Annotated in this window: 39 protein-coding genes; 24 read left to right on the top strand and 15 right to left on the bottom strand. The window is 60.9% G+C overall.

Annotated elements, in window-relative coordinates:
- Positions 1-102: 102 nt before the first annotated feature.
- Complete coding sequence (locus tag C6W55_RS16330; protein ID WP_286893866.1) at positions 103-273, bottom strand: hypothetical protein; 171 nt, start codon at positions 271-273, stop codon at positions 103-105.
- Positions 274-458: 185 nt separating this feature from the next.
- Between C6W55_RS16330 and C6W55_RS16325 the strand changes: the two genes are divergently transcribed.
- The 8 genes from C6W55_RS16325 (at position 459) to C6W55_RS16290 (ending at position 9907) form a co-directional block, all read left to right on the top strand.
- Positions 459-1622 carry an NAD(P)-binding domain-containing protein gene (locus C6W55_RS16325; protein WP_286893864.1) on the top strand — a complete coding sequence of 388 codons (1164 nt, stop codon included), beginning with the start codon at positions 459-461 and terminating at the stop codon, positions 1620-1622.
- A gap of 48 nt (positions 1623-1670) precedes the next feature.
- The gene (locus tag C6W55_RS16320; protein ID WP_213484503.1) at positions 1671-3023 is read left to right on the top strand and encodes a GH1 family beta-glucosidase; all 1353 of its coding nucleotides are present in this window, start codon (positions 1671-1673) and stop codon (positions 3021-3023) included.
- A gap of 279 nt (positions 3024-3302) precedes the next feature.
- On the top strand, positions 3303-4322 hold the full coding sequence (locus tag C6W55_RS16315; protein ID WP_286893861.1) for an ABC transporter ATP-binding protein: 1020 nt from the start codon (positions 3303-3305) through the stop codon (positions 4320-4322).
- The gene (locus C6W55_RS16310; RefSeq protein WP_286893859.1) at positions 4319-5125 is read left to right on the top strand and encodes an ABC transporter permease; all 807 of its coding nucleotides are present in this window, start codon (positions 4319-4321) and stop codon (positions 5123-5125) included. Before C6W55_RS16315 ends, C6W55_RS16310 begins: the two co-directional genes overlap by 4 nt.
- The gene (locus C6W55_RS16305; RefSeq protein ID WP_286893857.1) at positions 5109-5945 is read left to right on the top strand and encodes an ABC transporter permease; all 837 of its coding nucleotides are present in this window, start codon (positions 5109-5111) and stop codon (positions 5943-5945) included. The genes C6W55_RS16310 and C6W55_RS16305 overlap by 17 nt, the downstream gene beginning before the upstream one ends.
- 106 nt (positions 5946-6051) lie before the next feature.
- Positions 6052-7062 (top strand): LacI family DNA-binding transcriptional regulator, encoded by a 1011-nt coding sequence (locus C6W55_RS16300; protein ID WP_286893855.1) that lies wholly within the window; start codon positions 6052-6054, stop codon positions 7060-7062.
- A gap of 132 nt (positions 7063-7194) precedes the next feature.
- Positions 7195-8883: a glycoside hydrolase family 13 protein gene (locus tag C6W55_RS16295; RefSeq protein WP_286893854.1), complete on the top strand. Its 1689-nt coding sequence runs from the start codon at positions 7195-7197 to the stop codon at positions 8881-8883.
- 331 nt (positions 8884-9214) lie between these two features.
- Positions 9215-9907, top strand: a complete 693-nt coding sequence (locus tag C6W55_RS16290) for a response regulator (protein ID WP_286893852.1) — start codon at positions 9215-9217, stop codon at positions 9905-9907.
- A gap of 44 nt (positions 9908-9951) precedes the next feature.
- On the opposite strand, the gene C6W55_RS16285 is transcribed toward C6W55_RS16290, so the two are convergent.
- From C6W55_RS16285 to C6W55_RS16275, 3 genes are all read right to left on the bottom strand, one after another.
- Entirely contained in the window at positions 9952-11751 is a 1800-nt protein-coding gene (locus tag C6W55_RS16285) for an ABC transporter ATP-binding protein (RefSeq protein ID WP_286893850.1), read from the bottom strand.
- Positions 11752-12089: 338 nt separating this feature from the next.
- The gene (locus tag C6W55_RS16280) at positions 12090-12644 is read right to left on the bottom strand and encodes a TlpA family protein disulfide reductase (protein WP_015256081.1); all 555 of its coding nucleotides are present in this window, start codon (positions 12642-12644) and stop codon (positions 12090-12092) included.
- Positions 12645-12659: 15 nt separating this feature from the next.
- Positions 12660-13175: a MauE/DoxX family redox-associated membrane protein gene (locus C6W55_RS16275; RefSeq protein ID WP_015256080.1), complete on the bottom strand. Its 516-nt coding sequence runs from the start codon at positions 13173-13175 to the stop codon at positions 12660-12662.
- A 327-nt stretch (positions 13176-13502) separates the two neighbouring features.
- Between C6W55_RS16275 and C6W55_RS16270 the strand changes: the two genes are divergently transcribed.
- The 5 genes from C6W55_RS16270 (at position 13503) to C6W55_RS16250 (ending at position 20073) form a co-directional block, all read left to right on the top strand.
- Positions 13503-14783, top strand: a complete 1281-nt coding sequence (locus tag C6W55_RS16270) for an ABC transporter substrate-binding protein (protein WP_286893848.1) — start codon at positions 13503-13505, stop codon at positions 14781-14783.
- Between the two features lie 50 nt (positions 14784-14833).
- Positions 14834-15583, top strand: a complete 750-nt coding sequence (locus tag C6W55_RS16265; RefSeq protein ID WP_286893846.1) for an ABC transporter substrate-binding protein — start codon at positions 14834-14836, stop codon at positions 15581-15583.
- Positions 15496-16098 (top strand): type 2 periplasmic-binding domain-containing protein, encoded by a 603-nt coding sequence (locus C6W55_RS16260; RefSeq protein WP_157373599.1) that lies wholly within the window; start codon positions 15496-15498, stop codon positions 16096-16098. Before C6W55_RS16265 ends, C6W55_RS16260 begins: the two co-directional genes overlap by 88 nt.
- Positions 16099-16328: 230 nt before the next feature.
- Positions 16329-18851, top strand: a complete 2523-nt coding sequence (locus tag C6W55_RS16255; protein WP_286893844.1) for a beta-mannosidase — start codon at positions 16329-16331, stop codon at positions 18849-18851.
- Between the two features lie 127 nt (positions 18852-18978).
- Positions 18979-20073 (top strand): AbrB family transcriptional regulator, encoded by a 1095-nt coding sequence (locus C6W55_RS16250; RefSeq protein ID WP_286893842.1) that lies wholly within the window; start codon positions 18979-18981, stop codon positions 20071-20073.
- Between the two features lie 57 nt (positions 20074-20130).
- Here the strand turns inward: C6W55_RS16250 and C6W55_RS16245 are convergent, their stop codons facing one another.
- The 8 genes from C6W55_RS16245 to C6W55_RS16210 form a co-directional block, all read right to left on the bottom strand.
- Positions 20131-21024: a J domain-containing protein gene (locus tag C6W55_RS16245; RefSeq protein ID WP_286893840.1), complete on the bottom strand. Its 894-nt coding sequence runs from the start codon at positions 21022-21024 to the stop codon at positions 20131-20133.
- Positions 21025-21091: 67 nt separating this feature from the next.
- Positions 21092-22213 (bottom strand): ATP-binding protein, encoded by a 1122-nt coding sequence (locus tag C6W55_RS16240; RefSeq protein WP_015256067.1) that lies wholly within the window; start codon positions 22211-22213, stop codon positions 21092-21094.
- 150 nt (positions 22214-22363) lie between these two features.
- Positions 22364-22906 (bottom strand): ABC transporter permease, encoded by a 543-nt coding sequence (locus tag C6W55_RS16235; RefSeq protein ID WP_286893837.1) that lies wholly within the window; start codon positions 22904-22906, stop codon positions 22364-22366.
- A gap of 15 nt (positions 22907-22921) precedes the next feature.
- Entirely contained in the window at positions 22922-23143 is a 222-nt protein-coding gene (locus tag C6W55_RS16230) for an ATP-binding cassette domain-containing protein (RefSeq protein ID WP_286893869.1), read from the bottom strand.
- Between the two features lie 190 nt (positions 23144-23333).
- Positions 23334-23876 (bottom strand): PadR family transcriptional regulator, encoded by a 543-nt coding sequence (locus C6W55_RS16225; RefSeq protein WP_286893835.1) that lies wholly within the window; start codon positions 23874-23876, stop codon positions 23334-23336.
- A 449-nt stretch (positions 23877-24325) separates the two neighbouring features.
- Positions 24326-25018, bottom strand: coding sequence for a PspA/IM30 family protein (locus tag C6W55_RS16220; RefSeq protein WP_286893834.1), 693 nt, complete (start codon positions 25016-25018; stop codon positions 24326-24328).
- A 59-nt stretch (positions 25019-25077) separates the two neighbouring features.
- Positions 25078-25305, bottom strand: a complete 228-nt coding sequence (locus tag C6W55_RS16215; protein ID WP_286893832.1) for a PspC domain-containing protein — start codon at positions 25303-25305, stop codon at positions 25078-25080.
- A gap of 297 nt (positions 25306-25602) precedes the next feature.
- A complete protein-coding gene (locus C6W55_RS16210; RefSeq protein WP_286893831.1) occupies positions 25603-27504 on the bottom strand; it encodes an LTA synthase family protein in 1902 nt (633 codons plus the stop codon).
- Positions 27505-27613: 109 nt separating this feature from the next.
- Between C6W55_RS16210 and C6W55_RS16205 the strand changes: the two genes are divergently transcribed.
- The 6 genes from C6W55_RS16205 to C6W55_RS16180 all read left to right on the top strand — a co-directional run bounded on the left by C6W55_RS16205 (position 27614) and on the right by C6W55_RS16180 (position 36113).
- Positions 27614-27886, top strand: coding sequence for a PfkB family carbohydrate kinase (locus tag C6W55_RS16205; protein WP_041853953.1), 273 nt, complete (start codon positions 27614-27616; stop codon positions 27884-27886).
- Positions 27886-29283, top strand: a complete 1398-nt coding sequence (locus C6W55_RS16200) for a PDZ domain-containing protein (RefSeq protein ID WP_286893868.1) — start codon at positions 27886-27888, stop codon at positions 29281-29283. Before C6W55_RS16205 ends, C6W55_RS16200 begins: the two co-directional genes overlap by 1 nt.
- 133 nt (positions 29284-29416) lie before the next feature.
- Entirely contained in the window at positions 29417-30673 is a 1257-nt protein-coding gene (locus C6W55_RS16195; RefSeq protein ID WP_015256060.1) for an MFS transporter, read from the top strand.
- A gap of 8 nt (positions 30674-30681) precedes the next feature.
- Positions 30682-32430 carry an ABC transporter ATP-binding protein gene (locus C6W55_RS16190; protein WP_286893829.1) on the top strand — a complete coding sequence of 583 codons (1749 nt, stop codon included), beginning with the start codon at positions 30682-30684 and terminating at the stop codon, positions 32428-32430.
- Positions 32423-34348 carry an ABC transporter ATP-binding protein gene (locus C6W55_RS16185; protein WP_286893828.1) on the top strand — a complete coding sequence of 642 codons (1926 nt, stop codon included), beginning with the start codon at positions 32423-32425 and terminating at the stop codon, positions 34346-34348. Before C6W55_RS16190 ends, C6W55_RS16185 begins: the two co-directional genes overlap by 8 nt.
- Positions 34349-34652: 304 nt before the next feature.
- Positions 34653-36113, top strand: a complete 1461-nt coding sequence (locus C6W55_RS16180; protein ID WP_286893826.1) for an HD-GYP domain-containing protein — start codon at positions 34653-34655, stop codon at positions 36111-36113.
- Positions 36114-36302: 189 nt separating this feature from the next.
- Here C6W55_RS16180 and C6W55_RS16175 read toward each other — a convergent pair whose 3' ends face one another.
- A complete protein-coding gene (locus C6W55_RS16175; protein ID WP_286893824.1) occupies positions 36303-37241 on the bottom strand; it encodes an aldo/keto reductase in 939 nt (312 codons plus the stop codon).
- A 233-nt stretch (positions 37242-37474) separates the two neighbouring features.
- Between C6W55_RS16175 and C6W55_RS16170 the strand changes: the two genes are divergently transcribed.
- The 5 genes from C6W55_RS16170 (at position 37475) to C6W55_RS16150 (ending at position 44786) form a co-directional block, all read left to right on the top strand.
- On the top strand, positions 37475-38434 hold the full coding sequence (locus C6W55_RS16170) for an ABC transporter permease (RefSeq protein ID WP_041854570.1): 960 nt from the start codon (positions 37475-37477) through the stop codon (positions 38432-38434).
- Between the two features lie 28 nt (positions 38435-38462).
- Entirely contained in the window at positions 38463-39350 is an 888-nt protein-coding gene (locus tag C6W55_RS16165) for a carbohydrate ABC transporter permease (RefSeq protein ID WP_286893822.1), read from the top strand.
- Between the two features lie 72 nt (positions 39351-39422).
- Positions 39423-41135: an extracellular solute-binding protein gene (locus C6W55_RS16160; protein ID WP_286893820.1), complete on the top strand. Its 1713-nt coding sequence runs from the start codon at positions 39423-39425 to the stop codon at positions 41133-41135.
- 185 nt (positions 41136-41320) lie between these two features.
- Positions 41321-43201 carry a sensor histidine kinase gene (locus C6W55_RS16155; protein ID WP_286893819.1) on the top strand — a complete coding sequence of 627 codons (1881 nt, stop codon included), beginning with the start codon at positions 41321-41323 and terminating at the stop codon, positions 43199-43201.
- Position 43202: 1 nt separating this feature from the next.
- Positions 43203-44786, top strand: a complete 1584-nt coding sequence (locus C6W55_RS16150) for a response regulator (RefSeq protein ID WP_286893818.1) — start codon at positions 43203-43205, stop codon at positions 44784-44786.
- A gap of 57 nt (positions 44787-44843) precedes the next feature.
- On the opposite strand, the gene C6W55_RS16145 is transcribed toward C6W55_RS16150, so the two are convergent.
- The gene (locus C6W55_RS16145; RefSeq protein ID WP_286893867.1) at positions 44844-46361 is read right to left on the bottom strand and encodes a copper amine oxidase N-terminal domain-containing protein; all 1518 of its coding nucleotides are present in this window, start codon (positions 46359-46361) and stop codon (positions 44844-44846) included.
- Positions 46362-46380: 19 nt separating this feature from the next.
- On the bottom strand, positions 46381-47778 hold the full coding sequence (locus C6W55_RS16140) for an MBOAT family O-acyltransferase (protein ID WP_286893816.1): 1398 nt from the start codon (positions 47776-47778) through the stop codon (positions 46381-46383).
- Positions 47779-47935 lie beyond the last annotated feature (157 nt).

Raw genomic sequence — 47935 nt, 5'->3', positions numbered from 1 at the left:
AGGGGGAACGTTTACCCATCTAGCCTGCAATCACTCGAATTGACTGGAAAAACAGCCACAAAATTGAATGGAATCTTTGCTGATCGCTTCATCCGACTAGCGCTATTCCGGACTTTCGAAATTCAGGATGATGAGTGTTGCAGCATGCAGGACGCACATGACGACCAGCGCCCAGTAGGCACTGGCCAGGACAATGAGGCCTCCGAGCACCGGAATGGCCAGGACGGCTTCCATCACGCCGGTGAGCAGTTTCATGGCTTTGGCATTTGACATGGGCTTAAGCCCCTCCCCTCCGGATCCCGCTGGATGCAAATGCGTAAGACCCCACCACCATGTATATGCGTTGCCGGCATGTCCAGTCAGCGGGAAAACGTTCCTTGTCCCCCGGGTGCGCGCTGTTTTACAATGGTGCCGTCGGGAATCGCATTTCCGCCAAACAGCGAAAGGGACGGTGAAACATGAAGAAAATCGGGTTCATCGGACTCGGGAACATGGGGCTGCCCATGGCGGTCAACCTGGTCAAGGCCGGCTTCGAGGTGTACGGACTGAACCGCAGCAAGGGAGCGGAGGAGAAATTCGCGCAGGCGGGCGGCAAGACCGGGCTGACCCGGGCGCAGCTGGCGGCCGAAATGGACATGGTCATCACCTGCCTGCCGATGCCTGCCGACGTCGAAGCGGTGTATACGGCGCAGGACGGCCTGATTCCGAACGGCCGGCCCGGTCTCCTGCTCGTCGATTGCAGCACGGTCGGCCCCGAACTGAACCGGCGCCTGTTCGATGCGGCGGCGGCCCGCGGCATCGCGTTTCTCGACGCGCCGGTAAGCGGCGGTACGGTCGGCGCGGCCGAAGGCACGCTCAGCATCATGGTCGGCGGCGAACGCGAAGCGTTCGACCGGGCGAGGCCCGCCTTCGAGGCGATGGGCAAGCAGATCTATTATGTCGGTCCGAGCGGCAGCGGCTCGGTCGTCAAGCTGATCAACCAGCTCATGGTCGGCATCCATACGCAGGCGGTCAGCGAGGCGCTGGCGTTGGGGCGCAAGGCCGGGCTCGACGAGGCGGCGCTTGTCGACATTCTGATGGCGAGCTTCGCCAGCAGCCGCATGCTCGACCGCCATTACGCGGGCTTCATCGCGAAGGAAGCGTATGATCCCGGCTTCGCCATCAAGCTGCTCGGCAAAGACCTCGATCTGGCGGCCGAGATGGCGGAGAAGAGCGGCGTCCGGCTGAAGGCCGGGGCGCGTGTGCGCAGCCTGTTTCACCGCGCGATCGCATCCGGCTACGGCGACCGCGACATGGCGGCGATGTTCCGCTTCCAGACGGACGAAGACGCGAAGGAAAGCGAAGCGGGCCCGATCAAGCATTACGCCGTCTTCCTGCCGATGAAGGATGCGGAGAAGAGCGACCGCTTCCGGCCGGAGCATCTGCAGTTTCTGGCCGAGCAGCGCGCGGCCGGCCGGCTGTTCGCCAACGGGCGGTTCACCGACGGCGCAGGCGGTCTGGTCATCTACAAGGCGCGCTCGTACGAGGAAGTGGAAAACTGGGTGAAGCAGGACCCGTACATTGTGCATGGCGCGCGCGGGTATGAGATCCACGAGTGGGATGTCGTGCCGGCGGAAGGGTGAGCCGCGGATTGCAGCGGTTGACGTCACACGATCAGGAGGTATAAACGCGTGACCATTTTAACGTTTCCGAAAGATTTCGTCTGGGGCGTCTCGACGTCCGCCTATCAGATCGAGGGCGCGCTGACCGAGGACGGCCGCGGTCCGTCGATCTGGGATACACTGGCCGCCATTCCGGGGCGCATCATGAACGGCGACGACGCGAGCGTCGCATGCGACAGTTACCACCGGTATGAAGAAGACATCGCGCTGATGAAAGAGCTCGGCGTGAAAGCGTACCGCTTCTCGGTGTCCTGGCCGCGCATCTATCCGCAAGGGGACGGCGAGGTGAACCCGAAGGGCATCGCGCATTACAAGCGGTTCGTGACGAAGCTGCGCGAGGCGGGCATCACCCCGTTCTGCACGCTCTATCACTGGGAACTCCCGCAGGCGCTGCAGGACCGGGGAGGCTGGGAAAACCGGGCGACGATCGATGCGTTCGTCCGTTTCGCCGAGACGATGTTCCGCGAATTCGACGGGCTGATCGATTACTACATGACGTTCAATGAACCGTGGTGCATCGCGATCAACGGCCATCTGCTCGGCCGGCACGCGCCGGGCATCACGAATTGGCAGTCGGCCATTCAGGTCGCCCACAACGTCATGGTCGCCCACGGCCGGACGGTGCGCCGCTTCCGCGAGCTAGGCGTGAAGGGGCAGATCGGCTACGCGCCGGACATGTACTGGTACGAGCCGCTCACCCGCAAGCAGGAGGACGTCGACGCGGCCTACCGCGCATTTTCCATCTACAACTGGTTCGTGGAGCCGGTCTTCACCGGCAAGTATCCGGAGAAGATGGCGGAATGGATCAAGTCGAAAGGCGCCGAGCCGGTCGTCGAGCCGGGCGACATGGACATCATCCGCGAGCCGATGGATTTCCTGGGCCTGAACTTCTACGGCGGCAACATCGTGCGGCACAAGCCGGGCAACAACTACCTGGACCTCGAGCATGTCGATCTCGGCTATGCCAAGTCGGACAAGGGCTGGTTCATTTATCCGGAAGGCCTGTACAAGATGCTGACCTGGCTGACGGATAATTTCGGCCCGATTCCGATCTACATCACGGAGAACGGCGTCTGCTACAACGACGAGCCGGGACCGGACGGCCGGATCCGGGATGACCGCCGCATCGCGTTCCTGCGCGACCATATCGCCGAGCTCGGCCGCGCGATTGAGTCCGGTGTCAATCTGAAAGGGTATCTGACCTGGTCGCTCATGGACAATTTCGAGTGGGCGTTCGGCTACACGTGCCGCTTCGGCCTCGTGCATGTCGATTACAACACGCTGAAGCGCACGCCGAAGGACAGTTTCTACTGGTACAAGAAAATCATCCGCAACAACTGGATTGAGCTTGAGAGCCGTTAACGCGCGTTCACCCCAAAATGCGGTATTTACAAACCTGACATTCCGTGGTAATATCTGTTCTCAACAAGCGATTGACGGAAGGATTTCTAGGGATCCGACGGCCGGCAAGGCCGGGCGAACCGAGCGAAATCGTCGCGTCGGCATTCGGGGTTAAACAAGCAGGACGCGATACACCGTAAGGGATAAAAGACCTTCGGCAAGTTCCGCCATTACCGGCGGTGCGGGCCGGAGGTCTTTGTTGCTTTAGCAGAACAGAGCGAGATGGGAGGGCATGCAGACGTGTTGGCACTGGAAGTGGAAGGGCTGGTGAAAACGTTCCGCGTCAAGCGGAAACCGGAGGGCTTCAAGGCCAGCGTCCGTTCGCTGTTGCGGCCGGAGTGGACGGAGAAGACGGCGGTGGCCGGCATCCGTCTGAAGGCGGAGGCGGGCGAGACGCTGGCTTTTCTCGGGCCGAACGGAGCGGGCAAATCGACGACGATCAAAATGCTGACCGGCATTCTCCATCCTTCGTCCGGCCATGCCCGCGTGCTGGGGATGGTGCCGTGGAAGGAGCGCGCGGCGCTGGCGTTCCGAATCGGCGCCGTCTTCGGGCAGAAATCGCAGCTCTGGTACCATCTGCCGCCGGCGGACACGTTTGAATTGCTCAGCCGGATGTATGAGCTGGGGCGGGCGGATTACCTGCGCCGCCGCGACGAGCTGGTCGAACGATTCGAGCTCGGGCCGTACATGCAGACGCCCGTCCGCAAGCTGTCGCTCGGCGAGCGGATGCGCTGCGAGATCGCGGCGGCTTTCCTGCACCGCCCGGAACTGCTGTTTCTGGACGAGCCGACGATCGGACTCGATGTCATCGTGAAGCGGCGCATCCGCGAGCTGATCGCGGAGCGGAACCGGGAGGAGGGGACGACCGTTTTCCTGACGTCCCACGATCCGTCCGATATCGAGCAGCTCTGCCGACGGGCGGTCGTCATCCATCACGGAACCGTCATCTTCAACGCCCCGGTCGAGCGGCTGAAGCGCGAAGTCTTGACCTGCAAGACGGTCCGCCTCAAGCTGCGGGACGGCGCGCGGCTGCCGGAGAAGCTGCCGGATGGCGTCCGGGCCGCGGAAGCCGGTCCGTCCGCGTGGCGGCTGTCCGTGGACACGACCGCCGCCTCGATCGAGGATGTGCTCGCCGCGTTCATCGGGCATTGCGCGATCGAAGACATGACGGTTGAAGATCCGCCGATGGAGGATGTCATCCGGGCGGTCTACGAAGGCGGGAGCGGCCGTCCGCCGGCGGAGGAGGGGGCGGCGTCATGATGCCGGTTATGGCCAAGCTGCACAAATACCGGGCGGTCGGGATCATCGCGGTCAGGCAGCAGCTGCAGTACCGGGTCGATTGTGTCGTGCGGGCGCTGTTTCTGCTCCTCATTCTGTTCATTTTCATCCATCTGTGGAAGGCGGCGTACGCTTCGAGCGGGACGGAGATGATCGAAGGGTTCGCGCTGAACCAGATCATCTGGTACCTCGTCTTCGCGGAAGCCGTCACGATGGCCTGCCCGCAGCTGTGCATCCGGATCGAGGAAGAAGTGAAGCAGGGCGAGGTGGCGGTCCGGCTCATCCGGCCCATCGCCTACAACGGGTTTCATTACATGACGTATCTGGCGGAAGCGGGCGTCCGCTTCCTCGTCCAGCTCGCCGCGGGGAGCGCGATCGCCTGGGCCTACATGGGGCCGCCGGCCTTCGGCTGGGGCTGGGCCGGGCTCGCCGCGCTGCTGCCCGGAGCGTTCACCGTCGCGTTCCTGCTCAATCTGGCCGTCGCGCTGCTCGCCTTCTGGGTCGAGGAGACACGCGGCATGGAGTTCGTCCTGCAGAAGCTGAATTTCACGGCCGGCGGCATGCTGCTGCCGCTCGAACTGATGCCGGACTGGCTGGAACGCGTCTGCGGGTGGCTGCCGTTCCAGGCGGTGCTCTATTTCCCGGCCCGCATGGGCGTCGCGTTCGACGGCGGGCGGCTCGCCGCATTTCTGCTGACGCAGTGGGGCTGGGCCGCTGCGCTTGCGGTGCTGTGCGCGTTCATCTATCGGAGAGGAGTGCGGAAGCTGAATGTCAACGGCGGTTAGGCTGTCCGGCGGCCGCGGGAGCCGCGTCCGGCGCGCAGCCGGCATCTTGCGGTACGTGCTGACGTGCTGGAAGCTGAATCTGGCCGCCGCGATGGAGTATCGGGCCAGCTTCTTCATGCTGGCGGTCATGATGTTCGTGAACAACTGCATCTGGCTCGTGTTCTGGGCGATTTTCTTCGCACGCTTTCCGGCCGTGAACGGCTGGGATCTGCGGGACGTCATGCTGCTGTGGGGCATCAGCGCGGGCGGATTCGGCTGGTCGAACGTGCTGTTCGGCAATTACCCCCGCATCGCGCCCATCGTGGCGAACGGCGAGCTGGATGTGTTCCTGACGCAGCCGAAACCGCTGCTGCTGGGCGTGCTGGTCAGCCGCATGTCGCTGACGGCGATGGGCGACTTCCTGTTCGGCGTCGCGATCTACGCCCTGGCCGGCGAACATACGCTGATCGGCGCCGCGAAATATGCGCTGGGGCTCCTGATCAGCGGCCTGCTGTTCCTGTTCGTGACGCTCGCCGCCGGCACGCTGGCGTTCTTCTTCGGCCAGGCGGAAGGGATGGCTTCCCAGCTCTTTAACGGTCTGGTCGCGCTCAGCACGTATCCGACGGATATTTTCAAGGGAACGGCGCGGATCGTCCTGTTCACGGTGCTGCCGGCCGGCTTCATCAGCTACGCGCCAATCGGTCTGCTCCGGCGGTTCGACGGGACGTTCGTCTGGCTCGCCGCCGCCGCGGTCGCCGCGTTCGGCCTGCTGGCCGTCTCGCTGTTCGCCGTCGGCGTGAGGCGCTACACGTCGGGCAACCGGATGGCCATGCGCGGCTGAAAAAAGCAGTTGCCCGGCCGGGTCAAGGGGGATATAATGACCCTGAAAAGCTTTTCAAACCCGTTTCATGCTTGTTTCGGGTTTCATTCAGGGGTGCGTGGCTGCAATGAAACCGACGATTCGCGATGTCGCGAAACTGGCAGGCGTTTCGATCAGTACCGTATCGCGGGTCATGAACGCGCCCGAAACGGTCGTGCCGGAGAAGCGGCAGCGCGTCCAGGAAGCGATCGAGCGGCTCCGGTACAAGCCGAACGCTTTCGCGCGCGGCCTGATCTACAAGAAATCCGATACCTTCGGCGTCATGATCCCGGATATCGAGAATCCGTATTACGCGGGACTGCTGCGCGGCATCCAGGACGCCGCCGCGGAGATGAACCACAGCGTCATCATCTGCAACACGGACCGCGACAGGAGCCGGATGCTCGCCTATGTGCGGAACCTGTTCGAGAAGCAGGCGGACGGCATCATTTTCGCGAGCGATTCGCTTCATCGAGAGCTCTATGACGAACTGAAGCGAAGCCGGCTGCCGTTCGTGCTCGTCTCGACCGATGCGCCGGAATACGACGCGCCGTCCGTGGACATCGACAACGAGCAGGCGGCCTGCGAGGCGGTGCGCCATCTGATCGAACTCGGCCACCGGGAAATCGGCATGATCGGCTTCCCGGTCGGGAATACGATATCCGGCGCGCCGCGCCTTGCGGGTTTTTGGCGGGCGCTGGCGGAAGCCGGGCTCGACCATTGCGCTTCCCATGTGGAATTTGCGGCCCATCGGTTTGAAGACGCCTGCGAAGCCGCCGGCCGGCTGTTCGCCCGGGCGCCGCAGATCACGGCGGTCTTCGCGGCATCGGATGAATTCGCGATGGGCGTGATCGCGTACGCGCGGGATCACGGGAGGACCGTGCCGGATCAGCTCTCGGTCGTCGGGTTCGACGACATCCGGATGGCGCGCATGTTCATCCCGCGGCTGACCACCGTCGAGCAGCCGGTCTATCAGATCGGCGTGCGTGCGGTTCACAAATTGCACGAGCTGATGGTGAACGGGAAAGTTTCCGTTCTGCACGAGCGGCTGCCCCATCGGCTGATCATCCGGGAATCGACGGCCAGACTCCGCGTCTGAGCGCGGCGGCAAGGCGGGCAGTCCGCCGTCCCCGGCTGATTCGGGGACATGCGCATGATGCTGAAAAGCTTTTCGACCCCGTGCACTCAGGCAGTATTTCGTGTATGGACTTGTGGGAGGATATGTAAAAGGATGATACAGACAGAGAACATTTCGGCGGGAGAGAAAACCATGCTGGGCAGACCGACCTGGTGGAAAGAAACCGTCGTCTATCAGGTGTACTGGCGAAGCTTCTTCGATACGAACGGCGACGGCATCGGCGATCTGCGCGGCGTCATCGAGAAGCTCGATTACATCCGCTCGCTGGGCGTCGATTTCATCTGGCTCAATCCGTTCAACGAATCGCCGGGCGTGGACAACGGATACGACATTTCCGACTATTATGCCGTGGCGCCGGAAGCGGGGACGATGGCGGATGTCGACCGGCTGATCGAGGAAGCGCATCGGCGGGGTCTCAAGATCATGATGGACATCGTGCTCAATCATACGTCGGACCGCCATCCCTGGTTCCTCGCTTCGCGGTCGTCGAAGGATGATCCGAAGCGCGACTGGTATATCTGGCGCGATCCGGCGCCGGACGGCGGACCGCCGACGAACTGGCGGTCCTATTTCCACCCGAGCTGCTGGCGGTTCGATGAGGCGACCGGGCAATATTACATGCATTCGTTCGCCATCGGGCAGCCGGACCTCAACTGGGCGAACCCCGAAGTGCGGCAGGCGATGTACCGGATGCTCCGCTTCTGGCTGGACAAGGGTGTGGACGGCCTCCGGCTCGACGCGCTGGCGCTGCTCGCCAAGCCCGAAACGTTCACGGATGCGGCCGATCCTTACGATATCCGCTATCTGACGCACAATCCCGGGCTTCATGATTATCTGCAGGAAATGAACCGCGAAGTGTTCCGCCACTACAACATCATGACGGTGGGCGAGGTTGCCTTCGCGACGCCGGAGCTGGGCGTGCTGTTCGTCGACGAGGAGCGGCGGGAGCTGGACTCGTTGTTCCATTTTGAAGTGGCGGACGAGATGCCGGCCTGGGACATGGTGCGGTTCAAGCGGATTCAGCGCCGCTGGGCGGACGCGCTGCGCGGAAAGGGCGTGATGGGACAGTTCCTGAACAATCACGACCATACGCGGCAGGTGACGCGCTACGGGAACGACCGGGAGTATCGCGTGCAGTCGGCCAAGCTGCTCGCCACGATGATTCATACGCTGCCGGGCATCCCTTACGTTTATCAGGGGGAAGAGCTCGGCATGACCGGCGTCCGGTTCGCGTCCATTGACGATTACCAGGACGTCATGATGAAGAGCCGCTACGAAGAAGAAGTCGGCCGGGGCCGCAGCCCGGAAGAGGTGCTGCGCGAACTGCAGCCGCTCAGCCGCGACAACTCGCGCACGCCGATGCAGTGGAACGCCGGACGGAACGCCGGCTTTTCGGCCGGCGAGCCGTGGATCCGTCCGAATCCGAACCATACCGCGATCAACGTGGAAGAGGCGGAGGCCGATCCGGATTCGGTGCTGCACTATTACCGGAAGTTGATCGCCCTGCGCAAGGAACATCCGGTCATGGTGTACGGTGATTTCGAGGATATCAGCGGGGACGATCCGCATGTGTACGCTTATGTCCGGAAGCTTGGCGATACGGCGTGGATCGTCGTGCTGAACCACAGCGACGCGCCCGGCGCATTCGAGCTGCCGGAGCCGTACGCCGGAAAGACGATGCAGCTGGTGCTCGGCAATTATGCCGATGCGGACAAGCTGCTGCGGGCGGGGAAGCTCGGGCTTCGGCCGCATGAGGCGCGGATTATGAGCTGCGTCGTCTGACCATGAAGGACGTCAGGCCGCGCTGCTGCGTTAGAATTGAATGAATGCAAGGAAGGGCGAAGAGGAGTGCGACACTCCTGTTCGCCTTTTTCTTTGGTTCTGTCCGCTGGCATATGGGATGCGCAGGAATAGAAATAACTAATTCATTCAAGTTGAGAAAATGCAAAAAAGAGGAAAATATAAGATGTATAAAGAATACATGGAAATATAATCAACAAATAGGGGGGCGAGAAACGTATATTCTCATTCATCCTCGACTATGGGTAAAAGCAACCATAGGGAAAGGGGAAACATTTGGGAAAACAAATTGCTGAGGAGGGATTTGGTACCGATGGAAAGTCTAAGCCGAGTAGCCGATGAGAAGAAACTGCGTGTTTATTCAGTACTGGTAATCGACAAATTCCCTGCAATCGTTGAAGGTACGAAACGGCTTCTCGAGCAAGAGAAGGAAGGGCGATTCCGTGTTTGCGGAGTAACAGAACTCTATCAAGCGGTGCGGGAAATGAAAGAACACTTTTACCATTGTGTGTTGTTGGATCTATTTTATCCCAATATTGTGAATGCGATCAATAAATTATGCAGTTGCAACCCCAACTCCAAAATCTTGATTTTCACTAACGAAGATCCGTCGCCCTATTTTAATCGAATGATTAAAGCTGGAGCGGTTGGATTTCTCAGCAAGACCAGCAGTTCAGAGCAGATGGCCAATGGTATCATCGCTGCTATTGAGGGTCAATCCTGCGTCCCGATTCATCTGATCAGGGAACTGAGAAGGACAGTAACTTATATCGAACATCAAGATGGCGTAAAATGCGAAGAGATTTCGGAACGCGAAGAGGAAGTACTCAAATATATTGCTCTCGGATATACCTATAAAGAAATGGCCAATCAAATGTATATCAGCCAGCGATCAATCGAAAATCTGGTGTCCAATTTATACAAAAAATTCAATGTGACAACTCGCAAAGACATGATCAACAAAGCTCGGGAAGTCAAGCTGCTCCCTAAGAATATAATGGAATAAACGTAAGGGCGAAGAGGAAGCATGAACGGCTCCCGTTCGCCCATTTAAGTATACCAGTCCGCTTGCGCATGATACATGCGGGAATACTCTCCCTCTAACTTGAGAAGTTCGTCATGGGTCCCTTGTTCGACTAGTTCTCCGTCTTTCAACACGAGAATGTGATCTGCGATTTTACAACTGCCCAGCCTATGAGAAATCAACAGCGTGATTTTGCCCTCAGACAACTCGGCAAATCTTTTGTACAGAGATTGTTCCGCTATCGGATCCATTGAAGCTGTAGGTTCATCCAGTACGATGATTTCACTCTCTTTGAAAAATGCGCGTCCGAGAGCCAGCTTCTGCCATTGTCCTACTGACAATTCCGTGCCGCCTTCGAATTCGGGTCCAAGCCGCGTATCAAACCCATCGGGGAGGGACGAGATGACTTCTGATGCCCCAGAACGTGCAGCCGCCATTTCAAGTGCAGTTTGGTCCGACAAGCGCCCGATATCGCCATACCCGATGTTTTCCCTTGGAGTATTATATAAACGGAGAAAGTCTTGAAATACGGCAGCGATGTTTCGATATAACGCCGATTTGTCTATATTCTTTAAATCTACTCCGTCATATTCAATCTTGCCAGAGTATGACGAATACAGTCCGATCAGGCAATTTACGAGCGTGCTTTTTCCTGCTCCGTTTTCGCCGACAATTGCTACAGTTTGGTTCGGTTTAATATGCAGCGATATATTCTTAAGGGTGTATTCCGAACGGTTAGGATAACGGAATGACAAGTTGTTCACGGTAATTCCTTTTGTAATTGGGCCTTTGAAGGCCTGCAACGCGGCAGCAATTTCGCTGTTCTGTCCTTCTTCGTTGGTGTCCATGAACAGGAAAAATTCATTCATCATCAACGCGTCTTCGTACAAGGATGAAAGTTCAAACGCCAACTTCTTTAATTGGCTCTGTGTAGAAACCAGAATTTGATAGATTGCAACAAAATGACCGACTGTCAGATTTCCGTTTATACAAACAAATATTGAATAAATCGTAAACAACATCCCCAGCAAACTTTGAATGCTTTCGACGGCGGAGCGGGCTTTAAACGATCTGCGTTCAACCTTTTTTTGTTCCGCAGCATTGTTCCAATAGATGGCGCTCCACTCTTTCAACAGCGTTTGGCCAAGGTTATAAATACGCAATTCTTTTGCAGATGATCGGTTGGTCAATAAGTCGAACAAATATTGCATGCGGCGGGTGAAAGGCGTTTGGAGACGGAGCAGCCAAAATTTCCATTTTCCAATCTTCATGTTGACCCATAGCGACGGGATCATATACAAAATGATGGCCACGGTTAATAGCGTATCAAATTGACCAATCAGCACAATGAACGAAATCAATGTCACAAGAGACTGACCGGCAGAAAACAGAAAATCGATCACCCGTTGGCCGCTGAATGTAATCGTTGATCTTGCTCTTTGAAGCTGATCGTAGAATTGTGAATCATCGAATCGAATAACGGGGAACAAGACGGTTTTCTCAGCCAGCATTCCTTCCATTCGATAGCCGGTCTTCTGCTGGAGCAATAAGGTTATATATTGGTTCAACAGTTCTATTAAAACCGCAAAAATGCCGATAATAAAGATGACAACAAGCACGGTTATACAGTCTCGCATGTTGCCCGCTTGGTTCAATAAGGACGCGACACTGTTCGTCAGTTCTTTCGTCAGATCGATCTGCAAAGTCGGAAGCACTGCAGCAACAAACTTGAAAATCAGCAAAGATAAGCACACGACAGGGGCGGTACGCATGGCAAGCGCAATTGACTTGGCGAGAGTTGTGAAGACTTTACGTGTTCGAATCATGGCAAGTATGCATCCTGTTCATGCTCGAATGAGTCAGGTTCTCGATCGAACTTCCTGTGATGCCAGAGTAGCAATTGGATCATGAGTCCTCCCGGTATGAGATGAATGGATGATTATGTGAAGAGACTAGAAGCCGAATCCGACTTCTAGTCTCTTCGTGCAAAATAGCCGGTGTTGTCAACAATCGCAAGATTGATTGCAGATGCGGCCGGTGCTATCGATAGAGACTCTGAGTTGCTTGTAGGAATTATTCGCATAGCACGTGCCGCTGCAATACCACGTTCCGCCGGTGCACATTCATATTCACCTCCTTTCAAAAAACGTCGTTTACGAGCACATCAGCTTGCCTCTGACAACATTCGTTCCATATAAGAGCCTTCGAACAATAAGAGATCCAGCATCTCACCTGTAGGGATCCCTCCTTTTGCACAGATGGTTCCGTCACGGGAGACATAGTATGCGAATGGAAAGATGTTCACTTTCGTATGAGTGAGCGTCTCTTGATCAGCATGGAAGACCGGGACGCGTATGGCGTGTTCTGTGATTTTGGTGGTAATGGCATCTGTATTGCCTTCGACGAACAGCAGCAAATTCACGTCATGATTCTCTGCAAACCCCGAGACTACAGGATATATTGCGTTGCATACGCTGCATCCGGCAGATGTGAAGAGCATGATGGCGGGCTTGCCGGAATCGAGTTCCTCCCTCAGCCAACGATTGTTCATGGATCGAATTTGAAGTTCTGGAAACTGATCTTTGACGGGCAGCCCGTAACTCTGTAATTGCAGCACTTGTTCTTTTGGTTTCATTGCCGGTGAATTCAAGTAGGATAGTACGAGCAGCAACACAACCGACCATAGTACGAAATGGGAAATGAATTCTACAGATTCCATTGAAAACTCACCTTGTCAGCCCGTTTGTTTTGTGACGGAGTGTTTCACAATACTGGATGTCAAAATGTAAATCACGATATAGCCTATTGATGTAAACGCTTGGTATACAAGTTGCTGAGCAGGGATAGTGTCAATTGTTATTGATTCGACAATCAGCAAGTAAAGGATCATCCCGATCAAAACGACCAGACGAATTAACGTGGAAACGCCCATTTTCTCGGGCAAAAGATTACCGAAGCAGTTGCAATCGGGTTGTTTTTTCTGGTAAACGGCTCTGCTGACGACTGCAGCAAACGCGATGAACAAAAGAAGTACCGCAACTTGTCCGACCATCTGCACTGGAGGAATAATAAGAAAAAGACCGAGAATAAGTTCTAAGGCGGGAACCAACCAGCCCAAAATTTTAATTTGGTTTCGTTTCACGCCGATTTCGAACAGTGTTTTTTGGAAGTTTTTTCGCGAAACAAACTTGGATATCGAGGAAATGATCAAGATGCCTGATAAGACCAGCGTGATGTATATGGAGACCATGAAAATCCCCCTTTTTCACGAATAATTGAATTGTCGTAACCAAGAACAATCATACAATACACCGATTATTTTGTTACCGCTTACATTTTGTGATTATGGTGAAAATGTAATTGCGTATTAACCACAGTTTATTTGCGGAAAAAACCATATAAATAACAAAAAGAGAAAATACGGTTCTCGTTGTTTGCAATGGAATCATAGTATAAACTAACTATTAAGTATAGATTCATCCAGTATTGAGAGGGAAGGAGGCCTAATATGAGGGTGCGGGATCTGCAAATATAGCAGATCAAGTAGAACGACAAAATCTACCGCGGGGGTATTACAATGTTAAGAACGTATATCCTGATTGCCGCAACAGCGCTTCTGCTGGCTGCCTGCCAGTCCGCCTTGCCTGTACAGCCGAATGCAGAGGAACCGACTTATACCGGCACGCTGCGGGTCGGGCTGCATGGCGAGCGATGGGCCCGCGACCCGTATCCGGCGGGCGCTGACGGCTGGGCCAATCAGACGCTGCAGGAACGGTCGAAGATGTTCATGGAACAATATCCGGGCGTGGAAATCGAGTTCGTCAACGTGGCGTACGACCGGAATTTCGAGCAGATTCTGGCGGATCCGGGGCTTATGCCGGATATTCTCGAACTGACCGTGTTCGAAGCCCGTCTCGTGCGGGATCGCATCGAAAGTCTGGCGCAGCGGATCGAAGCAGAAGCGGTACGCTGGCAGGGCGATTACATGAACGTGATCGAGCTTGCGAAGGTGGACGGCGACTCGATCCTGCTGCCGCTGACAAGCGACCCGTTGCTGGTGTTCTACGAGACGAATGTGCTGGCGTCGAACGGGGTGCCGCTGCCGGAGGAAGGATGGACGCTGGTTGATTTCGCGGCGGCCGGCCAGCAGTTGACCCAAGCCGGTCATGGGGTCGGGCATGCGTTGACGCTGAATGCGATGGAACCGTTCATCAACGGGCTCGGCGGGCAATTTATGAGCGCGGACGGCCGGATAACCGGAGTGTTCGACAGTGAAGCGTCGGTGCAGGCGTTCGTCCGCTATGCGGAACTGCTGCAGGCTGCATCTGGAGACGGACAGGCTCCTTCCGGCCCGGTCGAAACGGTGCTCCGCGTCGAGCGGGCGTCGAGCACCAGCAGCACGCTCGGACGGTATTCCGCCGCGCCGCTGCCCGATGCGCCGGACGGCAAGCGATACAACAACGCGCTTATGACCGGACTTGCGATCCTGAAGGATTCCCGCCAGCATGAACTGGCCTGGGAATATATGCGGTATGTGCTCGGGGAAAGCAGCGACGAAGCGCTGGACAACGTCGTCCTGTATACGTTGGAGAAGTTCGGCCGCACGCTCAATTTCCGCAACGGGCAGGAAGCGCCGCAGGTGTTCGAGGATACGAAACGCTGGATGCGGCACGAGATCACGTTCGCTCCGCCCGCCGCGTTCGATTTGGTCTGGTATGACGGCAACCGGGAAGGGCTGGCGCCGCAGCGGCCGCTTCAGCAATTGTACGGCTATACGAATGCCGAGGCGGCAAAGTCCGATCTTGCCTTGTGGGCGCAGGAACTGCAGGCGCATGCGGAGGCGTTGTCTGCGCCGTAACGTTGGCGCGGCGGCTTGAGCTGGGGGAATTTTGGGAAGGAGTTGTTCGTATGAGCGTACGCATGAAGACGGCGGCCGCTCTCTTCGCTGCGATGCTGTTATTGGCCGCCTGCCAGTCCGGCATAGTGCAGCCGGATGCAACGGAAACGTCCTACAGCGGCACGCTGCGGGTCGCACTGTTCGGCGGATATTCCTTCCAATCGACGCCTTATCCGGCCGGAAACAAGCCTTATCCGATCCACGACCGGATAAAGGCTTTCATGGAGCAAAACCCGAATGTACAGATTGAAGTGACGGACTTCCCTTCCCTTTCTGCGAAGCCGACCGCCGTCCGGGAGGCGCTGGACGATCCGGACGGGTATGACATCATCGAGATGAACATTCATGAAGCGCGGCTCGCCGGAAACGGACGTCTGTCCAGCCTGGAGAGCCGCATTCAGGAGAATAAGCCGCGATGGGACGGCGATTACGCGAAAGTGATCGAACAGGCCGAGATCGACGGCATACCTTATCTATTGCCGGTTCGAAGCGATCCGATGATGGTCTACTACGATCGGCTGGCTTTTGCACAGCTTGGCCTGCCCGAACCCCGGGAAGGATGGCCGCTGGAGGAATTCGCATCCGCTGCGAATCGGCTGGCGGAAGCGGGCTTGTCTGTCGCATTCCGATCGATTTCAACTCGGCGGAGCCCATCATCCGCGGACTCGGAGGCGTGTACACGTCACCTGATTATCAGGACATCGAAGTTTATCTGGACAGCGGCGAGACCGTCGAGGCTTTCGTCCAGTATGCCCGCATGATGCCCGGACACTTCGTAAGCGGAGCGTTGCTTTTCCCGAATCGGGTGGCTTCCCTGGGAATGGTGCGCGCCACCGAGATGCATCATGTTATCCGCTCCGATGCGGGCGACTACCGGATGGTTCCCTTACCGGTTTCGCCGTCTGGCGAACGATGGAACACATCGCTTCTGACCGGGCTTGCCATCCCGGCAAGTTCCAACCAGCAGGAGTTGGCCTGGGCGCTGATGTCCTTCATCGTCGGGGACACCAGCGAGGCCGCCATGGATTTCCTGGCGCGCAATACGCTTGAAGTTCATCACCAGGTCTATCGCGACGAACCGGATCCGCGCGACGACGAGTTGCGGGCGTGGATCCGAAGCGAAGCAGTCACGGCCGCCCCGGCTTCTTTCGATCTGTTCATGACCCTAAACGGTGCGTACGACGCGAATTATCCGTATCCGTCTCAGCGAATCGGCGATTATAACGATTCTGCGATCGTGCGAGAAGACTTGAACCTGGCGGCGCAGTTCCGTTAGTTTAGTTATCGGTTAGGATGCATATTTGACAAGATAAGGTCTCTCAGTTCCGCTAGGATGGCGGATTGAAGCCAGCGCTAATGGATACATCTTAAGCGGAATCGATCTCCTTCCACTCCCCGTGCAACCCCACCGCCCGGCTGTGCTATAATGGAGAAGACCGTTCCAGGCCGGCCCGCGCCCGAAGAACGGACGGCCATCGGACGAACACGGAAGGAGCGCATCAAGAGATGGAACTGAAATCGTTATGGCGCCTGCACGGCTTCGATGTCGGACAAGTCCGCCCGCAGGACATCGCCTCGCCCGGTCTGGACGATCGGTTCTGGATGACGGCCGCCGTGCCGGGCGACGTCCACACGACGCTTATCGAGCGCGGCATCATCGACCATCCGTATTACGGCCACAACGATCAGAAGAGCCGCTGGATCGAGCAGAAAGAATGGTGGTACCGGACGCAGTTCGAGTACGCCAAGACGGAAGAACCCGGCACGCGCTACGAGCTGACGTTCGAAGGGCTCGACACGTTCGCGACGGTGTTCCTGAACGGACGCGAGATCGGCAGCACGGACAACATGCTGACCGCGTTCACGTTCGACGTCACCCGTGTCCTGATGAGCGGCAAGAACACGATCGCGGTCAAATTCGACCCCGTATCGCTGCACAACAAGGACAAAGAGCAGTTCCAATGGTCGTCCTATACGAAGGAGCGCCCCTGGATCCGCAAAGCGGCGATGAACTTCGGCTGGGACTGGGGTCCGCGCATGGTGACGACGGGCATCTGGGGCAAGGTGCGGCTCGAGAAGAAGCGGATTGCCAGGCTGGACAGCGTCTATGCCCGGACCGTCTCCATTGATGGCGGCGCGGCCGTCGTGCGGGTCGACGCCGAAGCGTCCGCGTTCCGCGGCTTCCGGGATCGCCGCCTGACCTGTGAAGTGTCGCTGATCGACCGGGAAGGCCGCGCCGCGGCAGCCGGCACGATCGCCCTCGAAGGCGGCAAGGGCGCTGCGGAACTTCGCGTGGCGAATCCGCATCTGTGGTGGACCCACGATCTCGGCGAGCCGTATCTGTACCGGCTTGAAGCGAAGCTGCTCGTGGACGGCGAGGAGACCGACCGGTACGAGACGTCGTTCGGCATCCGCACGATCGAACTCATGCTGAAGGACGACGCTGGCAACAACGCCTTCGCGTTCAAGCTGAACGGCGTGAAGCTGTTCGCCAAGGGGACGAACTGGATTCCGGCGGACCATTATATCGGTTCCATCCCGGATCAGCGGTACCGCGACCTGATCGACCTCGCGGTGTCGTCCCATCAGAACATGCTGCGGGTATGGGCCGGCGGCATTTACGAGAAAGACGTGTTCTACGACGAATGCGACCGGCGCGGCGTGCTCGTCTGGCAGGACTTCTGCTTCGCGAACGCGCTGTTCCCGGATTTCAACAAGAACTTCATGGACAACGTCCGTCGCGAAGTCGAGTACAATGTGCGCCGGCTGCGCAACCACGCGTCGCTCGCGCTCTGGTGCGGCAACAACGAGATCGACTGGCTGGTCGACATGAAGACGTCGGGCGGCGACATCGACTGCCCGTTCTACGGCGAGACGATCTACCACGAGCTGATTCCGGACGTGCTGGAGCAGCTCGACCCGAGCCGGCCGTACTGGCCGTCTTCGCCGTACGGAGGCAACGACGCCAACGACCCGGACGAGGGCGACCGCCATAATTGGCAGGTCTGGCACGGCTCGGTCTATCCGCGCAAGTTCGGCGAGCCGCCGATTCTCGATTACAGCGTGCAGGGCGTCAGCTTCAAGAACTACAAAAAAGACTTCGCCCTGTTCAGCAGCGAGTTCGGCATGCACGCCTCGGCGAACCGGTACACCCTGCAGAAATGGATCCCGGCCGACCAGTTCTACTGGGGCAGCGTCGAGATGGCGTACCGGAACAAGGACACCGCCCATCAGAAAGGCATCCTGCTGATGGAAGGCTACACCGGCATTCCGAAGGACATCGAGGAGTACATGAACTTCTCCATGCTGACGCAGGCCGAAGGCTTGAAGTACGGCATCGAGCATTATCGGCGGAACAAGCACCGGACGAGCGGCTCGCTCATCTGGCAGCTGGGTGACAGCTGGCCGGGGACGAGCTGGTCGATCATCGACTACGAGCTGCTGCCGAAGGCGGCGTACTACTACGCGAAGACGTTCTATCATCCGGTGCTGCTCTCGATCGACCACGAACCGGGCGATCCGCTGAAAATATGGGTTGTGAACGACACGCTCGGCACGCTGAGGGGCAAGGTGCGGCTGTCCGTGTACGATTTCTCCGGCACTTTGCTCGGCGAGCGCGAGTGGCAGGCGGATGTGCCGGCCAACGGCGCGGTGAAGATCGGCGAGCTGGCCGAGCCGGAGGCCTTGATGGGCGGCCGGCCCGAGCAGGTCTATGTGCGCCTTACGGCGGAAGGGTTCGACGCCCCGGCGAACGGCTATTTCCTCCGCGACCACAAGGATCTCGCGCTGCCGAAGGCATCGGTCCGCGCCGCGAAGACGGAGGCGGACGGCGAAGTCGTCGTGACGGCCGAAGGCGGGCTCGCCCGCATGGTGAAGCTGGAGCTTCCGGCCGGAAATCTCCGGTTCAGCGACAACTATTTCGACCTGCTGCCGGGCGAGCAACGCACGGTGCGTATTGCACGCGCGGACGGCGCGCCGGCGGATCTGGACGGGCTGACGGTCAGCGCCATTAACAGTCAACAAGGTTAAATGTTCATCAGGTGAAAGGCATGGCGTTGCGGAAGCCGGGCGCGGATGGCGTCCGGCTTCCGGTTTGTTGGCGGGAAAACGGTTCCGGTGTCATAATGGAGTCGGGGACATCCGGGAGGCGTGCAATGTGGAACGAACTTATGTGAGAGTATTGACGACATTCGCCGCCGGGGCGGCGGGAGGCGGAATGTTCGCGGCGCTCGGACTGCCTTTGCCGTGGATACTGGGCGCCGCGTTCGGTGTGATGACGCTGAACACAGTCAGGCCCGGGCTGGCGGCGTGGCCGCGCCTGCTCGGCGATGCCGGCGTCGTGGTCGTCGCCTATGTGCTCGGCTGCACGATGACGCTCGGCGCGGCGCTGACGATCGCCCGGGAGCTGCCGTTCATGGTGCTGGCGGCGGGACTGTGGACGGCCGTCAGCACGATGATCGGACTCGCGTTCGCGAAGCTGACCGGCCTGAGCATCCAGGACGGCGTGCTCGGCAGCATGCCGGGCGGACTGACGCAGATGGTGCTGCTCGCGGACGAGATGCGGGGCGCGAATGCGGGCAACGTCGCGATCATGCAGACGTCACGGCTCGTTGTCGTGTTGTATACGGTGCCGTTCCTGGCGGCGTGGTTCGCCGGCGATTCCGCGGGCGCATCGGGCGCAGCGGCGGCCGGCGGGGGAGCGGCCGCTTCCGGCGCCTTGGCCGGCCTGCCGTCCTGGGCCGGATACGCCGCGCTGCCGCTCGTGCCGCTGGCCGCGTGGCTCGGGCGGCGGCTCCGTCTGCCGGCGGGCGAGTTTCTCGGGCCGGTGCTGATCGTCGGAGCGGCGGCCGCCGCCGGATTGCCGTGGCCGGCCGCTCCCCAGCCGCTCATCGCCGCCGCCCAGCTCGCCATCGGCATCTTCATCGGCTGCCGGGTGCAGCTGCGCATCCTGCTCACGAACCGAAGATTCGGACCGCTCTCGCTGCTTTTCGCCGTCCTGCTCATCGTCCTGACGGCGCTGGCCGCCCGGTTGTGGTCGGCTTTCGAAGGAGACTCGATCGTGACGTGGTTCCTTGCGCTCGCGCCCGGCGGTCTCGGGGAGATGGCCGTGACCGCGATCGTGCTGGGGGCGGATGAAGCGCAGGTCACCGCCTACCAGTTGTTCCGGCTGCTGTTCGTGCTGATGGCCGCGCCGCCGCTCATCCGGCTGGCGTTCAGATGGCGGAAGAGCCGGGCGGTGCGGACCGGGTAATGCGAAGAAGGCTCCCTTCGCCCGATGCGGGCAGAGGGAGCCTTCCGCATATGTCCGTCATGGTATCGACTGCAGATAGGTTTCGATCAGATGAAGCGCATTGTCGGCGCGCTCGGCGTCGCGCCGGATGCCGACGATGAAGCGGTCCTTGTGGAGCGGCAGTTCGCCGATCAGCGGGCTGTCCGTCAGATCGATGCCGTAAACATGCTCGCCGTTCTCCTCGCCGCCGAACGCCTTGACGGCGGCGTCTTCCGGGAGCAGGGAAGAGAATCTGCCGGCCGCCAATTCGTCGAGTTCCATCAGAATGCCGGTCTGCGCGAGCCAGGGATAAGTCTCGCTGTCCAGAATGTAAATGTCCGGCTTCTCCGTGGCGAGCAGCACCGACGCCTTCTGGAGCATCGCGATGTCCAGTTCGCTGCGCGCTTCCAGGGAGAACGTGAGCAATTCCAGCTCCACGCGCTTCCAGTCCGGAAAATGGCCGAGCATGGCGGCTTCAAGGTTTTCCGTGTCCGCGCTGCCGTCCGGGACAAAAAACTGACCAAGCATCATACCGTACACATCGATGGGCGGCAGCGCGGCAAGACGGGCCTGTTCTTCCTTGTGCTCGATATAGGCGTTGATCCCGTATATGATGACTCCGATGAGCAGAATGGCGCCGAGCGTGTGCCATTTGTAGTAGCTGAAGAAGTGGTCGATTTTCTCGGCCAGTCCGGCGAACTGTTTGTACTTGCCGTATTGCTGCTCGGTCAGCTCCGAGACGACCTGCTTCTCTTCCTGCTCCAGGATGAAACGGTAGGCGCGCGTAATCTCCGCAAATTCGGGGCTTTCCCCGCCGCCTGCCCGGATGCGGCGCCGTTCCTGACGCAGCAGCATGTCGTAGCGTTTCTCCACCATTTCGCGTGTTGCGTCTTCGGGAAGTCCGAGCCGTTCGTACGCTGTCTTCAGATCCATCTGTCGGTTCACCTCTGGCAATTCTACGATGTCACCGGCCGCAGGTTTCACGCGGATGCAGAGACGATCACGCCGGGTCGTCTCTGGATATGTCCGGCGGACGGCCTTCGACCGGCAGGTAGAGGGTAAACGTCGTGCCTTCGCCTTGCCGGCTTTCCACCTCGATCCGCCCGCCGTGGTTCCGCATGATTCTGTAGCAGACCGTCAGTCCGAGGCCCGTGCCGTTCTCCTTCGTCGTGAAGAACGGACTGCCCAGCCGGTCCAGCTTGTCCGGAGGGATGCCGATTCCCTGGTCGGCAATCCGGATTGCGGCGGTCTCCTGATCCGCGGCGGCCTCGATCGAGAGCGTGCCGCCGTTTTCCATCGCTTCAATGCCGTTCTTCACGATGTTGATGAGCACCTGCTTGATCTGATTCTCGTCGCAATAGATATAGGCCGTCTCCGATATCGCGCGCACCGCGATCTCGACGCCGCGCATGACGGCCTGGGGCTGCAGCAGCAACACGACATGGCGGATCAATTGCGCGATGCGGGTCTTGGCGTATTGCACGGAGCTGGGGCGGGAGAGCACGAGCAGTTCGCCGAGAATTTGCTCGATCCGTCCCAATTCCTCCAGCATGATGGTGAAATAGGCGTCGCGCTTGGCTGCCGAAGACGAACCCGATTTGAGCAGCTGCAGAAACCCCTTCAGCGAAGTCAGCGGATTGCGGATCTCGTGCGCAATGCCGGCGGCAAGCTGGCCCGCGGCGGCGAGCTTCTCCGATTGGAGCATGTGCTCCGCCCTGCTCAGCGTGTCCGCATCCCGCTTCAGCCTCCGGATCTCCTCTTCCAGATGAACGGCGGCGGACAAATCTTCCACTTGCAGGATGCCGGCCGCAGGACTCCCTCCGCCGTCTCCTTCTCCGTCATCCAGAAGCGCAAGGTGGACGTGCAGCCACCGTGGTTCTCCGGCGGGCGGTTCATACCGGCATTTGGCCGACAGCGGTTCCAGAGGCTCGCGCCACGGCAGATCCGGGAACAGGTCCGGCACGGTGCGCCCGGCAAGCTCTTCCGGCCCGAGCCTGAGCATGCCGCACAAGGCGGGATTGGCATCCGACAGCCGCCCTTGACGGTCAACGAACGCTTTGCCGATTCGATCGTGCTGATATGCAAGTTTATAGAGCCGGAAATCGTCCCGAAGATTCACCATTCAACTGCAGTCTCCCGTAACAAGATGACCGTCAGCCGGCGACGAATCGTTGCGGGTCCGGCCGGTTTCCGGTCTCGGTACGGATCGTTCCGGATGGCGCATCTTAAGACGTTCGATCCGTCTCCATTATCCATCACCCCGGACTGTTTTTCAATCTTTCACCAAAAAACGGCAACGGACGCCTTCTTGATCCCATCGGAATGTGGCGGCCGCGACGGCCAGACAGACGGCCGTGAATCCGGCGAGCGCCGCGGCAGAGGTCCAGGTGTCGGCCTGCCGGCTTCCGTGCACCGCCGCGGACAGCAGGTCGACGAAATGCGAGAACGGATGGAGGAGGCTTGCGATTTTGACCCATTGCGGGGCATGTTCGAGCGAGTAGAACGCTTCGCTTGCGAACAGCATCGGCAGGCAGACCAGGTTCGAGATCATGCTGGTGTCGCTTTCGTTCCGCGCCAGATTGCCGGTGATGAATCCGACGGCCGTGAAGCAGACAGAGCCGAGAAGCAGGGCAAACAGCATCAGCGCAAGCCCGGGAATCGTCGGTTTGACGGTGAGCAGCCGTTCGGCGCAACCGGGCTCATCGAACCAGAGACCGAGGCCGATCAGCAGCGCGAACGGGAGCAGAATGGTCCAGAACAGCGTATGCGCATCCCGGAACTGGCCGATCAGCAGCGTGCGAAAAACGGTGAACATGGAGCAGTTCCTCCTTCATGAAAAGGTTTCGTGGTTCAACCCGCCGTCAGCCGGAGATACAGTTGCTCCATACTGCAACTGGACGCCGATGCGGCGACGGAGATGCGATTCCGCATATTCCACGGTTCCCTCATCGGGCGTGCGAAGGCGGAGGATCAGATCAAGCGTCGTTGATTTCCCCGCGCCGTTCGGGCCGATGACGGCCAGCACTTCGCCCGCGTTCACGGAGAGGCTGATGCCGTCGACGACGGTTTAGCCAATGTTATATAACCAATGTTGGATATTTGGACGAGCGGGAGCCGCGCGGCATACGCGATGCCTGGGCATGCGCGGTAATCGGGCATGTGCGGTATTCGGTATGCGCCATGCGGGCATGCGGCAGCCGGGCGTTCGCGGCAGTTGCCGACCGCAGTCCCGGGTCCGGAGATCAGTCCGTCTTTTCCTCCTGCAGCAGCGCGATCAGACGTTTCAAATAGGCGATGTCCAGTTCCAGCACGCCGATGGCGTTGTCGAAGGCGGCCATGACGATCGGCGACAGACCGTAGCTGCCTTTGATCTCCCGGCCTACGAGCCATTGCTCCCGTGTCCGCTCCACTTGTTCCAGGTTCTGCTTGAGCAGCCGGATCGCCTCTTCCCGCGGTACGGCGTCGATCCAGGCGAGCCCGAGCGCCAGATCGGATTTCATCGAGTGGGGGCTGAGCGTCAACGCTTCGCGGACCATCTCCCGGAATTGCGCCTCGCCGTCTTCCGTAATGGCGTAAATCTTGCGCAGCCGGTTGCCGTTCCGCACTTCCGCCTCGGTGCGGATCAAGCCGTCCTGTTCCAGCTTGCCCAGCGCATAGTAGATGGAACCGGAGAGCAGATTCACCCAGTCGTCCATGCGGCTCTGCTGAATCAACTGCTGAATTTCATAGCCGTGCATCGGCCGCATGCGGAGAAAGCCGAGCACGATCAGATTCGTTACATTCACAGCGGCATGCTCCTGTCTTGAAGTTGGATATCCAAAGTTGGTTATTTGATCTCCACTATAAGGTTGAACGGGCCGGGATGTCAAGATGGACGGGGGATGGATTCGATGGTCGGTCTGCCGAAGGATGCGCTCAAGGTGGTGCATATTTGCACCAAAATCAAGCGATGCAGAGCGCTTCTTGCGAACGTAGTGCAAATGTGCACCAGATCAGGCCGTTCATGCCGGTTCCCGGAAAATTTGGTGCAGAAATGCACCAGATCAAGCCTCTCACGCCAATACCCGAATTATTTGGTGCAGATATGCACCAAACCAAGCCGTTCCCGCTCTTCCCGGCAAATATGGCGCGAATGTGCACGACATGGCTTTCACGAATCCCTGTGCGGCGGAGGCTGCGGAACGGCACGGAAGGCCCCGCGCCATGGCGCGAAGCCTTCCATCCCGGATTGCTGTCAATTGGCGGTCGACTGCTTGCGGCGAAGCGCTTCGAGCTGCTCGTCGACCTGCGCGGCGTCGACGGTGTGCGGTGCGGGAGGGTTCCAGTATCCGCCGCGGGCTTTGCGCGACTCATTTTCCGCCTCCCACTGCAAAATCTTCTCCTCAATCCGCTCGAACCCGCGCGCCGCGGCACGCCCGATTTCGGAGATGCCGTCGATCGCCTTGATGCCGAAACCCCAATGGCCGGTCTTGGCGCCCGCTGCAGCCGCCTTCTCCGCCCGTGCGGTCAGTTCGAGGCGCTTCTCGCGCAGCCGGGCCAGTTCCGCCTTCGCCTGCTCGATCTTCGCTTCCAGTTCGGCGGCGCGCTCGCCGGCTTCCTCATGCCAGGTCAGATATTGCACCGCCTTCTGCTCGAAGGCCAGCTTATCCGCAAGGGCCGCTCTCGCTTCGGCTTCCCGGCCGGCGGCCAACGCTTCGGATGCGCGCGTCTCCAGTTCAGCGGCGATCCGGAGGTATTCCTGGTGACGGAGCAGCGCGGTCCGTTCGACCGCCCGCTGGCTGAGCAGCGCTTCCTGCGCGTCGTCCAGCTCCTCTTCCATCTCGCGGATGTAGTGATTCAGCATCATGACGGGGTCTTCCAGTCTGTCCAGCGCTTCATGGGCCGTAGCTTTTGCGACGTCGGCGAGTCGTTTCCAGAGGTTGCTCATCGTTTGTGCTCCTTTCGCAAATCGGTTATGGATGTGGAAAATGGGCGGACCAGCGGCCGTCAGCGATACCGGTGGTCGAGGTACGGATCAAAGTGGTGCATGCGCGGCTCGGACGGGATGACCAGGCTGCACAGGATATAGATCAGCATCATGGTGCCGAAACTGCATACCGCCGCAATGACGGCAATGAGGCGGACGATGGTCGAATCGATGCCCAGCCACGCCGCGATGCCGCCGCACAGACCGGTCAGCCTGTGGTCCGTCCTGGATCGATAAAGTTTCCGCATGAACGTTTCTCCTTTCCTGAACGGGCCGGCGCCCGATGCGCCGATCCTTCGGTCGCCTGAATGATCCCTTGTTGATCTTATTGTAGCGTTCGGCGAAAGATGACCGTAACGGTCCCGCGGCGGTTTTCGGGTCTGGACCGGGGTCGGGGTTTTGCCCCACCCGGGGGCGGAATGGCGAAGGCGGGCGCCTGAGCGAAGGGGATGGATGGGGATGGCGGGAAAAGGGATCGGCGGAACGCAACCCAAGCAAAAAAAAAAAAGGCCGCCCGATCCGTCGGGCAGCCTCTTGACTCAACGTCAGCTCGATTGCCGCCCGCCTTCCTTCGGCCTTTCAGGCAGCTGCGAAATGTAACTGTGCGACATGCGGAACAGGTCGAGCGCGCGCCGGTACTCGTCCTCGGTCACAAGCGGCGCGCCGTCCGCTCCGACGCTGTCCGCGCCGACCGGTTTGCCGCCGTCCAGCGGATACACCGTGCCGTCCCCGAACCCTTCGCCGGGCACGAAGATGGCATGGTCATTGATGAACGATCCCGTGGGCAGATAATAGCGGATCGGCAGCAGGTTGCTGCGGTAATTGAGCAGATCCTGGCCGAAGACGACACTGCCGTCGAGCCGGACGCCGGCCAGGTTCGCGACGGTCGGCATGATGTCGGTGTGGCCGCCGACGGCCTCGATCGTCTGCGGTTCGAGCGCGCCCGGCGCGACGATCAGAAGCGGCACGCGCAGCATGTCGTAATAGCCGTACGTTCTGCCGAGCAGCTCTTTCAGCAGCGACCGGTCTTCCTTCGTCAGCGAGTAGACGGGCATGCCCATATGGTCGCCGTAAATGACGATCAGACTGTTCTCCCACAGTCCCGCCGCTTTCATTTCCTCTATGAACAGGCCGAGCGCCTTGTCCGCATAGTGCTGCGAGCGCAGATAGTCACCGACGAACGTGCCGCGGAACCGCTCGGGCAGATCGAACGTGTCCTTGTGGGCGGGCAGATTGAACGGATGATGCGCGGACATCGAGATGAGATTCGCATACACCTTCTGCCCTTCGTCCGCCAGAGCCTTGAGTTCGGCGACGCTCTTCCGGTACAGCACCTCGTCGGAAGAGCCGAAGTGGACAAAGTCTTCATCCCGGAAGAACTGCTGGTCGTAGTACCGGTCGAAGCCGAGGGCGGGGTACAACGCGTTGCGGTGCCAGAATTTCACATCATTCGTGTGGAACGTGACTGTCTCGTATCCCCGCGCATGCAGCAGCTTCGGGAGGCTCGGCAGCGCCTTGTCGCCGTATGTCTCGGAAGCGGCGCCGGCCGGCGGTGTCAGCAGGGATGTGTTCGCCGTGTACTCGGCGTCGGATGTGTTGCCCGCGCCGACCTGCTGGAAGAACCGGGGGAAATAGACCCCTTCCTCCTTGAGCCGGTTGAGGACCGGCGTGACTTCGACGCCGTCCACTTCCAGGTCGAGCAGAATCGTCTGGAACGCTTCGAGCTGGACGAAAATCACATGCCGCCCGCCCGCTGCACTCCAGTACGCCGGTACGCCCGTCTGCGGAAGCCGCTTCACTTCCCGCACGGCGGCCGGCGTGACGACGGAGGGTTCATGCAGCGCTTCGCGCCTCGACGTCAGCATGATGTCGACCTCATAGTTGATGATGCCCATCCGCTCGGCCCGCGCAAGCTCGTTCACGATGCCCCGGTTCGGCACGACCTGCAGGGCGCAGATGACGAACATGACGAGGAACAGGACGGCCGCTCCCATGCGGTACGCGCGGCTCGGCCGCGGCCGCGACGCCCAGCGCCGGAATCCGCGGTGCCTTGCGGCGAGCAGCGCCATGATGACGAGATCGGCGAAGATGAGCAGGAAGTAGGGATGCATCAGTTGAAAAACGCTTCCCTTCACTTCCTTGACTTGTCCGATCTGCGAAAAGGCGTGGTAGGTGACGATGATGCCGAAATATTTGTAATACATGATGACGGCGAAATAGACGCAGGTATAAATGAGATCGACGATCGCATAGGCGAGTGTCTTGCGTTTGTCCGTCAGCAGCTCGATCAGCGCGAAAGCCGCCCATACCGAAGGCAGCGAGGTGATCAGCGGGTTCCAGACGGAACCGTCGAAGACGACGCTTGATGCCATGTAGAACTTGATGGTCAGCAGTACCGTGAACACCGCGAACGGACTGCGCAGCGCCTCACGTACGCGCTCATTCATTTCAGGATCCCCCTATCTCTTCACCATAACATCATAGCGCAACGCGGGCGGCCAAGAGAAGTCCGTGATACAATAGAGGCGAGAATCTGCGGAAACGGAGCGATCTGGCATGGAGAAACAGGACGCTGCCCCGGCCGTTGCCGTTGTCGGAAGCCTGAACATGGATGTCGTCGTGTCGGCGGACCGGATGCCGAAGCCCGTCGTCGACACGACGGGTGCCGGAGACGCGGCGGGCGCCGCGTTCGCCTGTGCGCTTGCGGCCGGACGGCCGCTGGATGCGTGCTGCGCGTTCGCCGTGCGCGCGGCGTCGCGTTCCGTCATGACATTCGGCGCCCAGGCGGGGATGCCGCGGCTCGCCGAACTCGGGACGGACGCGCCGTGATGCGGAGCCGCGGGAAGGCGCGGCCCGGCCGGGCGGAGCGGCTGCATGCGGCGGGCATGGCGGCGGCGCTCGTGCTCTGCGTCCTCGGGCAGCTCGTGTGGCTGCCCGACCCCTTGCCGCTGCCCGGCGGCATGCGCTGGATCGAAGCGCTCGACGCGCTCGTGTACGCGCTCGCGCTGCCGCCGGCGCTCTGGGCGGCGGCAGCGGCCTTCCGCCTTGCGGAAGGGCTCGCGGACGGCGTTCATGCGCGGGCGCTGATTCCGCCCGCGGCAGCCGCCGTCCTCGGCTCGGCCGCCTGCGCGGCCGTCTTCTTGATCAGCCTGGAACCGGCGCGCATGTTCACGGCGCTCGGCGCGCTCGGGCTTTCGTGGCTCGCGGCGCTTACCGACCTGGCGTGCGCCGAGCGGCGTCGGCGGGGCCGCCGCGTGCCGGCGCGCACGCTGCGCGCCTTCGGGGTCATGCTTGCCCTGCTGGCCTTGCTGTTCTGGCCGACGGGCGAGATCGTGACCACCCCCGGCCTGACGTTCGACGTCAGCCGGTACGCCCGCGCCGCGGACGGCGAGCCGAAGGGACGGATCGACGGCGTGCTCGTCATCGGCCGGCCGGCCTTCCTCGCCGACCGGCTGTACGCGAAGCTTTTCCCCCACTACGAATTCGAGCCGATCGAGGGTCTCGGCATGCCGCTCGCCGAATACGACGAGCTCGTCCGCAGCCTGAAGCTCGATGCGGAAGCCGCGGGCGCCGCCATCGCCGGGGAGCGGGCGGGCCGCGGCGAAGGCATCCGCATGCGGGGCGCGCGCATCACCGCCGTGCTGAAGGACAGCCCGGCCGCGGGCGCGCTGCATGCGGGCGACATCATCACGGCGGTGAACGGCCGCGCCGTCCAGTCCATCGCCGAGCTGACCGAGGCGATGCGGCAGATTGCGCCGGGCGAGCCGGCCGGGCTCACCGTGCTGCGGGGCGGGACCGAGACGGTCGTCACGGCGGCGACGCGGCCGGCGGAAGACGAGCCGGAGCGGGCGGTGTTCGGCATCATCGTCGAGAACGCGCTCGACCCGGATGTGCCGGACGGCATCGCCTACCGGCGGTATTTCATGCACGAGGGCGGCCCGTCGCACGGGGCGATGCTGGCGCTCGCGCTGCTTGACCAATGGACGCCGGGCGGCGTCACCGGGGGACTGCACGTCGCGGGCACCGGCACGATCGGCCCGGGCGGCGTCATCGGTCCGGTCGGCGGCGTCCGGCAGAAGGCGTACGCGGTCAGCCGGACGGGCGCGGACGTCTTCTTCGTGCCGGCGGGACAGGAGGAAGAGGCGCGCCGGGGCGCGCCGGACCTGACCATCGTGCCGGTCGAGACGCTGGATGACGTGCTCAATTGGCTGAAAAGCGGCGGATAATGCGGGATAACGGGCCGGTATGACGCGAGAACGCGCCAGAGCCGGCCTTGTTCCGTTTGCTTTCACGGCGGGGGGGTCTACAATAGGGGGCAAGCGGCATTACCGGACAATGGCACCGGAAGGGGAAAGCAGCATGGGCTTATGGTCCCGGATGAAGGCGCTTGCGCGGGCGGGAAGCACCATCGATCCGAGCCGGCGCCTGTCAGCCGAAGCGGTCCTGACGATCGGCATTCACAGCTTGTTCCAGTTCGGCGCTTCGATGGCGGGCCTGTTCCTGAACCTGTATCTGTGGCGTCTGACCGAGGATCTTGCCGTCAACGGCATCTACAACATCATCGTGTTCCTGCTGACCCCCGTCGGCTTTCTGGCCGGAGCCTGGCTCGCGAAGCGGACCGACCGGCTCGTCACGTACCGGATCGGCATCGTGCTGACGGCGGTGTTCTACCTGCTGGTCATCCTCGCCGGCACGGCCGTGGTCAAGTACTACGTATGGTTCGGATTGTTCAACGGCTTCGCTTCCGGCATGTACTGGACGGCCTATCTCGTCCTGATGTACGACGTGTCCACCGGCGCGAACCGGATCCGGTTCCTCGGGCTCAACACGACTTTCTTCAATCTGGCGGGGCTGGCTGGTCCGGCGGTCGCCGGCACGATCATCGGGATTATGGAAGGGCTTACGGGCTACCTGGTCACGTTCTCGCTGTCGCTCGTCCTGTTCGTCGCCGCGGCGCTGATCAGCCTGCGCATCCGGCCGTCCGGCCTGCGCCACAAGGCGTTCTACATGAATCTCGTGCCGCTGGCGCTGCGCCGGCAGCCTGACTGGCTGAAGGCGCTACTCGCGTTCTTCCTGTGGGGGCTGTTCCAGGGCATCACGCTGTTTTTGCCGAACATCATGCTGTACAACACGGTCGGGCGGGAGGATTGGGTCGGCTATTTGACGATCTTTTTCTCCGGGCTCGTCATCCTGTCCAGCTTCATCATCTCGCGCTTCGCCCGCGAGAATCTCGGAAAGTTGTACGTCCTGCTTTCGTCGGTCGGCGTCACCCTGGGCGCCGCTTTCTTGTTCATCGATTTCACGTTCTGGACCGTCGCCGTATTCATGATCCTGTTCTCGCTCAGCAATCCGCTGATGCACAATACCTTGTCGAACTATTACTATCGCCAAATCGCGCTGCTGCCGCTGAAAGGCCAGCTTCGCAACGAAGCCGTCGTCATGCGGGAGACGTTCCTGAACGCCGGCCGCGTCCTGTCCATCGTGGCGCTGCTCGCGTTCGCGGGCGACCTCGAGTCCGCGCAGCTGCCGGTCGTCCTGTTCGGAGCGGCGTTCACGCAGACGCTGATTTTCTTCCTTGTCGAAAAGCCGGAGCGGCAGCCGGCAGAAAGCAGGTGAGCATCCGGTTGGGTAAACCTGGGCTAATCATCGCGCAGATCCGAAAGTATTGGTTCTACTATTTGCTGGCGGCGCTCTCCATCACGCTGGCGAACATGGTCCATGCGCTGTATCCGGCCGTGCTCGGCGACTTCGCCGATCAGGTGGAAGCGGCCGGCCTGACCGCCGAAGCGGTGCGCCGCAGCAGCCTGGAGCTGCTCGCGATCGGCGCCGGCTACTGCGTCCTGTTCGGCGTCGGCCAGTACATCAACCATCGGCTCGGCCGCTATTTCGAGTTTGCGACGCGCCAGAAGCTGTTCCGGCATTTCACGGGCTTAAGCGAAGCCTGGTTCTCGAAGAACGGCATCGGAAAACTGCTCAGCTACGTGATGAACGACGTGACGACGGTGCGGGAGTCGATCGCCAACGGCCTCAACCAGTTGACGAACGCCGTCGTGCTGCTGTGTTCCTCCGTAACCATCATGCTGCTGAGCGGCATTCCGCTGCATGTGCTGGCCGTCAGCATCCTGCCGCTCGGCGCCATTCCGTTCCTCGTCGTCTGGTTCGGCCCGCGCATCCGCAATCAGTCGCTCAAGGTGCAGGAATCGCTGGCGGCGATGACCGAATCGGCGGAGGAGCAGTTCGGCGGCATCAAGGTGACGAAGACGTTCGCCGCGGAAGACGTCGCGCGGTCGCGGTTCGGGGAGACAGTCGACCGGATCCGCGAGAACCAGTACAAGCTCGTGAGGCTCAGCGGCAAGTTCCAGGCGTCGCTGCCGCTGGCCGGCGCCATGGCGCTCGTGGTGGCGTTTGTCTGGGGCGGCGTGCTCGTGCTGCAGGGCAGGCTGTCGCTCGGCCATTTCGTCGAGCTGACGCTGTATCTGCGCATGATCGCGAACCCGCTGCAGCAGATCGGCAACGTGATCAACATGGTGCAGCGCGCCCGCGCCTCGCTCGAGCGGCTGAACCGGCTGCTCGCGATCCGGCCGAACATCGCCGACGCGGAAGGCGCCCGGCCGCTGCCGAAGAACGCCGCGGCCATCGAGATCCGCGGCCTGACCTTCACCTATCCGGGCGCCGGTCGGCCGGCGCTGTCGGACATTACGCTGGACGTAAGGCCGGGGATGACGGTCGGCATCGTCGGCCGGACCGGCAGCGGCAAGACGACGCTCGTCAAGCTGCTGCTGCGCGTCTACGACCCGCCGCGCGGGAGCATTTTTCTCGCCGGGCAGGACATCCGCGAGGCGACGCTCGAGAGTCTGCGCACCGTCATCGGATACGTGCCGCAGGACGGCTTCCTGTTCAGCACGACGATCGCGGACAACATCGCGTTCCACAACCGCGCCGAATCGCGGGAGCGGATCGAGGACGCGGCGCGGCTGGCGGACATTTACGACAATATTGCAGGGTTCCCGGACGGCTTCGACACGAAGCTCGGGGAGCGGGGCCTCACGCTGTCCGGCGGCCAGCGGCAGCGGACCAGCCTCGCCCGCGGGCTGATCAAGGAGGCGCCGATCCTCATTCTGGACGACAGCGTCAGCGCGGTCGACACCGTGACCGAATCGCGCATCCTGCACAACTTGCGGAAGACCCGCCGCGGCAAGACGACGCTGATGATCGCCCACCGGATCAGCGCGGTCATGCATGCGGACCTGATCGTCGTCATGGACGGCGGACGGATCGTCGAGCGGGGGACGCACCGCGAGCTGATGCGTATGGGCGGCCATTACGCGGCGATGGCCCGGCTGCAGGGAGAGGAGGCGGTCGTCCATGGCTGACGAGAAACGCCGAAATCCGGTGCAGGCCGAAAGCACGCGGCCCGGCGGGCCGGCGGCGCGACCGGGCGGCGATCGGCGATCCGACGGACCGGCTGCGAGGGCGCGGCCAGACGGCGCGCGTCAGTCCGGCGAGCCGCCGCAGCCGACGCTGCACCGCCGGCGGGCGATCCGGGCGCTGCTCGACTACGCGCGGCCGCACCGCCGGAAGTTCCTGCTCGGCTTCCTGTGCACGTTCCTGGCGATCGCGGCCGATCTGCTGCAGCCGGTCATCGTCAAGACGGCGATCGACGACACGATCCCGCTCGGCTCGTCCGGCATTCCCGTGCTTGCAGGGCTCGGGGCGGCGTACGGACTGCTCGCGGTTGTCGGATTCGTTTTCTCCTATCTGCAGAGCAATCTGCTCCAGCGGGCGGGCCAGGGCATCGTCGCGCAGCTGCGCAAAGACCTGTTCCGCCACATCACGAACCAGTCGATGTCGTTCTTCGACCGGCACCCGATCGGCAGCCTGGTGACGAACGAATCGAGCGACACGGAGACGATCAACCAGTTTTTCACCCAGGTGCTGCTCAGCCTCGTCCGGGACGGCCTGATGATCCTCATGATCATCGGCTTCATGTTCTGGCTGGACGCCGCGCTGGCGGTCTGGGCGCTGATCCTGATCCCGGTCATCGGGGCCATCGCGCTGCTGTTCCGCCGCATGCTGCGCAGCGCGTATCACCGCTCGCGGGCGCAGCTGTCGCGGCTGATCGCGTTCACCGCGGAGAACCTGTCCGGCATGAGCCTGATCCAGGCGTTCCATCAGGAGGAGGAGCAGAACCGGCGGTTCACCGAATCGAACCGGACCTATCTTCGGGAAAATCTGCGCGAAGTGCGCGCGACGATCCTGTTCAACCGCTCCTTCGACCTGCTAGGCAACGCCGCGGTGGCGGCGGCCGTCTGGCTCGGCGGCTACGCCGTGCTGCACCAGAAGTTCGAATTCGGGGTGCTCTACGCGTTCATCACGTACATCCGGCAGTTCTTCCAGCCGATCAACGCGCTGACCCAGCAATGGAACACGCTGCAGTCGACGATGGTGTCGATGGAGCGGCTGTGGCGGATTTTCTCCGTCGAGCCCGAGGTGCGCGATCCCGCACCGGAGACGGCGGCCAAGCTCGACAGGGAGGACGTGCGCGGCCGAATCGATTTCAACCGGATCCGGTTCTCGTACGTCGACGGCCAGGAGGTGTTGCACGGCCTGGACCTGCATATCCGGCCCGGCGAGTTCATCGGCATCGTCGGCGTGACCGGAGCAGGCAAAAGCTCGCTCGTCAGTCTGCTCGCCCGTTTCTACGACGTGAATCAGGGGAGCGTGGAGATCGACGGCGTCGACATCCGGCGGCTGCCGCTCGATACCCTGCACCGGATCGTCGGGCTCGTGCAGCAGGAACCGTTCCTCTATTCGGGGACGATCATCGACAACGTCCGCCTGTTCCGGGAAGAGATCAGCCGGGAGCGGGTGATTGAGGCGTGCCGGTTCGTCGGAGCGGACGAGATGATCATGCGGCTTGCGGACGGCTATGACACGCGGCTGTCGGAGCGGGGAAGCGGTCTGTCGGCCGGCGAGCGGCAGCTGATTTCGTTTGCGCGCGTCATTGTTTTTCAGCCGAAAATCCTCATACTCGACGAAGCGACCGCCAACCTGGACTCGCATACGGAACGGCTCGTGCAGCAGGCGCTGGACCGCGTCGCGCAGGGACGGACGACGCTGGTCATCGCGCACCGGCTGTCGACCATCCGGCACGCCGACCGCATCATCGTCATGCGCGCCGGACACATCGTTGAGGAAGGCAATCACGAGTCGCTGCTCGCCAAGAACGGGTATTATGCCGAGCTGCACCGCCATTCCCGGCAGCAGGCGCAGTCCACCACGATCGGGTGAGGCAGAGAGCGTTCTATGCCCGGGATCTGCAAAAACTCAACTTCCTGCTGGAAGAAGCGCTCACGCCACAAGCAACGTACACGATCTTGATCAAGGATGAAAAAGGCGAACGCATCGGCGCTTTGGATTTTTATTTCGAATGATCGGCAATCGTCGCCGCTCGCCTCCGTTGACGGAGGACGGGCGGCGTTTTCTTGTGCGATGTGATCTTTTATATTTATCGGCGCGCCGGAAGTCATTATACTGAAAGTAATTGACAGGATATTGGAAATATTTCCTTGTTGATCGACTGGGGAGGGGTTCCATGCGCGCGAAATTGTGGTCCTGGCTTGCGCCGGGGCTGCTGATCGGCATTTCGCTCGGCGCCTTCTTCGTGATTAACGAATTTTCGCACCGGCATGCGAAGCTGGAGCACCCGGTCGGCCACTTCTACATCGTATCCATCGTGTCGCTGCTGGCGATGCTGGTGTCGATAGCCGTCGGGGTGGCCGGAATCAAGCTGCGCAACGTGAACGTCACCTTCCTGTCCGTCGGGTTTATTTCCCTGGCGGGACTGTTCATGCTGCACGGCCTGTCGACGCCGGGGTTCATCGTGTCCGAAGGCCGCGCATTGCCCGCCCTGGCGGGAAGCCTCAGCGTCGTCATCGCTTCGGCCTGGGTGTTCCTGTCGGCAATGCCGACCGACCTGGCCTTCGTGCGCTGGCTGTCGCGTCTCCAGCGCGCGCTCTTGCCGGCATGGAGCGCCGTCCTCGCGCTCGGCATCCTGCTGGCCGTCGCCAATGCCGGGCGCATGGAACGGCAGTTTCCCCATCCCGTCACGCCTCCCTGGGTGCCCTGCGCGCTTACGGCGGCCTTCTGCCTGTTCGCCATGTACCGTTACCGCAAGCTGTATGTCATGACCCGCTTTCCGATTCATCTCGGCATCGTCTGCAGCTCCGGCCTGCTGATCGTCTCGATCATCATCATGGTGTACGGAACCGTGTGGGAAGCGAGCTGGTGGTTGTATCATTTCACTCTGTTCGGGTCGATGCTCATCATGGTCGGGGGCGTCATGGTGCAATATATCGGGCAGCCGTCCGTCGCGGGATTGTTCAAGACGCTGTTCCGCCCCGATCCCCGTGGGCTGATCGAATCGTCCATCTCGCCGGGCGTCCGGTCGCTCATTACGCAGACCGAGGACAAGGACGCCTACACGGCGGTGCACAACTACCGGGTGGCGATGTACGCGCTGCGGCTCGCCGAACATATGGGCGTGCAGCCGCGGATGCTGCGGGCGCTGGCGCAGGGCGGCATCGTGCACGATGTCGGCAAGCTGTTCATTCCCGACGAAATTCTGAACAAGCCCGGTAAATTGACGCCGGAGGAACGGGCCGTCATCGAGCTGCATCCCGTCTACGGATACAATCTGTGCAAACAGCTCGGCTTCATGACCGAGGAGCTGGAGATCATCCGCTCGCATCACGAACGATGGGACGGAACGGGCTACCCGGACCGGCTGAAGGGCGAAGCGATTCCGATGCTGGCGCGGATCGCCGCGGTGGCGGACGTCTATGACGCGCTGACTTCCTCGCGCGCCTATCGGGCCGCGATGAGCCATGAAGATGCGATCAGGATCATCATGAAGGAGAGCGGCAGGCAGTTCGATCCAAGGTGTGTGGACGCCTGGGTTGCGTTGGCCGAGGATGATCCGGAGTTCTTCCGCGCCATGCGCGGCAAGGCTGCCGCCGTCAAGGCCGCGGCCGTCCCGGCTGCGGGGGCGACGTGAGCGGCGAGCGCGGATAAGCGAAGAGATTTCCGCTATTCCGGCGAAAATTCCCGGATTCCCCGAAATAGAAGAAAAATCTTCGCTTATTGCTCGCCGGACGCGGCCTGCAAGCATGTATGCACGTCCCCGCCGCCCGCTTGCAGCAAGCCGCCGCTCCCGTCCAACCTTATGCTGCATCCGGCCGGCCAGTCACCGCTCCTCCGCGGCCAGATCGAGCCAGTCCAGCTCTTCCCGCGTCAGCTTGATGTCCATGCCCTCGCGGCAGGAGCGCAGCTCCTCCGCGTTGCGGGCACCGATCAGGGCGCAGGTCGGGAACGGCTGGTTCAGTACCCAGGCCAGCGCGATCTGCACGACCGACGCGCCTTTCTCGCGCGCGAGCTGCTCCGCCCGGCGCAGCCGCTCCCAGTTCGCGTCGCTGTAGAACACCCGGACGATGTCCGGATCATCCTTCACATCGGGCGAGAATCGGCCCGAGAAGAAGCCGCGCGCGAGCGACGACCAGGACAGGAGCGGCATCTGCGCTTCCTCATGCCACCGGAGCGTCTCCCGATCGGCCGAAACGCAGCCGGGCCAGAACGGCTCGTTCGCCTTGGCCAGGCTGAGGTTGGGGCTGCTGAACGCGAACCCGACGAGTCCGTGCGCCTCCGCCCAGGCGTTGGCTTCCCGAAGCCGCTGCCACGTCCAGTTGGAGCCGCCGATCGCCCCGATCCGGCCCGCTTCGATATGCTCGTTGAGCGCTTCGATGATTTCCCCGACCGGCACGTTCGGATCGTCCCGGTGCAAGGCGTACAATTCCACATGATCGGTCCTGAGCTTCTCCAGGCTGGTGAGCAGATCTTCCCGGATCGCTTCCCGGTTGACCCGGGGGCCGCGCTCATCGTGATGCGCGCCTTTCGTCAGGATGACGAAGCGGTCACGCGCCTTCCGCTCCTCCATGTACCGCCCGAGCACTTCCTCGCTCTCGCCGCCGCAGTAGATGCGCGCGGTATCGACCGTGTTGCCGCCGATCGCCAGGAATGCGTCGAGATTGGCGGCCGCCGTCTCGTAATCGCTGTGCCGGAAATAGTCGGTTCCCTTGATCAGCCGCGAAACCGGCTTCTCCACTCCCGCGATGTGAATCGTCTCCATTGGCGCATGCTCCTCCCGTATTCCGCATGGAAAAGATGTCCTTGTTGTGATTATAGTGGATCGGACGAACGGAAGATACCGTCATAATCCGACCTATAATCTTGCAACCCGTTTGAAAAAAAGCAACCTTATCTCCCGCGGACCGCCGCTTTAAAATGGTTGTACGGCCCCGCCCGGCGAAATGCCGACTCCCGGCGGGCGCGGCCGCACTCGGGAGGGATTCGCGATTGGACATGGAGCTTGAGGCTAACCTTCAGCGAGCATCCTTGACGCGCCGGCAGCAATTCGTCAAGCTGCTGCGCAAGCTGGCCGCCCAGCGGTATTTGCAGCTCATGGCGCTGGCCGGAGCGGCGTGGATGTTCATCTTCAACTACATCCCGATGTACGGCATCATCATCGCGTTCAAGGATTACGACATCATCCGTTCGATCGCCGAATCGCCGTGGGTCGGCCTGGAACATTTCCGGGACGTGCTCGAGGATGACGAGCTGCCGCGCGTGCTCCGCAACACGCTCGGCATCAGCCTGATCCGGCTGGCGGTCGGCTTCCCGCTGCCGATCCTGTTCGCGCTCCTGCTGAACGAGCTTCGTTCGCTCAGGCTCAAGAAAGCGGTGCAGACGATCTCCTATCTGCCGCACTTCCTGTCCTGGGTCATCCTCGGCGGCATCCTGGCGACATGGCTGGCGGATGTGGGACTCATCAACAAGCTGCTGATGGCGCTCGGCATTCTGGACGAGCCGATCTACTTCCTCGCCGAGCCGTCCTGGTTCTGGACGATCGTCATCACCTCGGACATCTGGAAGGAGCTCGGCTGGTCGGCGATCATCTACCTGGCCGCGATCACGGGCGTATCGCCGGAACTGTACGAAGCGGCAACCATCGACGGCGCGAACCGGTTCCAGAAAATGCGCTACGTCACCATTCCCGGCATCAGCGGCACGATCACCATCCTGTTCATTCTCGCCGTCAGCGGCGTGCTGAACTCGAACTTCGACCAGATTCTCGTCCTGCGCAACTCGCTGAACGAGAGCGCCAGCAACGTGATCGACGTGTATGTGTACCATGTCGGGCTGCAGTCGGGCCGGTATTCGTACGCGACGGCGTTCGGCCTGCTGAAATCGATCGTCGCCCTGATCCTGCTGCTTACCGCCAACAGCGTGACGAAGCGGATCAACGGCACCGGACTGTTCTGACATCCGTGAGGAAAGAAGGTGTGTCCCCATGCTTACCCGGAAACAACTGTCAACGGGCGACAAGATCTTCGACGCGGCGAACGTCATCGGCATGCTCGTCCTCTGCTTCGTGACGCTCTACCCGATCTGGTACGTGCTCGTCAATTCGCTGAATGACGGACAGGATGCCATGCGGGGCGGCATCTACTGGCTGCCGCGCAAGTTCAGCCTCGACAACTATGAAGCTGTTTTCTCCAATGCGGGCATCATGACCGCGATGGGGGTCACGGCCGCGAAGACGGTGATCGGCGTCGTCTGCCACGTGTTCTTCACGGCGATGGTCGCCTACGCCTTCTCGCGCCGGGAGCTGATCGGGCGGAAATTTTACATGATGATGGGCACGGTGACGCTGTTTTTCGGCGGCGGGCTCATTCCGACGTTCCTGCTCATCCGCGATCTCGGCCTGCTTGACAAGTTCGCCGTGTACATTATTCCGTCGCTGTTCAGCTTCTTCGATCTGATCATCTTCCTCGCCTTCTTCCGGGAAATCCCGGACGGGCTGGAGGAAGCGGCACGGATCGATGGCGCGAACGACCTGGCGATCTTCGTCCGGATCATCATTCCGGTGTCGATGCCGGTCGTGGCGACGATCGCGCTGTTCCACGGCGTCTGGCAATGGAACGACTACTTCACCGGGATGATCTATATCAACAATCCGGATCTGCAGCCGATCCAGACGTTCCTGTACCGGGTCGTCGCGCAGAGCAGCTCGAACCAGATCGTCGCCAGCGTCGGGCCGGGCATCAACCGGACCGTCACGAGCCAGTCGATCAAGCTTGCGACGATGGTCGTGACGACGCTGCCGATCGTGTTCGTCTATCCGTTCCTGCAGAAATATTTCGTGAAGGGCCTCATGATCGGTTCGATCAAGGGGTGACACGGGTTTCCGGACCTGGAAACAGGCTTCATGCCATAAACAACGACACAAGAAAGAGGGGTAATGCGCTTCATGCGGAAACAGAGCACGAGATTCATGGCCATGACGCTCGTCCTGGCGCTCATCCTGACGCTGGCCGCCGCGTGTTCCGGCGGAGGCAAGAGCAACGATGCCGGCGGTTCAAGCGGTACGTCGAACACCGGCAATTCGCAGAGTCAGAATACGGGCGGCGATGCCGGCGGCGGAAACGACGCGAAGCCGTCTGGAGACGAGCCGGGCTGGAAGTCGAATACCGACCCGATCACATTCGACTGGTACATCAACTTCGCCTGGTTCCCGAGCAAATGGGGCGAAGATCCGACGTCCCAATACGTCACGCGGAAGACGGGCGTGGACATCAACTTCATCGTCCCGGCCGGCAACGAGAACGAGAAGCTGAACGCGATGATCGCGTCCGGCAAGCTGCCCGACTTCATCACGCTCGGCTGGTATGAAGACGGCGTGAAGCGGATGATCGAAGGCGGTCTCGTCCTGCCGCTGAACAAGCTGGCCGAAGAGTACGACCCGTACTTCTTCAAGGTCGCCGACCCGGCGAAACTGTCGTGGTACACGCAGCCGGACGGCAACGTGTACGGCTATCCAAACGCGTCGTCGTCGCCGAAGGACTACCAGCTCTACGGCGAACATTATACGTCGAACCAGACGTTCGTCGTGCGCAAGGACATGTACGAAGCGCTCGGCAAGCCGGACATGCGGACGCCGGAAGGGTTCCTCGACGCGCTGAGAAGGGCGAAGGAAATGTTCCCGGAAGTGAACGGGCAGCCGCTGATCCCGATCGGACTGCACGAGTTCGGCGAAACCGGCAACTACTCGCTGCAGGACTACCTGCAGAACTTCCTCGCGATTCCGCGCGAGAAGGACGGCAAGCTGTATGACCGGCAGACCGATCCGGAATACGTGCGCTGGCTGAAAGTGTTCCGCCAGGCGAACGAGGAAGGCCTGCTCGCGAAGGACATCTTCATCGACAAACGTCCGCAGATGGAGGAGAAGATTGCCCAGGGCCGCTACTTCGCGATGCTGTATCAGCGCAGCGACTTCGCGGCGCAGCAGAACGTGCTGTACGCGAACGATCCGAACTCGGTGTACATCGCCGTCGACGGACCGGCGAACGCGAATCTCGATCCGCCGACGCTGTCCGGACCGTCAATCTCCGGCTGGACGCTGACACTCATCTCGAAGGACGTGAAGGACAAGGAGCGCGCCATCCAGTTCCTCACCTACCTCATCAGCGAGGAAGGACAGAAGGACCTGTACCTCGGCGAGAAGGGCGTCTCCTATGATACGATCGACGGCAAGGATCAGTTCCTGCCCGAGGCGCTCGAGCTGCTCCAGACCGACCGCTCGGCCTTCGACAAGCAGTACGGTTCTTCCTTCACGTTCTGGATGCTGATGGACACGAACATGAATCTGCAATGGGCGCCGCCTTCGGTCGAGCCGTTCAAGCAGATGGAAGACTGGACGAAGGGCAAAACGTACAGCTTCTCCCAATTCGATCTGCTCGATCCGCCGGCCAACTCCGAGGAAGGCATCGCGAAGACGAAGATCGACCAGGAGTTCGGCAAGGCGCTGCCGAAGCTGCTGCTCGCGAAGAGCGAAGCCGAGTTCGACAAGATCTGGAACGATTATCTCGCCGAGCGCGAAAAGGCCGGCTGGGAGAAGCTCCAGGCCTACCGTCAGATGAAATACGAAGAGAATGTCAAGAAGCTGGCCGAGTTCCTCGAGTGACGAATCCTGCCGCTTGAAGCCCGCCGATGCCGCCCTTAACGGGGCGGCTATCGGCGGCTTGCCGCTTTTTGCCGGAAGCCCGGAGGCGGGCTCAAGACCTGGCGCCCGGAACGGTCTATAATGGTGCATACAACGGTTGCGGCTTGTCCGGCGGGCAGGCAAGACGGGGACGAGGTGGGCTCACGATGAGACGGCGGCTTGGCAGATGGTTTCGTGAAATCGCATACAAAATGGAGCAATGGCCGATCCAGCAGCGGCTCATCATGACGTACATCGTCATCCTGCTCATTCCGAGCCTGCTCATCTCCTGGCTGCTGTTCCGCGACATGTCCGCGGATTACATCGACAAGGTGCGGCGGGAGAACGAATCCGCCATGGAACTGGAGCGCGCGAACGTCGAGAGCAACATGGAGACGATGCTGCGGGCGGCGGAACTGACGTACACGTACAAGGACGTGGAGGACTATCTCCGCCTCATCCGCGAGCCGGAGACGCTGGAACTGATGGACATCCGGGACAGCCTCGTCTCGATCGTGACGCATCTGCAGAACACGAACCCGAAGATCCGGCATATCCGCATTTTCTCGGACAACGAGAACGTGCGGGAACTGTATCCGGTATTCTGGCACGAATCGCGAATCTCCGGGGAGCCCTGGTTCGAGACCGTGAACGATCTGGACGGCCAGATCTGGTGGCAGGTGTCGCCGAACGACGACGAGCTCGTGCGGCGCGGCGCGTCGGACGACAAGGTGCAGCTTCCGAAGATGATGCTGCTCCGGGAGATTGAATACATTTCCGGCGTCCACGCGGGCGTGCTCGAAGTCGATATGCGGCTGTACAATTTTTTTCCGTCGATCTATACCCGCTACGAAGGGCGGCAGGCGCAGATGGCGGCGGTCGACCGGGACGGGAATCTCTATTATAACCGTGACAATCCGTGGCTGGCCGAGGCGGGCGTGACGGAGGAGCAGCTGAAGGAGCTGGCGGCGGCGGCCGGCACCGACCGCATCCGGAGCGTGCCGTTTCAGGCGGACGGCAGGCCGATGCTGGCGGTGACCGCTTATTTCGATCAGCTCGACATGCACCTGATCAACGTCGTCTCGCTCGAGCAGGCGCTGCGCGACATGAATGAAGCGCGGAACAAGCTGATTACGGCGATCGTTTTCCTGCTCGTCGTCCTGTCGACGGTCACGTATTTCTCGGTGAAGCTCATTCTGAAGCGGCTGATCATTCTGCGCGATTCGATGAAAAAGGTGCGGCAGGGCGATTTCGCGTTCGACATTCCGGTGCGGGGCGGAGGCGAGGTCGGCGAACTGGCGCATCATTTTCGCAAGATGCTGAAGAAGATCAACGAGCTGATTGCCGATGCCGTCCAGAAGCAGGCGGCGTCGAAGGAAGCGGAACTGCGGACGCTGAAGAACCAGATCGATTCGCATTTTCTGTACAATACGCTGGAAAACATCAAGATGCTGGCGGAAATTGAAGGCCAGTATGAAATCTCCGACGCGCTGACTTCGCTGGGGGGGCTTATGCGCTACAATCTGCGCTGGACGAGCGAATACGTGCAGCTCAGCGACGAGCTGGCGCATGTGTCCAACTACATCGCGATCATGAACATCCGGTTCGAGCGGAAAATCCGGCTGATCACCGACATTCCGGAGCGCTTCCTGGGCTCTGAAATGCTGAAGCTGACGCTGCAGCCGATCGTGGAGAACGCGGTGAAGCACGGGCTTGCGGACGGCGGCGGGCGCGGCCTCGAGATCCGGATCGCGTGCCGGGCGGAACAGGGCAAGCTCGCGCTGATCGTGGAGGACGACGGCCGGGGCATGACGCCGGAGCAGACCGCGGCGCTGAACAGCAAGCTGGAGCGAAGCGGCGCGCCCATGCCGGCGGACAGACCGGCGAGGGAAGGGGCAGGCAGCGGCATCGGCCTGCTCAATGTCCAGCAGCGCATCCGGCTCTATTACGGGCCGGAATGCGGGCTGGCCGTGGAAAGCGAAGCCGGCCGGTACACGCGCGTCACCATGCGGCTGCCGCTGCGGACTGAGAATGGAGGGGCGGAATGATATGCGGACATTGCTCATCGTCGACGATGAACGGAATATCCGGCTGGGCCTGAAAGCGATGATCGACCGCGAATGCGCCGACCGGTACGAGACGCTGACGGCGGAAAGCGGCAGGGAGGCGCTCGACATCATCCGGGCGCGGAAAACGGACGTTCTGATTACGGACATCCGGATGCCGGAGATGGACGGTTTCGCCCTGATCCGCGAGGCAGCGGAAGCGGGGCATCGACCGGCCGTCATCATCCTGAGCGGGTATGACGATTTCGCCTACGCGCGCGAAGCGATCCAGTACGGCGTGAAGGAGTATCTGCTGAAGCCGATCGTGCGCGAGGAGCTGTACCGGGCGCTGGACCGTGTCGAGGAAGCGCTGCGCCGGGCCGAACAGACGGAAGAGCTGCGGCAGCAGGCCGAGCGGTACCGGACGGATATGGCGGCCAGCGTGTTCGCCTACCTGCTCGTCGGCGATTCGGCGGACGAAGCGGTCGTCATGCAGCGGGCGGAGGCGGCCGGTCTGACGGAGCTGCTTCGGCCGGACTACGCCGTCGGCGTGCTCAAGACCGCCGGCGACCCGCTCGGGCGGGCGAAAGCCGAGGATTGGCTGAAGCAGCGGGCGGCGGAGGGGATGCGAGCGATCTGGACCGTCGACCGGGACGGGCTGCTCGTCTTCGCATCCCCCGATCCCGGCCTGGCGGAGATGCTGGCCGGGGAGCTCGCGCGCATCTGCGAGCCGCCGGTCTATGTCGGCCTCAGCGAGCGTGAGGATTCCGCGGCGCGGCTGCCGGAGCGGTACCGGCAGGCGAAGCGGGCGCTCAAGCGGAGCCTCGTCATGCCGCCCGTCCGTTCGGCGGTGCTGACGGCCAGTCCCGCTTGCGGAGCCTTCGCGGCGGACGTGCCGATGGACGAGGTGCGCAAGCTCGCGAACATGCTCGGCACCGGCCGCGACCAGGAGATGGCCGCGCTCGCCGGCCGCCTGTTCGAGCTGCCGGAATCGCCGGACGGCGGCGTCGCCTACATCGAGGCGCTCAGCCGGGCGCTGAACGAGCAGGTGTTCGACCAGGTGTTCCGCACGTTCGGCGAGGAATCGGTGGAGGTGCTGAAGCTGCATCGGCGCGTCGGCAGCCTCGACCATTACGCGTCGCTTGCGGACTACCGGCGCGACGTCGAGGAACTGCTGCTCCTGCTGTCGGACTATATCCGCTCGCTCCGGTCGGCGCACGCCGAGCACAAGGAAATGCGCGCCGCCGTCGCCTATATCCGGGAGAACTATTGGAAAGACCTGAACATGGCGATGGCGGCGAACCACGTATCGCTCAACTATGCGTATTTCGGCCAGCTGTTCAAGGAATATACGGGGGAAAGCTTCGTGTCGTACCTGCGCAGGGTGCGCATCGAGAAGGCGAAGGAACTGCTCGTCCATACGGACGCGAAGGTGTACGAGATCGCCGAGCGCGTCGGCTTCGACAATGTGAAGCATTTCAACCGCGTGTTCAAGGAACACGAGGGCATTACGGCGCTGGAATACCGCCAGCGTCACGCGGTTTTCGCGCCGGATGCGGCGGGCGAGGGGAGCGCGGGACGCATGTAGGCAGAGAAAGTCCGGAAGACCCGCACGCGTTGCGGAGTCGTCCGGACTTTCTCGTGTTCACCTTTGCCCCGGCGCTTTCAACAAGACTTCGAACTCGCGGTCGCCGAGGTCCGTCCGGGACGCTTCCCAGCCGAAGGCCGCCGCGGTTTCGGCGAGCGGCACGAAGGTTGTGCCGCCGATGAGCTGCGCGGGATCGGTCAGTTCGATCGTCTCGCCGTCCGCCAGCGCCGTCGTCTCGCCGACCGTCAGCTCGAAAGTCCGGTCTCCGGCGGTCAGCCGGAGGTGCTTCGTCTCCCGCTCCCACTCGAGCTCTGCGCCGAGCAGCTCCGCCAGCCCTTTCGCCGGCACGCGCAGGTTTCCGCCGTTCCCGATCATCAAGGTGCCCAGCGAGATCGGGGTGAGCCCGCCGCCGTCGTCCAGGAAGACCCGGACGCGGAACAGCCGGTCGTCGTCCGACACCGTGGCTTCGTCCACCTGCCGGTCCAGCTCCTCGACGAAATCGCGAACGTTGTCCGCCGTGACGAGATACTTCGGATCCCGCCGTCCGATCGCCTGCGCGATCCAGGTGTTGATATCCTGATGGTGGTGCGACATGTCCTTGTAATAGTCGAGATGGAACGACCAGTCTGCTTCCGTCTGGAAATCGTACACTTCGACGTTCGGGAAGCGGCTGAACTGCTCGTACATCCATTCCTTCATGAAGAGCTGATACTCGTACCGCTCGGGATTCGTCTCCCGCCAGACGACATGGCGAAGAATGCTGTACGGCGGGTAATAGATCAGAAACTTCACGTCCGGATGCGCTTCGATAAGCGAGAGCACGTACTTGTTGAAGTTCCCCTGCACCACTTCCAGCGGATCTTCCTCGTTGACCTTGGCGGCAATCGCTTCTTCCGTCAGCGCCTTCCGGTAATGCCTGATCGTCACGTCTTCCCCGAACTTGACCGAGAAGTTCCAGTTGTACAGCCCTTCAAGCCCCTGCACATGGCCGGTCCGGTATTGGCGGACAAGCCCCCTGATGAGGCGTTCATAGTGCGTGTAGTTGAACCAATACTTGTAGTCGTTCAGGAAATTGCGGTCGTAGAGATAGTACGGAAACGCGTTCTGCCCCTCGTTGATATTCGTTTTGAGCGCGAAATAGTCGAGACCCCACAGCACCGTTTTCACTTGCCCCGTCCCGAGGGCGAGCTTGGCCGCCATGTATTGTTCGTCGACATATGAACCGCGGAACGACAGCTTCATCGTCTTGCCGCCGATCGCTTCTTCCACCTTGCTCGGGAAGAAGTTCTCGGTCATCGACGAGCCGATGATGATCGTCTCGTACTCGTAGTTTTTCGCCAGCCCGGCGTTCTGGTAACGTTCCTCCGTCGTGTAGACCGGTTTGTAGAACCACGGCTTGTGATAGAGCTGCAGCGGATCAACGACGCAAGCGAGCAGGATGAACATCGAGGCAAACAGCATGCAGCCCAGGAAGAACCAGCCGATCGTTCGCTTGTGCATGGCGGACCGCTTCCGGAGTCGTCTCGCCGCCCGGTGTCTCGGCGGCAGCGGACGCATCGAATCGTTCGGTGTCATCACGTATTACGCCGCCTTTCTAGAAATTGAAGTAGAGAAATTCGGAAATCCGGTTAAGGAAGAAAAGCGAGACAATGAACATGGCAGCCGCCGCCAATCCGGTTTTCCAGCCGGGACGGAAATCGCGCTCCCGCTCCGACGAGTTGCGGGTGAACAGCACGATCGGCAGGAAAACGGCGATGAGCAGAATCGGATAAAAGTACACTTCGAAATGAATGAACGAGATGCCGTTCAAGCCGGCCATTCCCTTGAGCAGCCGGAGCGCCTGATCGAACGATTCGGCGCGGAAGAACACCCAGGTCACGTTGACGAACAGGAAGGTGATCCCCCACGCGAGCCAGCGCGGCAGCGGGCGGCCCCAGTCGCCCCAGATCCGCTGGATGACCTGCGCCAGGCCGTGGAGGAAGCCCCACATGATGAACGTCCAGCCGGCGCCGTGCCAGAAGCCGCCGATCAGGAAGACGGCCATGTTGTTGAAATAGGTCCGGAACTTGCCCTTGCGGTTGCCGCCGAGCGGTATGTAGATGTAGTCGCGCAGGAACCGGCTCAGCGTCATGTGCCAGCGGCGCCAGAAATCCTGGATGCTCGTCGCCTTGTACGGCGAATTGAAGTTCTGCGGCAGCCGGATATTGAAGAACAGCGCGATACCGATCGCCATGTCGGTGTAGCCGCTGAAGTCAAAATAGAGCTGAAACGTGTACGACAGCGCCGCCACCCAGGAATCGATGAACATGTGCGCCCTGGCGAAGCCGTCGTTCGCGAATTCGGCGAACGTGTCGGCGATGACGACCTTTTTGAACAGGCCGATGCAGAAAATGAATCCGCCGCGGGTGACGTTGCTCCAGTTCCACACTTTGTTCCGGACGCGGTCGAACTGCGGCATCATTTCGCCGTGGTGCAGGATCGGACCGGCGATCAGGTGCGGATAGAAGGTGACGAACAGAATGTAATTGATGATGTCGTATTCTTTTGCCTTCTGCTTGTAGGCATCGACCAGGAACGCGATCTGGGTGAACGTGAAGAAACTGATGCCGAGCGGAAGGACGATGTGCAGCAGCGGAAAGCTGCTTCCGGCGATGGCGTTCAAATTTTCCAGGAAGAAGTCCGCATATTTATAGTAGCCAAGCAGCAAAATATCGCCGACGATCCCTGCGGTCAGCAGTTTCTTCCGGTGGTTGTGCAGTCTGGACGACGGTTCGATTGACGCGATCAGCAGCCTGCCGACGGTATAGTTGAACGCGATCGAGGCGAGAATCAGCGGCACGTAACGGACGTCCCACCAACCGTAAAAGACGAGCGATGAAAGCGCCAGCCACACTTTGGCGGCATACGTAAGCCGGAATCGGCACAGGATGAAGTAGCCCGCCACCGTAATCGGGAAGAAGGCGAAGATGAATACATAGGAATTGAACAGCATCGGATGCGGTCACGTCCCCACGATTTGATAACTCAACTTTCGCAGCATGAAATAGGCAGATAAGCCTTGATGTAGTTGGGCAAAGCTGCAATCCATTGCTGGAGTTGACGTTGAATCAGAGCCGAAAGCTTTTTTCCTGCTTTCGTTGCGATTTCGT

Source organism: Thermobacillus sp. (assembly GCF_003390775.1).
In the GTDB taxonomy this organism is placed as follows: domain Bacteria; phylum Bacillota; class Bacilli; order Paenibacillales; family Paenibacillaceae; genus Thermobacillus; species Thermobacillus xylanilyticus.
The sequence above is the reverse complement of the archived record's forward strand: the minus strand, read 5'-3'. Positions and strand labels throughout refer to the sequence as shown.

Coding starts and splice junctions, on each gene's coding strand:
- C6W55_RS16285 (WP_286893850.1), bottom strand. CDS start 11,751: ATGATTCGAACACGTAAAGTCTTCACAACTCTCGCCAAGTCAATTGCG.
- C6W55_RS16330 (WP_286893866.1), bottom strand. CDS start 273: ATGTCAAATGCCAAAGCCATGAAACTGCTCACCGGCGTGATGGAAGCC.
- C6W55_RS16175 (WP_286893824.1), bottom strand. CDS start 37,241: ATGGAGACGATTCACATCGCGGGAGTGGAGAAGCCGGTTTCGCGGCTG.
- C6W55_RS16165 (WP_286893822.1), top strand. CDS start 38,463: ATGCTTACCCGGAAACAACTGTCAACGGGCGACAAGATCTTCGACGCG.
- C6W55_RS16295 (WP_286893854.1), top strand. CDS start 7,195: ATGATACAGACAGAGAACATTTCGGCGGGAGAGAAAACCATGCTGGGC.
- C6W55_RS16155 (WP_286893819.1), top strand. CDS start 41,321: ATGAGACGGCGGCTTGGCAGATGGTTTCGTGAAATCGCATACAAAATG.
- C6W55_RS16255 (WP_286893844.1), top strand. CDS start 16,329: ATGGAACTGAAATCGTTATGGCGCCTGCACGGCTTCGATGTCGGACAA.
- C6W55_RS16300 (WP_286893855.1), top strand. CDS start 6,052: ATGAAACCGACGATTCGCGATGTCGCGAAACTGGCAGGCGTTTCGATC.
- C6W55_RS16305 (WP_286893857.1), top strand. CDS start 5,109: ATGTCAACGGCGGTTAGGCTGTCCGGCGGCCGCGGGAGCCGCGTCCGG.
- C6W55_RS16205 (WP_041853953.1), top strand. CDS start 27,614: ATGGAGAAACAGGACGCTGCCCCGGCCGTTGCCGTTGTCGGAAGCCTG.
- C6W55_RS16200 (WP_286893868.1), top strand. CDS start 27,886: ATGCGGAGCCGCGGGAAGGCGCGGCCCGGCCGGGCGGAGCGGCTGCAT.
- C6W55_RS16220 (WP_286893834.1), bottom strand. CDS start 25,018: ATGAGCAACCTCTGGAAACGACTCGCCGACGTCGCAAAAGCTACGGCC.
- C6W55_RS16180 (WP_286893826.1), top strand. CDS start 34,653: ATGCGCGCGAAATTGTGGTCCTGGCTTGCGCCGGGGCTGCTGATCGGC.
- C6W55_RS16240 (WP_015256067.1), bottom strand. CDS start 22,213: ATGGTGAATCTTCGGGACGATTTCCGGCTCTATAAACTTGCATATCAG.
- C6W55_RS16310 (WP_286893859.1), top strand. CDS start 4,319: ATGATGCCGGTTATGGCCAAGCTGCACAAATACCGGGCGGTCGGGATC.
- C6W55_RS16150 (WP_286893818.1), top strand. CDS start 43,203: ATGCGGACATTGCTCATCGTCGACGATGAACGGAATATCCGGCTGGGC.
- C6W55_RS16265 (WP_286893846.1), top strand. CDS start 14,834: ATGAGCGTACGCATGAAGACGGCGGCCGCTCTCTTCGCTGCGATGCTG.
- C6W55_RS16245 (WP_286893840.1), bottom strand. CDS start 21,024: ATGGATCTGAAGACAGCGTACGAACGGCTCGGACTTCCCGAAGACGCA.
- C6W55_RS16235 (WP_286893837.1), bottom strand. CDS start 22,906: ATGTTCACCGTTTTTCGCACGCTGCTGATCGGCCAGTTCCGGGATGCG.
- C6W55_RS16215 (WP_286893832.1), bottom strand. CDS start 25,305: ATGCGGAAACTTTATCGATCCAGGACGGACCACAGGCTGACCGGTCTG.
- C6W55_RS16290 (WP_286893852.1), top strand. CDS start 9,215: ATGGAAAGTCTAAGCCGAGTAGCCGATGAGAAGAAACTGCGTGTTTAT.
- C6W55_RS16140 (WP_286893816.1), bottom strand. CDS start 47,778: ATGCTGTTCAATTCCTATGTATTCATCTTCGCCTTCTTCCCGATTACG.
- C6W55_RS16185 (WP_286893828.1), top strand. CDS start 32,423: ATGGCTGACGAGAAACGCCGAAATCCGGTGCAGGCCGAAAGCACGCGG.
- C6W55_RS16170 (WP_041854570.1), top strand. CDS start 37,475: ATGGAGCTTGAGGCTAACCTTCAGCGAGCATCCTTGACGCGCCGGCAG.
- C6W55_RS16160 (WP_286893820.1), top strand. CDS start 39,423: ATGCGGAAACAGAGCACGAGATTCATGGCCATGACGCTCGTCCTGGCG.
- C6W55_RS16325 (WP_286893864.1), top strand. CDS start 459: ATGAAGAAAATCGGGTTCATCGGACTCGGGAACATGGGGCTGCCCATG.
- C6W55_RS16145 (WP_286893867.1), bottom strand. CDS start 46,361: ATGACACCGAACGATTCGATGCGTCCGCTGCCGCCGAGACACCGGGCG.
- C6W55_RS16270 (WP_286893848.1), top strand. CDS start 13,503: ATGTTAAGAACGTATATCCTGATTGCCGCAACAGCGCTTCTGCTGGCT.
- C6W55_RS16210 (WP_286893831.1), bottom strand. CDS start 27,504: ATGAATGAGCGCGTACGTGAGGCGCTGCGCAGTCCGTTCGCGGTGTTC.
- C6W55_RS16280 (WP_015256081.1), bottom strand. CDS start 12,644: ATGGAATCTGTAGAATTCATTTCCCATTTCGTACTATGGTCGGTTGTG.
- C6W55_RS16275 (WP_015256080.1), bottom strand. CDS start 13,175: ATGGTCTCCATATACATCACGCTGGTCTTATCAGGCATCTTGATCATT.
- C6W55_RS16195 (WP_015256060.1), top strand. CDS start 29,417: ATGGGCTTATGGTCCCGGATGAAGGCGCTTGCGCGGGCGGGAAGCACC.